The following is a 57,671-nucleotide window of genomic DNA, read 5'->3' as shown; positions in this document are numbered from 1 at the left end:
CCTGGGGCGATACCAAGTGCTCCACCTCAAGGTCCGGCAGGCTGGCATTGCCGCTGGGCGTGTTCTGCATGACGAACAGCACCTGGACCAGTGGGTTGACCCCTGGCGTACGCGGCGGCTGCAACTCCTCGACCAGTTTGTCGAACGGCACTTGCTGGTGCTGGAACGCCGACAGGCAATCCTCGCGCAAGCGTTGCAGGCGGGCGTCAAAGGTTTCGCCCTCGTTCAGGCGGGCACGGATCGGCAATACGTTGACGAAGAAGCCGATGAGGTGTTCCAGGGCCGGATGTTCGCGGTTGGCCAGGTCGGTGCCGACGATAAAATCGGTGGCCCCGGTGGCTCGCTGCAACAGGCTGTTGAAGGCATTGAGCAAGACCATGAACAGCGTCGCCCGTTGTTCCTGCGCGTAGGCCTTGAGCACCTGCGTCTGGACCGCAGTGAAGCGTTGCTCGAGGGCCGCGCCCTGGTAGTCGGGGCGAGCCGGGCGTGGCTGGTCAAGCGGCAGCGGGATCACCGTGGGCGCGCCGTCGAGCTGGCGGCGCCAGTAGTCGATGGACCTTGCCAGCAGACGTTGTTGCGCTTCGCTGCGTTGCCAGTAGGCATAGTCGGCGAATTGGATCGGCAACACCGGCAGCACCGGTGTCGAACCACTGGTGCGCGCCTGGTAACCGACAATCAGCTCTTGCATCAGGATACCCATGGACCAGGCGTCGGTGGCGATGTGATGCAGCACCAGTTGCAGCACATGATCGTCGCTTCCCAGGCGCAGCAGGTTGACGCGCAGCATCGGCGCCTGTTGCAGGTCGAACGGGCGCCCGGCCTGTTCATCGATCAGGCGCTGCAGGGTTTGCGCCTGTGCTTCGCTGTCGAGGTGACTCAGCTCGGTCGGCGTCAAGTCGACCATCGGCGCCGGGCTGATGACCTGGCAAGGCTGGTCGCCGTGGAGGTGGAACGCGGTGCGCAAGGACTCATGGCGTTCGAACACCGCCTGCAAGGCCCCTTGCAGCGCGGCGATGTCCAGCGCGCCACGCAGCCTGACGGTGGTGGTCATGTTGTAGGCGGCGCTAGGGCCTTCGAAGCGATCCAGGAACCACAACCGTTGTTGGCTGTAGGACAGCGGCAACGGCTGGTTGCGCGGCGCCAGGGCGATCTCGGTGTCGCCGTCGGCCTCGGTCTGGGCGTCGCGCTGTTGATCGACCGCTTGGGCCAGTTGTTCGAGGGTGCCACGTTCGAACAGCGTGCGCAGCGGCAGGTTCACGTTCAACCGTCGGCGAATCCGCGACAACACCTGGGTGGCCAGCAGCGAGTGACCGCCGATGGCGAAGAAGTCGTCGTGCACACCCACGTTGTCCAGGCCGAGAATCTCTTGCCAGAGTTCGGCCAAGACGTGTTCGGTTGGTGTGCGCGGTGCCATGGATTGCGCCTGCGCCGTCTCGTCCTGGGGCACGCCCAGGGCGGCGAGGGCGCGACGGTCGACCTTGCCATTGGCGTTCAGCGGCAATTGCGCAAGGCTCAGCCAACGAGCCGGGACCATGTAGCTTGCCAGTTGCTCGCCCAGGTACGCGCTCAAGACCTGTTGCGCGGGCTCGCCGTCCAGGTCGGCCGCTTCGTCGAGCACATACCAGGCCAGCAGTTGCAACGCGCCACGGGCGTCGGGCAGCGCCAGCACCGCCGCGCTGTCCACCGCCGGGTGCTGCATCAGGCGGTTTTCGATCTCGCCCAGTTCGATGCGGTGGCCACGAATCTTCACTTGCTGGTCGCGACGGCCGAGGTATTCGATCACGCCATCGGCGCGCATCCGACCGATATCACCGCTGCGATACAGGCGCGCATCGGCCTGGAACGGATGCGGGACAAAGGCTTCGCGGGTGCGTTGCGGGTCGCGCAGATAACCGCGTCCCACGCCGACACCGCCGATGCACAATTCTCCGGGTACACCGACAGGGACCAGGCGCAGCGCCGAGTCGAGAACGAACACCTGGTTATTGGCGGTCGGCTTGCCGATGGGCATGTGCAGGCAGTCGTCGGCGGGGGCTTGGGTGATGGGGTAGAAGGCGACGTCGTCCGAGCATTCGGCGGGGCCGTAGGCGTTCATCAACGGGATCGCCGGGAAGCGGGCGAACCAATCCCGGGCCAGGGCCGGCGGCAATGCCTCGCCGGTGGGCAACAGCCAGCGCAGGCTCGCCAGGGAGTGGTGCGCCTGGCTTTCCTGGAGCATGCCGCGAATCAGCGCCGGTACGGTTTCCAGCAGCGTCAACTGCTGTTCTTGAACGGCGTCGAGCAGGGCCACTGGGTCGTGGGCCTGGGCATCGGGAAGAATATGCACGGTGGCGCCGAACAGCGGCGCGGCGAGGAATTGCCAGACGCTGATATCGAACGCCGCCGAAGCGGTCTGGGCAATGCGGTCGTGCTCACCCAGGCCCAGGCTCGGGACTTTGCCGAACATGTTGTTGAGCATCCCCCTTTGTTCGACCATCACGCCTTTTGGCGTGCCGGTGGAGCCCGAGGTGAAGATCACATAGGCCAGTTGATCGGGGTTATGTGCATAGCTCACCGGCGGCTGCTCGCGGCCTTGCCAGAGCGCCTGGGCGATCAGGCAGGTGGGTTGCTGGCGCATCTGTGGCAGGACATTGTCCAGTGCCGAGGTCGCGTGCTCGCACGCCAACAAAAGCGGCGCTTCGCCGAGGTTCAGCACCTCCGCCAGGCGGGCGTGGGGCTGTTGGATGTCCAAGGCCTGGAACGCCGCGCCGACCTTGAGCGTGGCGATCATCATCGTCAGCAAGGCCAAGCCTCGCTCAGCGAACAGCGCCACCAGGGTTTCCGGACCGGCACCGGCGGCTTGCAGCGCATGGGCGATGGCGTTGGCGCGGCGGTCCAGTTCGGCGTAGGTCAGCGATTGTCCCTGGCATACGGCAGCCAGGTGTTGCGGGCGGCTGCGTACTTGCTCGGCGAACAACGCCGCATAACCGCGCTCCAGCGGGAAGTCGACGTCGCTGCGGTTGCAGTCGATCTGCAACTGCCGACGTTCCGCTTCGGGCAGCATGTGCAGGCTGCCCAGGGGCGCCTGGGGCGTTTCCAGCATGCCCGAAAGCAACTGCACCAAATGCCCGAGCATGCGCTGTACGGTGTCAGTGCTGAAGCGCTGGCTGTCGTAGGACAGGCGAATGCCCAGGCGGTCGCCGGGGTACAGCACCACCGTCATCGGGAAGTTGGTGTGCACGCGGTCTTCATAGATGTCGATGCTGAAGGCGTCCAGTTGCACGCTGTTGATGTCCAGCGGCGCGTTCTCGAACACCACCAGGCTGTCGAACAACTGCTGGCCGCGCGGCACTTGGCTGCAACGCTGGATGTCCACCAGCGAGGCGCTTTCGTGTTCGCGCAATTGCGCGTTGTGGGACAGCAGCGCCTGCAACCAGTCGGCCACTGGCGCCTCTGGGTCGACATCGATGCGCAGTGGCAGGCTGTTGATGAACAGGCCGACCATTTCTTCTACACCGGCCAGGTCAGTCGGGCGACCGGCCACGGTCACGCCGAACAACACGTCGCGGTTGCCGCTGTAGCGCGACAGCAACAGCGCCCAGGCGCCCTGGATCCAGGTGTTGGGTGTCAATTGATATTGCTGGCACAGCTGCTGCAGGCGCTGGGTCTGGGCGATGCTCAGGGTCTGGTCGAAGTCGCCGACCTGTTCCGGTGCCTGCTCCGGACGGGCCACGGGGCTGTCCACATGCAGCGGCGTTGGCTCGCTGAAACCGGCCATTTCGGCCTGCCAGAATGCGTGGGCGGCGGCCATGTCATGGCGTTCCAGCCAGCTCATGTAGCCGCGGAACGAGCGCAGGCGCGGACGGGCCACCGGCTCCTGGCGCACGATGGCCTGGTAGATCGCCAGCAGGTCTTCCATCAGCAGGCCGAAGCACCAGGCGTCGGTCAGGATGTGGTGGAAGCTGCGCACCACGGCGAAGCGTCGCTCATCGAGTTGGAACACCCGTAGATGGGTCAGCGGCGCACAAGCCATGTCGAAGCCTTGCAGGCGTTGTGCTTCGAGGGCCTGATCCATCGCCAGGCGCTGCTGCTCTTCGTCGAGATGGCGCAGGTCCTGCCAGTCGAACGCCCGATGGGTCTGGCGGTACACGCATTGCAGCGGCTCATGGTCGTCTTGCCACCAGAAGGCGGTCCGCATCATGGGGTGGCGCTCGAGGAACAGCTGCCACGCGGCTTCCATCGCCGGGCGTTGCAATACTCCGTCCCAGCTGTAGCGTTGTTGCATCAGGTAGATGCCGCTGTGGGGCTGCAACAAGGTGTGCAGGAGCATGCCCTGTTGCATCGACGACAGCGGGTAGACGTCTTCGATGTTCAGCCAGTCCAGCGGTTCGGCGGCCAGGGTCGCCGCTTGCTTGTGGCACAGCGGGAATGCCTGGCTGGCAGGACGCAACTCGGCTGCGGTGACGAGCCCGGCGAGGTCGTTCAGGCGTTGGGCCAGGCGCGGCGCCCAGTCGGCGGCGAGGACACCGTGGCTGCGCAGGTGCAGGCAATCGCCCTGCCACCAGGCGTCCAGGGTCAGCGGGCAAGTCGATGCCGTCGATGGGCTTGCGGCTTCGACCTGGGCCAGGATGCCGCGTTCTTCGCGATGGCTGTCGAGGTTGCCCAGCCAGCGAATGGCGACCGAGGCCGCCGGCAGCTCACGCAGCGGTTCTTGCAGGTAGGTATTGTCCGACAGGTAACGAAGGGCGCCATAGTCGACGCCGTGTTGCGGGTAGGCGCGCATCTGCGCGACCAGTGCCTGCAAGCGTTGCAGCAGGCTGTCGCCTCCGGGCTGGAGGAAGTACGGCACCGCCAGGGCCAAGGGCCCCATGATGCGCGCCGGGTCGAGGTCGGCCACGGCAATCGGCGCATCGACCGGCAAGCGCTCGGCGCTCGGCCGGGCATCCTGCACGCTCAGCGCGACCCGGCCGTTGCCGCACAGTTCACGGCACTGTTCGGTCACGGCAGCGGCCAACAGACTGTTCCAGTCCAGTTGCAGCACCTCGCCCAGGCGCTTGAGTTCGCCTGAAGTGGTGGCTGGCAAGGTTTGTTCGGCCACGCTGGCCGGCTGCTGGCTGTCAGGCAGTTGCAGCGGTTCCAAGCCTGCATATTGCAGCCAATGTTCCCAGGCGTCGTCCAGGGCGTCACCCTGAGCGTGGGCCTGCTGGTGCCGCGTCCATTGGGTAAAGTCGCCCCCGGTGTAGGACAGGCGCACCGGCCGCTGATAACGCAGTTGCGCCAGGGCCAGATTGAGGTCGGTCAGCAGCAGCGACCAGGACGCCTCGTCCAGGCACAGCGGATGAGCGGCCAGCAGCAGGGAATACTTGCCGCCGACCTCCAGCAGGCTGGCGTGCAGGGTTTGGCCTGCGTCCAGTTCCAGCGCGTCGACCCCGGCCTGGGCCAAGGTTTGCAGTTGCGCCGGGGCGCAGGTCTCCAGTTTTTCGGTGGTGATGACCGGGGCCTTGGCCGCGACCAGCACCCGTTGCTGCCACTCGCCGTCCGGCAGGGCCTTGAGCGCCAGGCGCAGGGCCTGGTGGTGTTGCTGCAACGCGGCGATGGCCTGGGTCAGCAGCTCGCTATCGATGGCCTGGGTCAGCGCCACGCAACGCCAGGTGGCGTGCAACGGCCCTTGTTGCAGGCGTGCTCGTTGCCCGGCGGCCAGTGGCAGGTCATAGCCATCGGTAATCTCGTGTGCCACGCCATGGCTGGCATCGGCGCCGAGCACCCGGGCGATATCAGCGATGGTGCGGTTTTCGAAGAGCTGGCGGGGCGTGAGTTTCAGCCCTTGCTGGTTGGCGCGGGCGATGATCTGCAAGTTGATGATCGAGTCGCCGCCCAGGGCGAAGAAGTTGTCATGCACGCCGACACGTTCAAGCTTCAGGACGTCCTGCCAGATAGCCGCCAACTGCGCTTCGACTTCATTGCGCGGGGCAACGTGGGTGGCGCTGTCGTCCGTGGTTTTTTGCGGGAGCGGCAAGCGTTGCACATCGACCTTGCCGTTACGGGTCAGGGGCAGTTCGTCGAGGGTGATGAAGTGCGCCGGCACCATGTAGTCCGGGACCCGCGCCGCAAGGTCGTTACGCAGTTTCGTGGCGGACAACGACTGGCTGGCGACCAGGTAGGCCACCAGGCGCAGGCTGCCGTCCAGTTCCACGGCACGGACCAGTGCCTGTTCGATCAGCGGCGACAGGCGCTTGAGCTGCGCTTCGACTTCGCCCAGCTCCAGGCGGTTGCCGCGGATCTTGACCTGGCTGTCGACCCGACCGAGGAACGCCAGTTGGCCGTCCACTTGCCAGCGCACACGGTCGCCGGTGCGATACCAACGTTGCTGATCGGCGTCGAGGTGAAAGCGTTCGGCGGTCAGGTCCGGGCGGTGCAGGTAACCCCGGGCCAGGGCGCCGTTGATCAGCAGTTCGCCGGATACCCCGGTGGGCACCAGGCGGCCGTTGGCATCCACCACTTGCAGTCGGCGGTTCGGCAGCGGCCGGCCGAGGGCGATGCTGCGCAAGCCCGCCGGCAACTCGGTGGCAATCGCCCCGACTGTCGCTTCGCTCGGCCCATAGTGGTTGAACACCCTGAGCCCTGGCGCCAGGCGGTTGACCTGTTCCAGCAGCGCCGGGCTGAGAGCGTCGCCACCGAAGACCAGCAGGGCGCGGGGCAGCAGGCGGGCATCGGGCAACGCCTGCAACAGGCCGGCCAGATGGCTTGGGGTGATCTTCAGCACATCCACCGGGTGTTGGTCGAAGAGTTCGGCCAGTGCCAGAGGGCTGAAACCGCTGTCTTCATCCACCAGCAACAGGCTGGCGCCGCTGCACAGGGCGCCGAACAGTTGGGTGTGGCCGAGGTCGGCGGCGATGCTCGACAGCAAGCCGTAGCGGGCCATCGGTGGCGGGTTGAGGACCGCGTGCACCGCCGTCAGGTAATCGACGATGGATTGGTGCTCGACCACCACCCCCTTGGGGGTGCCGGTGGAGCCCGAGGTGTAGATCACGTAGGCGGCGTCAGTCGGGCTGCGGTCCACGGCCGGTGGAGTGTCTGGCTGGGAGGCGATGGCGTCGGCCTGTTCCGCCAGCCACAGCGTTGGCGTGTGCTCGGCCAGGCCTTTGAGCAAGGGCGAGGCGGCGGCACCGATCAGCAGCGCGGCTCGGCTGTCCACCAGCACGTCGGCCAGGCGCCCGGCAGGCTGTTTGAGGTCCAGCGGCAGATAGGCGGCGCCAGCCTTGAGGGTGGCCAGCAGGGCAATCACGAACTCGGCGCTGCGTTCCAGGGCCAGTGCCACGACGCTGTCGTGGCCGATGCCCTGGGCACGCAAATACTGGCTGAGGCGGTTGGCTTGCTGGTCCAGTTCACGGTAAGTCAGGGCGACCTGAGGGTCGCGGACCGCCAGGTGTTCCGGGTGGGCGGCCACCTGCTCTTCGAAGCGCTGGTGCAGGCACGCAGAAGGCACTGGCAGTTGCACGCCACGACCCTGCACGAGCAGTTGCTGGCGTTCTTCAGGGCTCAGCCACTCCAACTCGCTGACCCGGCACTGCGCTTGCGCCGTCATCGCCAGCAGGATGGCGCGCAATTGGGCCGACAGCACCGAGACCTCGGCATCGCTGAAGCGACTGCGGTCGTAACTGATCAGGTAGTGCAGTTGTTTGTCCGGCACCACGATCAGCGACAACGGGAAGTGGTTGCGGCCTTGGGTGAGGGTGATGCCGTCGGCCTGCTGGTCGTTGCTCGGGGCACTGAAACTCAAGCCGCCGGTGTCCTGGTTGAGCGCGTCGGTGACCGGGAAGTTTTCGAACACCAGGATCGAGTCGAACAGCGCCTGTTCAGCGGCGATGCGCGTCATCGACTTGAGCTTGCCCAGCGGCAGATAGGCGTGGTGGCGCAGATCGCTGTTGGCTTGCTGCAAGTGTTGCAGCCAGGCCACCAGCGTCGACGCATCCGCCCATTGCACGCGCAGCGGCAAGGTATTGATGAACAGCCCGACGGTGCTGTCCACCGCCGCCAGGTTCTCCGGACGCCCGGCGACGGTGACGCCATAGACCACGTCGTCACGCCCGGCGTGCTGGCCCAGCAGCAGTGCCCAGGCGCCCTGGATCAACGTGTTGATGGTCAGGTCGTTGTGGCGGGCGAAATGCGCCAGTTGCTCGGTTTCGCTGGCCGTCAGCAGACTTTCCCGCTCGGCGAACGGCGCCCCTGCCGGTGCCGGCTGGCGTACGGCGAAGGTGGGCAGCGGGGTCGGCTCGCTCACGTCCTGCAATTGCTCGCGCCAGAAGCCTTCGGTGGCGGCCATGTCCTGTTCCGCCAACCAGGCGATGTAGTCCCGGTAAGGACGGGTCGGCGCCAGGTCGGCGGGGCGGCCATGAGCCTGCTCGTAGTACAGCGCCAGCCATTCCTGGACGGCGATGCCGACGCTCCAACCGTCCATGAGAATGTGATGGAAGGTCCAGATCAGGTGCCAGCGTTCGGGTGCCAGGCGCACCAGGCACACGCGCATCAGCGGCGAGTCATTGAGCTCCAGGGGTTGCGCCCGCTGCTCCAGTGCCAACTGTTCCAGCGCGGCCTGGGGCTCGGCGCGGTCTTGCCAGTCCAGTTCGGTCAGGGGCAATGGCACTTCCTGTTGCACCACCTGATAGGCATCGTCCAGCTCTTCCCAGAGAAACGCACTGCGCAGCACGGCGTGGCGCTGCATCAGCGCCTGCCAGGCGCCGCGAAACGCGCTCAGTTGCAGCGGGCCGTTCATGTCCAGGCTCAACTGCTGGTAATAAACTCGCGAATCCGGTTCATAGACGCTGTGGAACAACAGGCCGTGCTGGGTCGGCGAAAGGGAGTAGATGTCTTCGATGTTGTTCATGCTTGCTTGGTCCATTTCAAAGTCTTGAAAACTCAAGTGAGTCGATCAAGGCGCCTGCGCAGGCGCCGTGTCGCTCGCTAGCTTTGGGAATTGGGTTTGGTCTTGAGCTTGCCCAGCAGCTTGTCCAGGGATTTCTGGTTCAGCGCCTTGGCCAGCGGGAAGTCCGCAGGCATCAGCGAACCGGCCTGCGGATCGAGACAGTGTTCGACCAGTGCCTGCAAACGTTCCAGCAGGCGAGCGGGCAAACGGCTGTCGGCGTTCGGCGTGACGCTGTGCCATTGCACACGCAATACGCCGTCCTCCAGCCAAGCCACCACTTCACGGGCATGGGTCACTCGGTTCGCCGGGGCCACGTCCGGCGGCGGGGTCAGGCTGCTGGCGCGTAACCAGCCCGCTGGCGTTTGTTCATGCCCCAGGTAGTTGAACAGCACATCGCCGTGGCTGGCCGGCAACTCGCCGCGCTGGCGCAGCAAGCCGTAGCCCAGCCCCAGGCCGGGTACATCGCGCAAGGCTTGCTTGGCGTTGCGCACCTGATCACCCGCAGCGCCGCGGGCGTTCACCCGCAGTGGGTAGAGGGTGGTGAACCAGCCGACGGTGCGGCCGACGTCCAGCCCGGCAAACGGGGCGTCGCGCCCGTGGCGCTCCAGGTCCACGACGATGTCGCTGCGCTGTTCGACCTCGGCCAAGGTCGCGGCGAGGGCGGCGATCAGCAGTTCTTCCGGTTGTGTGCGGTAAGCCGCGTGGGACTCGGTCAGCCATTGGTGCGTGCGGCGGGCATCCCAGCGGGCCGAGAGGGTCTGGCGCTCGGCGACCGTGGCCATGGGCGGCGGGTTTGCAGAGGTTTGGGCACTCCAGTAGCGATGCTCGGTAGCAGCCTTGGCGGCATGGGCTTGCAGGTGCTCGGCCCATTGGCGATACGAGGTGGTTTTCGCCGGCAACGTCGGCTGCTCGCCACGTTCCAGGGCGCAATACAACTGTTGGAAGTCTTCCAGCAGCGGCGTCCAGGACACCGCATCGACCACCAGGTGATGGGCCACCAGGTACAGGCGCTGCGGTGTGCCTTCCAATAGGGCCGCGGCAAACAGCGGGCCGTGTTGCAGGTCCAGGCTTTGCGCGACGTGCAGCAATTGTTCCGACTGCTCGCAGCAGGTCAGTGGGGCCGGTGCCACCGGCGCGATGTGTGCCTGCCATTGGCCGTCGACGTGGGTGAAACGCAGGCGCAGGGCGTCGTGGTGGGCGACCAGCCGATCCAGTGTGGCTTGGACAATGGCCGGTTCCAGGCGACGGTCGCTGTCGGCGAGCACCGATTGGTTCCAGTGCGCGGCCTGGACCTGCTGCTGGTCGAAAAACCACTGGTGCAACGGCATCAGCGGCATCGGCCCGGTCACGGCGCCTTGTTCGGCCTGGGTCAGCAGGGCCGTGGTCACGTGGGCCAGGGCCGCCGGGGTCGGCGAACGGAACAGGTCCCGTGGCGTGAGCGAATAGCCCTGTTCCCGCAAGCGCGAGATCAGTTTCAGGCCAAGAATCGAGTCGCCGCCCAAGGCGAAGAAACTGTCCGAGGTGCCGATTTCGCGGCCGCCGGTCAAGGTTTCGCCGAGCAGTTCGCCGAACAACTGACAGAGCAGGCGTTCCAGGTCATTGCGCGGTGCCGCGTAGTCTTTCTGGGTGTTTGGCAAGGGCAGGGCGGCCAGGGCCTTGCGGTCGATCTTGCCGTTGGTGCTCAGGGGCAGGGCCGGGATTTGCACCCACACCGCCGGTACCATGTAGGCCGGCAGCTCGGCCGCGAGCTGAATGTCGAGGTCCGACTGCGCGGTGCTACTGCTGTAGAACGCCACCAGGCGGTTGTCGATGACCAGGGTGCAGGCGCCGGTGATGGCCGGCAGGTTCAGCAGGGCTGAGTCGATTTCCCCCAGCTCGATGCGCTGCCCACGCAACTTCACCTGATGGTCGAGACGCCCCAGGTACTCGATGTTGCCATCGGCCAGGAAGCGGCAACGGTCACCGGTGCGGTAAAGGCGATCACCGGCCACGAACGGGCTGGCGAGGAAGCGTTCTTCGGTGAGGTCCGGGCGTTTTAAATAGCCGCGGGCCACGCCGACGCCACCGATATACAGCTCGCCGATGCTGCCAATCGGTAGCGGTTGCATGGCTTCATCGAGGATGTACAAGCGCAGGTTGGCGATGGGCTTGCCGATCGGCACGATCGTGTCGTTGGCCGAGCAGCGCCAGACCGAGACGTCGATGGCCGCTTCGGTGGGGCCGTACAGGTTGACCAGCGCCGCCGGATGTTGGCCCATGAAGCGCCGCACCAGGTCCACCGGCAAGGCTTCGCCACTGGCGAATACCTGGCGCAGGCTGTGGCAGTCGGCCAGGCTCGGCTCTTCGACAAAGGCCCGCAGCATCGACGGCACGAAGTGCAAGGTCGTGACCCGTTCCTGCTGGATCAACTGGCTGAGGTAGGCCGGGTCGCGATGACCGTCCGGACGGGCAACCACCAGGGTTGCGCCGGTGATCAGCGGCCAGAAGAACTCCCACACCGACACGTCGAAGCTGTACGGGGTTTTCTGCAGCACACGGTCGTTCGGGCCAATCGGGAAGGCCTCCTGCATCCAGTGCAGGCGGTTCATCAAGGCGCCGTGTTCGTTCATCACGCCTTTGGGTTGGCCAGTGGAACCGGAGGTGTAGAGCACGTAGGCCAGGTCATTGGCCTGGACGCTGATCGGTTCTGCGACTTCAGCGTTTGGCAACGCATCCAGCGTCCAGGCTTGATGAGCGGCTGGCAGGCGCGATAGCCATTGCGCTTGAGTCAAGGTGACCTTGGCGTCGGCGTCTTCGATCAGGAAGGCCAGACGCGCGGCAGGCAACTCCGGATCCAGCGGCAGCCACGCGGCGCCGGCATGGACGATGCCGAGCAAGGCCACGACCATCTCCACGGAACGCTCCATGCACAGCGGCACGATGCTGTCGCTGCCTACGCCGGCGGCGCGCAGGGCCCTGGCGACGGTTTGCGCCCGCTGGTCCAGTTCGGCATAAGTCAGGCGCTGGCCTTCGAACACCAGCGCCGGGGCGTTGGGGCTCAGGGCTGCTTGCTGGCTCAGGGCGGTGTGCAGGTTGGTTGGGCCGCTGTAATGACGTTCGGTGGCGTTCCAGCAGTCGAGTTGCTGCTGGTCCTGCTGTTGCGGGAACAGTTCGACCAGGGTGCGCCCAGGGGTTGCCACCAGGGCGTCGAGCAGCGCGCACCACTGCGCGCTCCAGCGTTGCATCGTCGCTTCGTCGTACAAGGCCGATTGGTATTCCAGCGCCAGCGTCATGTCGCTGCCGTCGTCCTGGACTTCCCAGCTCTGTTCAAACTTGGCGTCGATCACCGGCAGCATCTGCTCTTCGACGTTCAGCCCCGGCCATTGGCTGCTGTCGACGCGGCCGTAGTTGAGGGAGAACAGCACTTGGAACAACGGCGTGCGGTTCAAGTCGCGGTTTTGCGCGATGGCTCCGACCAGGGTGGCGAAAGGCAAGTCGGCATGGGCCTGGGCGGCGCGCAGGTCGGCCTCGAGGCTGGCGAGCAGTTGCTCGGCCGGGGCCCGTTGGTCGACGTCACTGCGGATCACCAGGGTGTTGACCAGGCAGGCCAGCAGCGTCTGGGTTTGGGCGTGGTCACGTTGGTCCGCCGGGGTGCCGAGGCGAATCTCCCGCTGGCCGCTGTAGCGGGCCAGCAGCGCGCTCAGGGCTGTGGCCAGCACCACGTAGGTGGTGGTGCCGCGCTGACGGGCGAACTGTCGGATGGCTTCGGCGCGCTCGCTGCCCAGGCGGACAGTCAGTTGCCGGGCGCGACGGTCGGCTTCGGCGCCGCGTGGATGGTCGATGGGCAGGTCGAGTTGATAGTCCTCCTGGCCCAGATGGTTTTTCCAGTAGTCCAGGCTGTCGCTGCGCCGGGCTTGGGTGTCCGGGTGCTGTTGCCACAGGGCAAAATCGACGTAGTCGATCTCCAGCGGCGTCCAGGCAGGCGACTGCCCGTTGAGGCCGGCGGCGTAGGCCTGGGTCAGTTCGTCGATGAGCAACTGCATGGCCCAACCGTCGGTGGCGCTGTGGTGCAGGCACACCAGCAACAGGTTTTCGTCGCTGTCCTGGCGTTGCAGCAGGTGCGCACGCCAAGGCGCGGCGGAGGCCAGGTCGAACGGTGTCATCAGTTCGTCCTGGGCGTTGGCGCAGGTCGCTGCCCAGTCCTGGGTCGCAACGCGAGTGACCGCGAGCGCCGGCCCGTGGTCGTCGATCAGCAATTGCGGTTCGCCGTCGACGTCGACGATCCGGCTGCGCAGCACCAGGTGGCGCTGGCTGACTTGCGCAAAGGCCTCGCGCAAGACCTGGACCTGCAACTCGCCGCGCAAGGTCAGGGCGAACGGCATGTGGTATTCGCGGGACTCCGGCACCAGGCGGCTGAGCATCCAGAACCGGCGCTGGGCCAGACCCAGGGGCAATTGCGCCGGGCGCGGTTGTGCGCTGATCGATTCACCGGGCGTCGCCGCGCACAGATGCTCGGCCAGGGCCACGACTGTCGGTTGGGCGAACACCAGCGGCAAGGGCAGGGACACCCCCAGGCGCTCACGGACCCGGCTGACCAGGCGGGTGGCCAGCAAGGAGTGGCCGCCGAGTTGGAAGAAGTGGTCCTCGATGCCGACGTCTGAACAGCCCAGCACCTCGCTGAACAGTTCGCAAAGCACGGTTTCAGTGGCATTACGCGGCGCGGTGCGTGGCTGGTCGCTTTGGCTGTGTGGCAGCGGCGTGGCGGCCAATGCCTTGCGGTCGAGCTTGCCGTTGCTGTTGAGCGGCAGGCGGTCGAGCTGCACGAACACGCCTGGCTGCATGTGCCCGGGCAGGCTGTCGCTCAAGTCTGCACGCAGGGTCGCTTCATCGGCGTCACCGCACCAGAAACTCACCAGGCGTTGGTCGAGCAACAAGGTGGCGGCGTCGCGAACACCGGCCTGGGCCAGCAGCGCAGCATCGATTTCACCCAGCTCGATGCGCTGCCCACGCAGTTTCACCTGATGGTCGAGACGCCCCAGGTACTCGATGTTGCCATCGGCCAGGAAGCGGCAACGGTCACCGGTGCGGTACAGGCGATCACCGGCCACGAACGGGCTGGCGAGGAAGCGTTCCTCGGTGAGGTCCGGGCGTTTCAAATAACCCCGGGCCACGCCGACGCCGCCGATGTACAGCTCGCCGATGCTGCCAATCGGCAACGGTTGCATGGCTTCGTCGAGGATGTACAAGCGCAGGTTGGCGATGGGCTTGCCGATCGGCACGATTGCATCGTCCGCCGAGCAACGCCAGACCGAGACGTCGATGGCCGCTTCGGTCGGGCCGTACAGGTTGACCAGCGCGGCCGGGTGTTGGCCCATGAAGCGCCGCACCAGGTCCACCGGCAGGGCTTCACCGCTGGCGAATACCTGGCGCAGGCTGTGGCAGTTGACCAGGCTCGGCTCTTCAACAAAGGCCCGCAGCATCGACGGCACGAAGTGCAAGGTCGTGACCCGTTCCTGCTGGATCAACTGGCTGAGGTAGGCCGGGTCGCGATGACCGTCCGGGCGGGCGACCACCAGGGTCGCGCCAGTGATCAGCGGCCAGAAGAACTCCCACACCGACACGTCGAAGCTGTATGGGGTTTTCTGCAGCACACGGTCGTTCGGGCCAATCGGGAAGGCGTCCTGCATCCAATGCAGGCGGTTCATCAAGGCGCCGTGTTCGTTCATCACGCCTTTGGGTTGGCCGGTGGAACCGGAGGTGTAGAGCACGTAGGCCAGGTCGTTGGCCTGGACGCTGATCGGTTCTGCGACTTCAGCGTTTGGCAACGCATCCAGCGTCCAGGCTTGATGAGCGGCTGGCAGGCGCGACAGCCATTGCGCTTGAGTCAAGGTGACCTTGGCGTCGGCGTCTTCGATCAGGAACGCCAGACGCGTGGCAGGCAACTCCGGGTCCAGCGGCAGCCACGCGGCGCCGGCATGGACGATGCCGAGCAAGGCCACGACCATCTCCACGGAACGCTCCATGCACAGCGGCACGATGCTGTCGCTGCCTACGCCGACGGCGCGCAGGGCCCGGGCGACGGTTTGCGCCCGCTGGTCCAGTTCGGCATAAGTCAGGCGCTGGCCTTCGAACACCAGCGCCGGGGCGTTGGGGCTCAGGGCTGCTTGCTGGCTCAGGGCGGTGTGCAGGTTGGTTGGGCCGCTGTAATGACGTTCGGTGGCGTTCCACTCGATCAGTTGGCGATGACGCTCGTCCGCCGGTAGCGGTGTCCAATCACCGAGGCGGGTTTGTGGCGCTTCGAGCATGGTTTCCAGCAGTTGTTGCCACTGTTCCAGCCAACGCCGAGCGGTGGTTTCGCTGAACAGCGCGGCGCGGTATTCCAGCAACACCGACAGCACCTCGCCGTCGTGCACTTCCCAGTTCAGGTCGTACTTGGTGGCCTGGGCGGTCACCGCGCGTTCACTGACCTGCAACCGCGGCCATGGCTGGCTCGACGAGTCGGCGTTTTGCATGGCGAACAGCACTTGGAACAGCGGCGTCTGGCCGAGGCTGCGCGAAGGCTTCAAGTGCTCCACGACCTGGTCGAACGGCACGTCCTGATGCTGTTGGGCATCCAGCACACGATTGCGCACCTGGCCCAGCAAGCCTTCGAAGTCTTGCGCCGGATCCAGGTCGGCGCGCATGACCACGGTGTTGACGAAGCAGCCGATCAGCGGCTGCAGCTCGGCGAATGGCCGCTGGGCCACCGGGCTGCCGATTCGCACGTCGCGTTGGTTGGCGTAGCGGCCCAAGAGCAGTTGCGCGGCACCGAGCATGAGCATGTACAGGGTGGCACCGCGTTGCTGGGCAAACTGCCGCAGGCGTTCCACCAGGGCAGGGGGCAATTGCAGTTGCACGGCGCCGGCCGCCGGGGCGAGCTCGTTTGGACGGCCCTGTTCGGTCGGCAGGTCCAGCAGGTAGTCGCCGTCCTCCAGTTGGTTGCGCCAGTATTCCAGTTGGCTGCTGAACGCAGTCTGTTGACCGGGCTCGCGCTGCCAGAGGGCGTAATCGGGGTATTGCAGCGCCAGCGCCGGCAGTGCCGCCGGAGTGCCTAGGCACTGGGCGGTGTAGCACTGGCGCAGTTCATCCAGCAGGTTCTGGCTGGAGGCGTCATCGGTGGCGCAGTGGTGCACGCTGAGCAACAGCAACGACTGGACGCCGCCGCTGCGTTGCAGCAACGTGGCCCGGACCGGCACTTCGGCGGCGAGGTCGAAACGGCGGCCGGTTTCTGCGTGGATCGCCGCGTCGGTCAGTTGCTGCCACTGCTCGTCGCTGGTCGCCTGCAGTGTCGTCACCTGTACGGTGAGATCGACCTTCGGTTCGATGATCAACGCCAGCCCGCCATCGGTATCGCGCACGATGCGGCTGCGCAGGATCTCGTGGCGTTGGACCACGCTGTTCAGGGCTGATTGCAGGGCCTGGACGTTGAGTTCGCCGTCCAATTGCACGGCACTGACCACGTTGTACTCGCCACCGCCGGCACTCAGTTGTTCGAGGAACCACAAGCGTTGCTGTTCGAACGACAGCGGCAGGCGCGCCGGACGTGCCGCCGCAACGAAGGTCGCCGCCGGGGCTTGCAGGGGATCGCCCAGTAGTGCAGCCAAGGCGTCGAGGGTCGGGTGTTCGAACACCGCCCGCAACGGTGGCACGGTAGAGAACTGTTGGCGCAGGCGGGCAAACAGCGCCGCCGCCAGCAGCGAGTGGCCGCCGAGGTAGAAGAAATGGCTGTCACGGCCGATCTGCGACGATGGCACGTTGAGCAACTCGGCCCACAGGACGGCCAGTTGTCGTTCGGCGGCGCTGCGCGGCGGGTCAAGGGCGTCTGGCGCGGCTTGGATGTCCGGGGCCGGCAAGGCCTTGCGGTTGAGTTTGCCGTTATCGGTCAGCGGCAGTTCATCGAGCAGCACGAATGCCGAGGGCACCATGTAGTCGGGCAGGGCGGCGCCAATGGTTTTGCGCCAGGCGTGGATGTCGGCCTGCTGGTCGCACGTCACGTAGGCCACCAGGCGCTTGTCGCCGGGCACGTCTTCACGGGCCAGCACCACGGCCTGGCGCACGCCCGGTTGGGCGCCGATCAAGGTTTCGATTTCCCCCAGCTCGACACGGAAGCCTCGGATCTTCACTTGATGATCCATGCGTCCCAGGTATTCGAGCTGGCCGTCGGGCAGCCAGCGTACCAGGTCGCCGGATTTGTACATCCGTGCGCCGGGCAGCGACGAGAACCGGTCTTCGATGAACACCTTCGCGGTCTGTTCGGCACGGTTGAGGTAACCCAGGGTCACGCCGGCACCACCGATGTGCAGTTCCCCCGGGACGCCCACCGGCATCGGGTTGAGGAAGGCATCGAGCACATAGGTGCGCACGTTGGCGATGGGTCGGCCGATGATCGGCCGCTGCGGGAAGTCATCCACCGCGCAACCGGTGGCATCCACCGTGCATTCGGTCGGGCCGTAGGTGTTGAAGAAGCGGCTGCCGGCAATTGACGGCAGGCGTTGCCATAGCTGCGTATCCACCGCATCGCCACCGAACAGCACGAAGCGCGGCAGGTACACCTCGCCACGGCGAACGCCGTCGCTTTCGAGCAGGGCTTTGAGCTGGGCCGGGGTGCATTCGAAGGCGTCCAGGCGGGTGTCGCGGAAGAAACCGGCGAGGGCCTCGGGGTCGTAGCGCACGTCTTCCGGGGTCAGGTACAGGCTGTGGCCGTCCAGCAGCAGGATCAGCTCGGCCACCGAACTGTCAAAGGCGAACGAGTAGTTGAAGCTGGTGCGCATCGGCTGGTCGGTGTAGCGGCGATACAAGCCATGGATGCGCGCCCAGGCCAGGTTGACCACCGAACCGTTGGTCACCAGGGTGCCCTTGGGCTTACCGGTCGAACCGGAGGTGTACATGATGTAGGCCAGGTCTTGCGGCCCGGCGAGCGGGGCCGGATTGCTGTCCGGCTGGAGGGCGAACAGGGCCGGGTCGCTGTCCAGGTGCACGCGTGGCAGTTCAGTGCCCAGCTGTTCCAACAAGCCCTGCTGGCCGAGGAACAGTGCCGGTTGCGCGTCTTCGAGCATGTACGCCAGGCGATCCGCCGGGTAGGTCGGGTCCAGCGGTACATAGGCGCCACCGGACTTGAGAATGCCCAGCAGGCCGACCAGCAGCTCCAGCGAACGCTCGACACACAGCGCCACCGGGCGGTTGGCAGCGACGCCGCGGCTGCGCAGGTAATGCGCCACTTGGTTGGCCCGACGGTTCAGTTCGCCGTAGCTCAGGCTGCGGCCTTCGAAACACAGGGCGTCACGCTCCGGGGTACGCTCGGCCTGTTGTTCGAACAACTGGGCGAAGGTCAGGTGCGTCGGCACCGCCATCTCGGTACGGTTCCACTCGACCACGGTGCGTTGCCATTCCGCGTCCATCAGCAGTGGCAAGGCGGCGACTGGGCGCTGGGGCTCGGCGAGCATGTGCTCGAGCAGATGTTCCAGGCGGGCGAGGGTCTGGCGGGCGCTGTCGGCGACGAACAGGTCGAGGGCGAACATCAGCTCCAGCTGGATCGGCGCATTGGCCGGGCACAGCACGTGCAGGTCCAGATCGCATTCGGAGTGCCGCAGTGGCGTGTCCAGGGCTTCGAATTCCAGCCCGGGGAAGCGCAACCGCGACTCCATGGCCAGTTGCTGGGCGACCATCACCTGGTACAGCGGTGCATGGCTGAGGCTGCGTGGCAGTTGCAGGCTGTCGACCAATTGTTCGAACGGCAGGTCCTGATGCAGCAAGCCATTGCGCAGACGCTCGGCCACTTGTTTGACCAGGGCGGTGAAGTCGGCTTGCGGCTCGAAGTCCGCGCGAATCGCCAGGTTGTTCAACAGAATGCCCAGCAGGCCTTCGGTGCTCGGTTGTTCCCGATGGGTGACCGGGGTGCCGACCAGCACCGTGGCATCGCCGCTCAAACGGTGCATCAACACGGCGAAACCTGCGAGCAGGACGGTGAACGGCGTGGTGCCGAGGCGACTGGCAAAGGCGTGTACCCGGCCACTGAGGTCGGCGCTGAGTTCTCGCTGCACGATCCCGGCGCGGTAGCTTTGCACCGAAGGCCGTGGATGATCGGTGGGTAAGGCCAGCAGTGGGCTGGCGTCGCTGTCGCGCCGGTCCAGGGTGGTGGTCCAGTAATCGAGCTGGCGCTTGAGTTCGGCGCCTTGCAGGTGTTCGCGCTGCCAGAGGGCGAAGTCGGCGTATTGCAGTGGTAGGGCCGGCAGTTCGGCCGGTGCGCCGTTGCAACGGGCTTCATAACCCAGGGCCAGTTCGCGCAGGGCGATGGTGGCCGACCAGGCGTCCGAGACCAGGTGATGCAGGGCGATGCCGAGTACGTGCTCGCCCGGCGCCAGGCGCAGCAAACGCGCACGCAGCAGCGGTGGGCAGGTCAGGTCGAACGGTTGCTCGAAGGTGTCTTGCAGGGCATTGAACTGCGCGCCGGCGCGGGCGGTGGCGGTCAGGCTCGACAAGTCTTCGAAGGGCAGCGCGATGTCCAGTGCTGGGCTGATGCGCTGGCATGGCACGCCGTCGGTGCTGTGGATGCCGGTGCGCAGTATTTCGTGGCGCACCAGCAGGTCGTTCAGGCTGGCGTGCAGCGCTTCGACATTGAGTTCACCCTTGAGATGCAGGGCGAACGGGATGTTGAACAGGGTGGTGCCCGGCGTCAGTTGCTCGATGAACCACAGGCGCTGTTGCGAGAACGACAGCGGCAGCAACGTCGGGCGTGGCTGGGCCTTGGGCATGCTGAACGCATTGGCTTGCGGTGCGGCGGCCTCGGCCTGGCGGGCGGCGATGGCCACGGCCAGCAGGGCCACGGTCGGTTGTTCGAACAGCACCCGCAGCGGCAGGTCCAGTTTGAACTGGGTACGCAGGCGAGCGACGATCTGGGTCGCCAGCAGCGAGTGTCCGCCAAGGGTGAAAAAGTTGTCTTCCACGCCTACCGTGTCGCGCCCCAGGACCTCGGCCCAGATGGACGCCACCGTGGTTTCCAGCGCATTGCGCGGGGCGATGCTCTGCTGGGTGTCGGCCTGCCAGTCCAGCTCGCGGGCGGCGAGGGCCTTGCGGTCGACCTTGCCGTTATTGTTCAGGGGCAGTTTGTCCAGGCCGACGAAGGCTGCCGGCACCATGTACGGCGGCAGTTGCGCCCGCAAGTGTTCGCTCAGGCCGTCGCTGCCCTGGGTCTCGTCATGGGCCGACCAGTACGCCACCAGCCAGGCTTCGCCAACGGTGTTTTCCCGCAGCAGGACGGCGGCTTCGCGCACGTTCGGGTGCTGGGCGAGACGGTGTTCGATTTCCGTCAGTTCGATCCGGTGCCCGCGCAGCTTGACCTGCTGGTCGCGGCGGCCGAGGTATTCGATCACCCCGTCCGCACGCCAGCGTCCCAGGTCACCGGTGCGGTACAAGCGACCTTCGAGTTGAGGATGGTCGATAAACGCCTCGGCGGTGCGTTGCGGGTCGTGCAGGTAGCCGCGGCCGACGCCGACGCCACCGACACAGATTTCCCCGGCCACGCCCACCGGCACCGGGCGCAGGGCTTCGTCCAGCACATACAGGCGGTTGTTGGCGGTCGGCTGGCCGATGGGCATGTGGCTGACCTCGGCCCCTGGTGCTTTGAGGATCGGCTGGAAGGCCACGTCGTCGGCGCATTCGGCCGGCCCGTAGGCGTTCATCAGGGCGATGTCGGGGAAGCGGGCGAACCAGTCCCGGGCCACGGTCGGCGGCAGGGCTTCACCAGTGGGCAAGACCCAGCGCAGGTCCGGCAGTTGCAAGTCGCACGGGCACAGCGCGAGCACGGTGCGCATCAGGCTCGGGACGATTTCCAGCACGTTCAAGCGCTCGCTGGCGAGCTCTTGCAGCAGGCGTTGCGGGTCGTGGGCGACTTCATCTGGAAGAATGTGCACGGTGGCACCGAGCACCGGCGCGGCGAGGAACTGCCACACCGAAATGTCGAACGCCACCGACGCGGTCTGGGGAATTCGGTCGGCGGCGCTGAGCCCCAGGGCCGGCACCTTGCCGAAGATGTTGTTGAGCATGCCGCGCTGTTCGATCATCACGCCCTTGGGCGTGCCGGTCGAACCCGAGGTGAACAGCACGTAGGCCAGGCTATCGGGGCGGGCGAGCACCGGCAGTGGCGCGTCGTTGCCAGACGCCCAGCAGGCCTCGGCGAACAGCGCCGCGGGCGCTTGGTCGAGGCCGCTGAGCAAGTGATCGAGCAGGCCGCTGCAGACTTCGCTGGCGACCAGCAACGGGGCGCGGGACAGTCCGAGGATTTCCCGCAGGCGCTCGGGCGGGTGATTGACTTCAAGGGGCAGCATCGCGGCGCCAGCCTTGAACACCGCCAGCATCATGGTCAACAGCGCCAGGCCACGAGGGGCCGCCAGCGCGACCAATTGATCTTCACCGGCGCCGGCTTCGCGCAGAGCGTGGGCCAGGCGCGTGGAACGCAGGTCGAGCTCGGCGTAGGTCAGCGACTCACCGGCGCAGATCGCGGCGACCTGATCACCGCGCTGGGCGACCTGGACGGCAAACAGCTCGGCGTAGCTTTGATCCAGCGGAAAATCGTGGGGGTTGAGCGCCCATTCACCCAGCAACTGTTGGCGTTCGTCGGCGGCCAGCAGTTCGAAGCTGGCCAACGGCGCGTCGGGGGCGGCGAGCATGCTGCGCACCAGGCTGGTGATGTGGCCCAGCAGGCGCTGCACAGTGGCGGCCGCGAAACGTTCGCGGTCATAGGACACGCGGATGCCCAACTGTTCGCCCGGCAGGATCACCACGGTCAAGCCGTAGTGAGTGTGCACGCTGTGGTCCATGCCTTCGAGGCTGAATTGGAAACCGCCTTCGAGGATCTGTTCGTCGATGGGCGCGTTTTCGAACACCAGGATGCTGTCGAACAGGGTCTCGCCCCGGGGGAAATCGCTCCAGCCCTGGATGTCGGTCAAGGGTGTGTGCTCGAAGTCGCGCATGTCGACGTTGAGCTTCTGCAGGTCGCCCAGCCAATTGCCGAGTGAGGCGTTCGGGTCCACGCAAACCCGCAGCGGCAAGGTGTTGATGAACAGACCGATCATTTCCGCGACGCCGGTCAGGTCGGCCGGACGCCCGGCCACGGTGACACCGAAGACCACGTCCTGTTGCCCGCTGTAGCGCGACAGCAGCAACGACCAGACGCCCTGGAAAAACGTGTTCGGCGTGATCCGGCGACTGCGGCAGAACGCCGCCAGCGCTTGGGTTTCCTGCGCGTCGAGGTGAATCAGTTGGTCGTCCACCAGCACCGCATCGGTGTAGCGGTCGCGGGTCACGCCGTTGTCCACGGTCAGTGGCGTGGGGGCGTTGAGACCTTGCAGCTGGCCGCGCCAGAATTGCTCGGCCTTGCTCGCATCCTGGCGTTGCAGCCACTGAATGTAATCGCGAAACGGTCGAGGGCTTTTCAGTTCCGGCGTACGGTCGTTGCACAGCGCTTCGTAGACTTTGAGGAAGTCCACGGTCACCAGGGAAATGCACCAGGCGTCCATCAGGATGTGGTGGAAGCTGCGAATGAATTCGTAGGACTCGTCAGCCAGGCGCACCAGCCGGAAGCGAATCAGCGGTGGCTTGGACAGGTTGAAGCCGACTTTCTGCTCGTCTTCCAACAAGGTGCGGATCCGCGCTTCCTGCTCATGGGGGGCTAGCCCGCGCAGGTCGAGAGTATCCAGCGGCACCTTGACCTGGCGGTGGATCACCTGCACCGGTTGCTTCTGGCTTTTCCACTGGAAACTGGCGCGCAGGGAAGGGTGCAGCGCCACCACCTGGCGCCACGACTCGAGGAACGCCTCTTCATCGATGGCCCCACCGATGCGGTAGCGATCCTGCATCAGGTACACACCGGAGTCTTCGTGCAGCAAGGAGTGGAACAGCATCCCTTGTTGCAGCGGCGACAGCGGGTAAATGTCTTCGATCGGGTTGCCGGTGGTTTTTTCGGTGGTCATTGAAAGCGTCCTGCGTAAAAAGGGGCAACGGTGATGGCGGGGCGACGGGAGGAACCGTTCACAGGTCGGCCTCGTCCAGTTCGGCCATCAGTGCTTGCATTTCGTCATCGGACAGGCCCGAGGCGCTGAACTCGGTGCTGTCGGCTTGGGGCTCGGCGGCGCTCGGATCCAGCGGTTGCGCGACCTCGGCCATGGCCGCGATGGTCTGGCGTTCGAAGACTTGCTTGGCCGACAGCGCAATGCCTTGCTCATGGGCCTGGGCCACCACTTGCAGGCTCAGGATCGAGTCGCCGCCGATGGCGAAGAAGTTGTCGGTGACGCTCACCGTCGAGAGCTTCAAGACCTTGGCGACGATCGCTTGCAGGGTGGTTTCCATGGCGTTGCGCGGCGCCACGTGGGTGCTTTCGTCGAACTGATCCGGGTCGGGTAACTGGCGGGTGTCGAGCTTGCCGTTGGGCGTGCGCGGAAAGCTCGCCAAGGTCAGCACCAGGGCCGGCACCATGTACGATGGCAGGCGTTCACCGAGGAAGCGCTTGATCGCTTCCGAATCCGGCGCGTAGCCATGGGCGGCCAGGACGTAGGCGAGCAGGCGTTTACCAGCGGCCTGTTCCTGGACGATCACCGCGGCTTCGCGCACGTCGCTGTGGCTGCACAACTGGCGCTCGATTTCGCCCAGCTCGATGCGGTAGCCACGCACCTTGACCTGATGGTCCTTGCGCCCGAGGAACGCCAGGCGCCCGTCGGCCAACCAGCACGCCAGGTCACCCGTGCGATAGGCACGGGTGCCGTCGGCCAGGGTGACAAAGGCCTTGGCGGTTTCTTCGGGCTTGTTGCGATAGCCACGGGCCAGGGTCGGGCCGGCGAGGACGATTTCACCCGGTTCGCCAATGCCGCAGGCGCTGTCGAATTCGTTCAGCAGGCGCAGGTCCATGCCGGCAATGGGGCGGCCGATGCTGACGTTCCGGCCCGGCTCCAACACCTCATAGGTGGCCCAGACCGTCGCTTCAGTGGGGCCGTATTCGTTCACCAGCCGGGCGTGTGGCAAGGTCTTGTTGTGTTGCGCGATCAGTGACGGTGGGCAAGCCTCGCCGGCGACGATCCAGCAGGCGAGGCTGTCGGTTTCCCCGCTGCGCTGCAATTGATCGAGTAGGGCCTGGTACAGCGACGGCAAGGATAGGCCATGGCTGACCTGATGCTGGGCAATTAACTGCGCCAGGCGGGCCATCTCCAGCTCTTCACCCGGGGCGGGCAACACCAGGCGTCCGCCTTGGGCCAGGGTCCAGAAAATCCCGGCGACCGAACTGTCGAAGGCAAACGACGACAACAGCAGGTAGGCGCGCACCGGCGTCTCGTAGGCCGCCATGCGCACCTGGGTCGAGAAACTCAGCGCGCCGTGGCTGATTTCCACAGCTTTTGGCGCACCGGTCGAGCCCGAGGTGTAGATCAAGTAGGCGAGGTCGTTCGCGTCTGGCAACGGCAGTGTTGGCAAATCGCCGAGGTCCGGCGTTGCCAGGTCATCCAGCACGAAGCGTTGCAGGTGGGCCGGCACGCTGTCGGCCAGTTCGGCGCTGACCACGATGTGGGCGATGGCGCTGTCGGCGAGCATGTAGGCGCGGCGGTCGGCGGGGTAGGTTGGGTCGATTGGCACGTAGGCGCCACCGGCTTTCAAGACGGCGAGCATGGCGACAATGGCCGCGTTGCTACGGGCGAACAGGATGCCGACGGGCACCCCGGGACCGATGCCGGCGGCGACCAGTCGATGGGCCAGCTGCGTGGCGCAGGCGTCGAGGCGGCCGTAGCTCAGGTCGCCGTCCTGGTCGCTGAGGGCGATGGCGTTCGGTTGCTGGCGAACCTGGCGGGCAATCAACTCCACCAGTGTCACTGGTTCGATGGACGGTACGCTCGCGCCAGCGCCGATCAGTTGCGCTTGCAGCGCGCCACCCAGGGGCAATTGGGCCCAGGCCCGTTGCGGTTCGGCGAGGGCGCCTTGCAACAGTTGCAGCCATTGCTCGGCGAGGCAACCCGCGGCTTCGGTGCTGAGGGCATGGCGGTCGTAGACCAGCTGCGCGTGCAGGCTGTCGGGCAATTGGCGGACGTTCAGGCACGCTTTCAGCGGGTTCATCACCGCACTGGCCTGACGCTCCCGGGCATCGCCCGAACGCCAGGCAAAGGCGTATCCGGCATCGAGGGTGCCAGTGTAATAGTCCTGCCAGCCGACCGCCCGTTCCAGGGTGGCGGCCACTTGCGTGCTTTGCTCCAGCAGGGTCGCCTGGGCATCCAGTGCGATGCTCACGGGCAGGCATTGCTCGAACAGACCCAGGGTGTTCTCCAGTTCCGCGCCGCGACTTTCATGGATCAGGGTGAGCGGCACCTGTTGCTGGCCGGCCAGTCGTCCCAGCACCGCTGCCCATGCCGTCAGCAGCAGCTCCGGGGTCAGGGCCGGGTGGCGGGCGAGGTCGGCCGGCAGCGCCAGGTCCAGTCGGGTCGGCGCAAACCGGCCTTCGAGGGTCGCTTCGAGGGGCAGTTGCAGGGTGGCCTGTTCGGTTTCGTCCGAGGGTTTCCAGAAGCTCACGCCCGGATGGTCCGGCGCGTCTTCAACCAGGCTCCAGCGCCATTCGGCGTAGTCGGCGTATTGCAAGGTGTCGGACAGGTCCGTGGCGTTGTCTTGCAGCAATGCACCGGCCAGCCATTTCAGGCTGGCGAGGTCGAAGTGGCTGCTGGCTGCCGCCAGGTCCAGGACCGTTTGTTCATCGGACAGGCGTACCAGGGTCACGCACAGGGGCGCCGTCCAGTCGCGGGGCTGGTCGACGAGCCGGGTCAGCGCGACGTCCTGGTCGGTGCGGCTGTGTTGGCGCAGGTCCTGGAGGTTCACCGCCAACGCAGCGGTTTCATCGATCACCTGCACCGGGTGGCGCAGGCCGGGCACGGGCATCAGGCGCGTGCGCAGGATTTCACTGCCGGCCACCAATGCCTGCAGGCGCTTGTTCAAGGCATCGACGTCCAGCGGTTGCGACAGCGACCATTGCAAATGGCAGCTGAACGGGTGCTCCGCCGCGCCGTTGATGTGGGGGTAAACCGATGCCTGTTGCGGCGAAATACGAAAACCTTGAAGTCCGCTCATGTTCATCTCGACTGGAAAAGGGCTTGAGCCTGATCACCGCACAGACGCCGGGCTTGCTGGACATGGGTCGGGCAAGCCTCCTGCGAACGGCGGGTGGCCTCGTTGAATGTCAGACGGCAACGTCGCTCGACAGCAGGGCTTCGGCCATGCCGGTCATGATGGCGCGCTTGCCGGTGAAGGGTTCACGACCGTGCACAGCGAGCATGTTGTCGATGAACAACACGTCCCCCTGTTGCCAGCTAAACCGCACCAGCGAGTCGAGGTAGGCCGCGCGTAGCGATTCCAGGACCTGCGGTTCGATGGGGTCGCCGTCGCCATAAAAAGTGTTGGTGGGCAGGTCGAGGTCGTTGAAGTTGCTTTGCAGAGAATCGCGGATCCGCCCGGGCAGGGTGCTGATATGGAAGAACGTGGCGTGGTTGAACCAGACCTCTTCGCCGGTGCGCGGGTGGCGCACCACGGCCGGCCCGCGTTGGCGGGTGCGCAGGCGATTGTTGTCTTTCCATTCCACTTCGATGCCGACGCTGGCGCAGTAGGCTTCCACTTCGCCACGGTCCTCGGACTGGAACACGGTCTGCCACGGCAGGCCGAAACCGTCGCCGTAGTTGCGCATGTACAGCACGCCTTTTTCCCGGAACCGCGCTTCGATCTGCGGGCTGATCCTGGCCTTCACGGCGCGGGTCGAGCCAATGGGTGTTTCACCACCGGTCTCGGACGGCAGGTGGCAGTAGAAGAACAGTCGCAGCGGGAAGCGCGGCGAGTAGGAGTGTTCGTTGTGGGGAAAAATCATCTGGTCGGCCGGGTAGTCGGTCGAGGTGTAGATGTTGCCGCCGACCCGGGTCCGGGGCGAGGCGCGGAACATGTATTCCAGCGCACCGGGGGAGAGGGCGGCGATCACCTGGTCGAATTGTTCCACGGACGCGACGTTGAAGCCGCGAAACAACAGGGCGCCGTATTGCAGCAGTTTCTTTTCCAACGACTCGCGTTCCCGGGCCGCCCAGGCGACCAGATCGACACCACTGACCGCGGGCTCGATCACCAGGGGCAGTGCGTGGTCCGGGCTGAGCAGGCGCTCGGTCACCAACTGTTGTTCCGAGACGTTCATGGCTTTGCGACGCACTGCACCGAGGGCGCGTGGCGATGGGGGCACGATAGACATAATTGCATCCGACTCGGTTAAAGGGACAAGGAGCGACGTTTGGCTTGCATCATCTGGCTGCGACCGGCCAGCGCCTGGGACTGTTGTCGCTCACGGGCAAAGGCTTGGTCCCAGCTGTCGATGCGCTCGGCCAGCGCCGGCAACGGCTCGTCCAGCAGCGTGTGTAGTAGTTCCAGCAGGCACGTCCACAGGTGTTGCAGACGCAAGGCTCGGCCCTGGTCGAAGTATTCGCCGCGATACTTGAGGGTCGCGGCGAGGCCATCGCTGCCGTGCACGAGGTCGAGCACCAGGTGGAAATCCCCCGGTGCCTGGGCCACGTCCAGCGCGCTCAACTGCGCGCCGGCGATGGCGGTCGGCGCCACCCGTGACGGTTGATAGTTGAGCTTGACCTGGAACAGCGGCGAGTGACCGGGCCGGCGCTGCGGCGCCAGAGCCGAGACCACCAGGTCGAAAGGCAGGCCTTGATGGGCATAGGCCAGGCGCGCTTCATCGCGAACCCGCTCCAGGAAACCAGCCAGGGTCGGTTCGCCGCGCAGGTCGCAGCGCAGGGTCAACTGGTTGACGAAGAAACCGATGACGTCGTTGTGCTCTGCCAGTGGCCGGCCGCTGACGTCGGTACCCAGCAGGAACTGCTGCTGGCCGCCCAGTTGCTTGAGCACCAGTTGGTAACTGGCCAGCAACAGCATGAACAAGGTCATGCCTTGCTCGCGGGCCAACGCTGCCAACTGTTCGCAGCTGGCCTGGGGCACGTTGAAGTCCAGGCTGTGCTCGCCCGGGGCCTGGCCGCTGCCACCCAGTTCCAAGGTTTGGGGCAGGCCGGCCAGGTGTCCGCGCCAGAAGTCCTGCTCGGTGGCGATCCGCTGTTCGCTCCAGTGCCGGGCCTCCCATTGAGCGAAATCGAGGTATTGCCCTGGGAGCGCGGCGTCCGCCGACCCCGCCAGTTCCGCCAACAATAGTTGCGCCGAGCGCCCGTCGAAGGCGATGTGGTGCAGGGTCAGCAGCAGGTCATGCTGTTGGTCAGGACGGCTGAGCAACTGTGCCCGCAGCAGCGGGCCTGCTTGCAGATCGACCGGGGTGGCGTGTTCGTCGGCCAAGCGTTGGCTCAGCGCTTGTTGTTGCTGGGCTTCATTGTGCTCACGCAAATCATGATGGACCAGCGCTACCGCTGTGGCCGGCAATACCTGTTGTCGCGGGCCATCGACACCATCGCGGTACACCGTGCGCAACACGCCATGCCGCTCGACCAGCGTGTTTAACCGCAGGGTCAGCGTCTCGATGTCCAGCGGACCTTGCAGGCGCAGGTGCAGCACCAGGTTATGACGGGTGTCGTCCGGGTTCAGTTGGCGCAGGAACCACAGGCGACGCTGGGCGAACGATTGATGCCCCTGGCTGAGGTTGGCCTGCTCGGTCGAAGCCTCGGCCGTCGGCACCGCCTCATTCAGGAAGCTTTGCAGGGCCAGTGCCCATTGCCCGAGGGTGGTGTCCCCGAACAGGCTTTGGGTATCGAGGTTCCAGCCCAGGTCCTTGTGCAGGCGCGCGGCAAAGTCGGCCACGCCGATGGAATCAAGGCCCTGGCCGATCAGGCTGAGGTCGAAGTCGGCGGAAAAATACGGGTTGACCTCGCGCAGCGTCTGTTCCAGCCATTGGCGGCAGGCCGCTTGGGCCTGTTGCGACGTTTCGGTCGCCAGGCGCTTGAACTCGGCAAGGTCAAGGGCTTCGCCGTTCGAGGCGAGCGTTCCACCGCTCTGGGCGATGATGCTCAACGTGCCTGCGGCCAGCTGTTTACGTGCGCCTTGACGGGCGATCTTGCCGCTGGTGGTCATCGGGATGGTGCCGGCTTGCACCAGCACGATCTGGTCGATGCCGCAGTCGGCGGCTTCGCGCACGGCGTTTTGCATCGATGCGAACAGCGCCGGGTGATGCGCCGGGTCGACGAACTTGCGTTGCGGCTCGGCGACAATCACCAGCTTCTCGCGGCCCAGTGCCGGGTCCATTTCCGAGAAGGCGGCGATGCGCCCGGTGCGGATGCCCGGCTCGGCGTCGGTAATGGCGAATTCGATGTCGTGGGGGTAGAGGTTTCGCCCATTGAGAATCAACAGGTCCTTGAGCCGTCCGCAGATGACGACCTGGCCTTGGTGCATGAAGCCCAGGTCGCCGGAGCGCAGGTAATGTTCCGATGAACCGGCAATCCGGGCTTCAAAGGCTTCGCGAGTGGCCTCGGGATTCTTCCAGTAGGATTCGGCGTTGCTCGGGCCTTTGAGCCAGACTTCACCGATGCGATCGGCGGCGCATTGCTCGAAGGTCTGCGGGTCGACGATGGCGATGCTGTGCAAGGCTTGCGGGTAACCACAGGCGACGAACTCCACGGCGGCGGCATCGGTCGCCGCCAGCGCCACGCGGCCGGTTTCCAGCACGGCCTTGTCCAGGCGCAGCACCACCGGCAGCGCGTCGGCCGGTGTGGCGCTGACACACAGGGTCGCTTCGGCCTGGCCATAACCGGGGCTGATGGCCAACGGGTTCAGGCCACAGGCGGCAAAGCGCTGGGCGAAGGCTTCCAGGGTGCCGGGGTGGATCGGTTCGGCGCCGTTGATGGCGTGTTTCCAGGCGCTCAGGTCGAGCTGCGCGATCAGGTTGTCGCTGACCACGCGGTTGCACAGGGCATAGGCGAAGTTGGGGGCGAAACTGGCGGTGGCACGGTAGCGACTCAACGCTTGCAACCAGGTCGACGGCGCATTGACGAAGGTCTGGGAAGCCATCAGGTAGCACGGCATGCCGCTGTAGAGCGGGGCGAGCATCCCGCCGATCAGGCCCATGTCGTGGTACAGCGGCAGCCAGTTGACCATGGCGCCGTGTTCGTCGAAGGCGTAGGCCTGGCGCATCAGTTCCACGTTGGCGATCAGGTTGCGTTGACGCACCTCGACACCTTTTGGCGAGCCGGTAGAGCCCGAGGTGTATTGCAGGAAGGCCACGGTTGAACCATCGATGGCCGGACGCTGCCACTGGCTGGCCGGTGGCATGCCCAGGTCCTGGACGGTCAGCACATCGACCCGGCCCTCCACCAGTTCCAGCAAACCTTCGCGATAATCCGCCGGGGCGAAAATCAGCGCCGGTTCGGCATCCACCACCACGTTGCGGACGCGGTCGAGGTGACGCGGTTTACGTGACGGTGGCGGGAACAACGGCACCGCGATCAGGCCGGCATACAGGCAGGCACAAAACGCGCGGGCGTAGTCGAGGCTGCTGGGCAGCATCAACAACACGCGATCACCCGGGGCATAACGCGCTTGCAGCGCGGCCGCCAAGGAGCGGGATTGTTCGTGCAACTGGGCAAAAGTCAGGGTTTCGCCGATCTCTACGCCGTCCGGCAGAAAATGCAGGGCAGCACGCTGAGGGAAGTGCTGGGCGTTGGCTTCCAGCACGTCGATCCAGTGTTCGAAAGAAAACATGTGCAATTCACGCCATGGCCACGATGACTTTGCGGTCACCGGTGAAAGGATTGCGACCGTGTGCCACCAGTCGGTTGTCGAGCATCAGGATATCGCCGGGCTGCCAGGGAAAACTGATGGCCGTCTCGCGGTAGACCTCGCGCACGGTGTCGAGCATGTCGTCGGCAATCGGCGAGCCGTCGCCGAAATAGACATGGCGCGGCAGGTTCTCTTCGCCCACCGCCGCCAGCAGGCTGGCGCGTACGCTGGGTTCGATGGCCGAGACATGGAACAGGTGCGCCTGGTTGAACCAGACCCACTCACCGGTTTCGGGATGCTGCTGCACGGCGGCGCAACGCTGGCGGGTGCGCAGGTCGCCATCGGCTTTCCATTCCCACTCGATGTCGTTGTCCTGGCAGTAGCGTTCGACCTCGGCACGGTCCTGGGTGTTGAAGACTTTTTCCCAGGGCAGGTCCAGGGCGCCGCTGTAGTTGCGTACATAAAGCAGCTCGCGGCTGGCAAACAGCTCGCGGATCTCGGCAGGCATGCGCTGGTAGATCAGGCGGCTGTCGGCAATCGGGGTCTCGCCGCCGGTTTCGCTGGCCTTGATGCAGTGGAACCAGATGCGCGAAGGCCAGGGGCGGGTGTAGGCCTGTTCGTTGTGCAGCGGAATGAATTGATGGGCCGGGTACTCGGTGGAGCTATAGACCCCGGCGAAGACTTTGCTGCGCGGCGTGGAGCCGAATTCGTAGCTGGCCAGCGGCGCGCCGAAGCTGGCGGCAAAGCGCTTGAAGTCGATGGGGGTGGCGACGGTGAAGCCACGGAACAACACACCGCCCACCGTAGTCAGGACCTGGGCCAGGCTGTCGCGAATCGAAGCGTCCAAGTCGTGGATCGACTGTCCCGACGTCCCCTGCACCAGCACGGGTAGCGATTGGGCGCTTGCATCCGTGGGCGCCATTGAAAAAAGCTCGGAACGCCCGTTCAGGTGTTCGATTGAGGTCATCCTTGTGCATCCTCTTATAGCGTCTTCGACCAGTCACACGACCATGAAAGCAAGGCAGCGGTCAGCGATGTAGGACTCGTCTGTAATGTATGTAAGGCAATACAAGACGACATACTAGGTACAAATGAGATGGATTATCAATACTATTTATTTAATTTTTTTTTTGGATTAGACTCCGCTCCGCTGGCGCCAAACAGCCTTCGGCCAGCTCAAAAAACCAAAAATATCTGTCGCAGGGGAGCGGGGCGTGAATTTCAAAAAGAACACAATTGCGTTGGCTGTAGGGTCGGCCATCGGCCTGAGCAACGGTGCTTGGGCGGCTGAAGAAGCCGGCAAGATGGAGATCGCTCCAATCACCGTAACCGGTGAAAAGATCGACCGTACCCTTGATAAGACCCAGTCCAGCGTCGTGGTCGTCACCGACAAGAACCTGCGTGAGCACGGCGACAAGGACCTGGTGGATGTGTTTGCCCGCACGCCCGGCGTCTATAGCCAGGCCGGCAATGAGAACTGGGGTATCCGTGGCGTGCCGGTGTCCGGTTTCGACGACCAGGGCCCGGCGGCCCTCAACGGTGCGGTGTCGGTGTATGTCGACGGTGCCGTGCAGCCGAACCGCGCGCTGACCCTCAGCCCGGTCCCGCTCTGGGATGCCGAGCAGGTCGAGGTTTTCCTGGGCCCGCAATCCACCACCCAAGGCCGTAACTCCCTGGCCGGCGCGGTGGTTATCCGAACCAAGAACCCAACGTTCGAACCGAGCTTCTCGGCGCAGACCAACGTGGGCAACTACGGTGAACACGGCGCGGCCGTGGCCGGTGGCGGGGCCATTGTGGATGACAAGATCGCCGGTCGTATCGCCGTGGATTATTCCGACGGTGACGGCTACATCCGCAACACCACGCTCGATAAAGACGCCAACCCGCATCGCACCAGCAACGCCCGCGGTAAATTGCTGATCCTGCCCAATGACGACACTGACGTCTTGCTGACTTATGCCCATAACGAACATCGCCAGGGTGACCGCTCGACGATGCGCGGCGCCGATGGCAAGCCGAGCTATTACGACATCGCGTCCAATACCGAGGCCTTCGACAACCTCAAGCAAGACACCCTCAGCGCCAAGGTGGATTACCGCCTGAACGATGCCTGGTCGCTGACGAGCATGACCGCCAATACCAATACGGACTACAGCAATCGTCTGGACTTTGACCAGAATGCTGTGGACAACGAGGTCGTTCTGCGTAAGCAGGACGGTAACCTGTTCAGTCAGGAGCTGCGTCTGAATTACGACTCGGACACGGTGAAGAGTTTCGTCGGTGCCTACTATGGCCACAACACCAACGCCTTCCACGACCGGTTGTTGTTCGATGACGTGCTGGTTCGTACCGTCAAAGGTGATACCAAGATTGAAAACAAGGCGGTGTTCGGTGAAGTCAACTGGACGTTCGCGCCGCGTTGGACGTTGATCACCGGCCTGCGTTACGACCACGAGACCAACGATACCGACATTGAGGCAGACGGCCGCTTCGTTCCTGAGAAAATCAAAAAGTCGTTTGATGCCGTACTGCCGAAGCTCGGCATCGACTACGAACTGGCAACGGACCAGTACCTCGGTTTCATGGTGCAGAAGGGCTATCGCGGAGGCGGTGTCAACCTGCGCTCCGGTAGCGGTCACCAGGCCTACGACCCGGAATACACCACCAACTACGAGCTGTCCTATCGCGGTTCGTTCTTCGACAAGACCCTGCGTACTCGCGCCAACCTGTATTACACGGATTGGAAAGATCAGCAGGTCAGCGTGCGCCAAGCCGGTAGCAACGTCATTGATATCTACAACGCTGGTCGCAGTGACATCAAGGGCCTGGAAGTCTTCGTCGAAAAAGACATCACCGAACAGCTGACCCTGAATGTCGGTGGCGCCATTACCGATAGCAAATACAAGGATTTCGTTGCTGACAATGGTCAGGACAGGAGCGGCGAGGCGTTCCTCTACGCGCCTAAATACAAGGCCTCGGTGGGTGGTGTCTATCGCTTCGACGATCGCCTGATCTTCGGCACGGACATTGTCTATCAGAGCACCGCGCCTTCGGAGTACGAGTTCGAGGCAAGCGGCAAAGTCACTGGTGAACGTAAGAGCGACGCCTATGTGCTGGTGAACTTCAACACCGAGTACAAAGTCACCAAGAACGTCGCGGTCTCCGCCTACGTGAAGAACGCGTTCGACAAGGAATACGTCACCAACAACCGCAACGACGACATCATCGACGTTGGCGCACCGCGCACGGTGGGGATGATCCTGCGCTACGACATGTAAACCCATGGGCGCGGGGAGGCAATCTCCCCGCGCCTGTCCTGCAACATTTCGGATGTTTGTTTCCAGGCTGTTCGTTCCCTTCCAAACCCAGCCTCCATGGAGGAAATCATGAGTGCTTTTTCGAATGTCACAGCAGGTGGCGCGCAACAGCTACGCCTGTTGCACACCGGTCTGTCGAGCCCTTACTGCCTCGACTCGACGCCGCTGCTGGAGCGTCAGCAACAGCAGGAGTCCAACGCCCGCAGTTACCCGCGACGCATTCCTCTGGTGCTTGAAAGGGCCCATGGCATTTATGTGCAGGACAGCCGAGGGCAAGTGTTCGTCGATTGCCTGGCCGGTGCTGGAACCCTGGCCCTGGGGCACAACCACCCGGTGATCGTCGAAGCCATCACCCAGGTCATGGCGGCCGGTGTGCCGATGCATACCCTGGACCTCATGACACCTGTGAAGGACGCCTTCGTCCAGGAAATTTTCGCGTGCCTGCCCAGCGAGTTCGCTCGTCACGCGCGCATTCAATTCTGCGGCCCGAGTGGGGCTGATGCGGTCGAGGCCGCGCTCAAGTTGACCCGTACCGCCACCGGGCGGCATTCGGTCCTGGCGTTCGAAGGGGCCTATCACGGGATGACCTTGGGCACGCTGGCCATCAGCGGCAACCTGTCGCCGAAAAATGCCCTGGGCGCGTTGATGCCCGGGGTACAGCGCTTGCCGTTCCCTCACGATTATCGTTGCCCGTTCGGGGTGGCCGGCGATCAAGCGGTCACGTTGAACGTGCGTTACCTCGAACATTTGCTCAACGACCCGGAAAGCGGGGTGACCGCACCGGCGGCGATGATCCTGGAGCCGATCCAGGGCGAGGGCGGAGTGATTGCCGCGCCGGACCGTTGGCTGCAGGAGCTGCGCCGGTTGACCCAGGCCCACAGCATTCCGCTGATCGTCGACGAGATCCAGTGCGGCATTGCCCGCAGCGGCCGGATGTTCGGCTTCGAGCAATCGGGCATCACCCCGGATGTCATCACCCTGTCCAAAGCCATTGGCGGCGGATTGCCGCTGTCGGTGATGGTCTACCACGAGTCGCTGGACGTCTGGCAGCCGGGTGCCCACGCCGGCACGTTCCGTGGCAATCAGTTGGCGATGGCGGCGGGTACCGCGACCTTGCGCTTCATCCGCGATCAAGGCTTGGTCCAGCACGCCGAAACGGTGGGGGCTCACCTGCAAAAGCAATTGCAGGCACTGCAAAACGAGTTCGCCTGGATCGGCGATGTGCGTGGACGTGGCCTGATGCTCGGCATGGAGATCGTCGACCCGCAGGGCACCCCCGATGTACAAGGTCATCCGCCGGTGGACACGGCCCGGGCCAAGGCTTTCCAACAGGCGTGCTTGAAGCACGGGTTGATCGTCGAACTGGGCGGACGCCACGGCGCGACCGTGCGCTTCCTGCCGCCGTTGATCATCACCGAGCAGGAAATCGATTTCGTCGGGAAAATCCTGTTCCAGGCCGCGAGCACGATCAACGAGCGGCCCGCACGCTGATCGTCGGGTTAGGACCGGCGTCCGGTTTGGACGCTGGCCCCGCCTCGAAGCGCAATCAGTAGTCCCAATAGGCCGCAACCCAGCGAAAGGCGTCACCGTCGACCGCCACTCGGCCAACGGAGGGGAACGGCAGATGAGTGGCGACCAGCAGCTCACCGGACGCCGCCGCTTCTTGCATCAGGCGGACCCGAACGCGGACCGATTCTTCAGGGTCATGTTCAAAGCCGTTGTGCCAGTCGGGGTGGTCGAAGGCGACCGGGAACAAGGCATCGCCGGCGAACGTCAACCGCTCCTCGCCGCAGGTCACGTGGACCACGCTGTGCCCCGGGGTATGGCCGCCGGTGCGCTTGACGACCACGCCCGGCGCGACCTCGTAGGTTTCCTCGAATGTGCACAGTTTGTCGTGGTACTCGTGCATGAATTGCTCGGCGGTGGCGCGCAGCACGTCCGGTACCGGCGAGGGCATGACGGTGTGGGAGAAATCCGGCGCCGCCCAAAACGCTACCTCGATCGCCGCGACATGGATCCGTACGTCTGGACGCAGCCGGTGCTTCACCTCATCGACCAGCAGCCCGCCAATGTGGTCCATGTGCATGTGGGTAATCACCACGTCGGTCACCGAGGCGAGATCGATACCGGCGGCAGCCAGGCGCTTGGGGAACTGCCCGGCCCGTGGGAAACCGGGGAACTGGCCGCCAAGCCCGGCATCCACCAGTATGGTTTGTTCGCCGCTGCGCACCACCAGCACGTTCAGCGCCCAATCGAAGGCGTCCGGGCCCAGGAACATGTCCTTGAACCAAGCCGCGCGGGCGGCTGGGTCGGCATTGGTGGACATCGTCGAGGTCGGCAGCGGCAATACCCCATCGCTGACCACCAGCACGTCGATCTCACCAATCTTCAGCGCATAACGCGAAGGGACCAACTCCTCGTACGCAGTCGCGTGCACGTTCATGTTTGAATCCGGATGCATTCCGTCCTTTGCAGCAGGGGTGTTCAAATGGGTGGTCATGGTCGTTCTCCGATGGCTTGGCTCAGGGACTTGGCGAAAGCCGCCTCGCTCGACATGAGAGAGTAGGGATCGCCTGGAGAATGAGTCTGCATCGCGCCGGACCGCGTTCGATACCATACGTGGGTATGTTGCGCAGGCGCTTTAGCGTGATTGACCCCAGCAAAAGGTATGGGCATTTCAGTGAGCCGGGGAGACGGTGGCACAGGCACCATCTATGCAAACTGACGCACCGCCATCGCGAGCAAGCTCGCTCCCACAGGGGATCTGGGGTGTTCAGGCGTTTTGCATTCAACGCAGGGCCATTGTGGGAGCGAGCTTGCTCGCGATGGCGGCGGCACCGTCAACATCAATGCAAGCTGACACACCGCTTTCGCGAGCAAGCCCACTCCCACAGAAAAGCTGGGGGCATGCTTAAGCGGGGTCATTCCAGCGCCTGAACCACCAACGCAGCCGGGAGATCGGTTTACCCTCGGCGTCCAGTGGGCGGCCGTCTTCGGCGTAGGCGTGGGGCGGTTCCAGCAGTTGGCCGTTGAGGTAGCGGGCTTCTACCGCCGGGTTGCCGTTGGGGTGCAGGCGGCGGTAGCGACCGTCGCGCACGCCGTCGCGATAGACCTCGGCTTCGGCCAGTTGCCCGTCGGGGAAGTAGTTGTTCGCCTCACCGTGCAACAACCCGCGGCGGTAGGTGGCCTGGCGTTGCAGGCCGCCTTCGGCCGCGTAGAAGCTCGCCACGCCCTGTAATTTGCCCTTCACGAACGGCAAGACCGCCGAGACCTTGCCGTTGGGGTGATACAACGTGCTGGTGCCTTGCAATTCACCTTGGCTGTAGTTGAGTTTTGCTTGCGGGCGTTGCGCTTCTTCGATCTGCAGTGGGCCGTCGAGCCGGCCATCGACCAGTTCCCCGTCCAGCCGACTGTCACCACGTTCCATATCCAGTCTTTTCGTGGTCATCGTTGTGCCCCTGTCAGTTGACCTTCACCAAGCCACCCTTGATGGTCAGCATGCCGCCGCCGTCCACAGTCTGTTCGGCGGCCGCCTTGTTCACCAGGCTGATGCCGGCGTCGTTGGTGAGGGTGGTGCCGGCCTTGTTTTCCAATGACGTCCCGGCCTGGTTGCTCAGGGCCGTGCCGGCTTTGTGGCTGATGGAGGTGCTGGCCTGGGCCGCCAGGTCCGCGCCGCTCTTGATGGCGAAGCTGCCGCCGCTTTGCAGGGTCAGGGTGCCGCTGACCTTGATGGTCAGGTTGCCATCCACCGTCAGGCTGTAGTTACCGGTGACCTTGTGGTCGTAGTTGCCACCGGTGCTGTGGGTCTGGTCCGAGCCCACGGTGACGGTGCGGGTGTCCTTCACATCGAGGCTGTCGCTGCCGGTCTGGATGGTCACGCTGCGCTTGCCTTTCTCCAGGGTGACGGTTTCGTCGCCATCCTTCACCGTGCGGGTGCGGGCATTCTGCACCGTGAGGGTTTCGTCGTGGCCGACGGTGGCGGTGGTGTCGTTGAGCACGTTGATATTGAAGTCCTTTTGCGCCTGGAGAAACACCTCTTCGGCGTCCTTCTTGTCTTCGAAGCGCAACTCGTTGAAACCACCGCCACCCTTGGACGAGTTGGTCTTGATTCCGGATTGGGTCTGGTTCGCCGGCAGCGCGTAGGGCAGGGCGTTGTCGCCGTTGTAGACGCAACCGGTGACCAGGGGACGATCCGGGTCGCCGTCGATGAAGGTCACGATGACTTCCTGGCCGATGCGCGGCACGAACTGCATGCCAAAGCCTTTGCCGCTCCAAGGCAAGACCACGCGCACCCAGCAGGAGGAAGTCTCGTCGTTCTTGCCGGTGCGGTCCCAGGGGAATTGCAACTTGATCCGGCCGTATTCATCGGTCCAGATTTCTTCGCCGGCCTTGCCCACCACTACGGCCGTCTGGGTGTGCATGCGCGGTTTTGCCGTGACGCGGGCCGGTCGATAAGCCGTGGCCTTGGGGATCGCTTCGAAGCGGTTGCGGTAGCTGTCGTGGCTGGCTTCATGGTTGACCGACGTCACCACCCAATCGATATTCAACGTCGTATCTTCATGGCCGGCGAGGGTGAACCAATACCCTGGCACCAGCCAGCGGCAATCGCTTTCGCCGACAAAACGTTTCTCCTGGCTGCGCAGGCCATCCACTCGCTGCTTGGTCAACGCATCGCCCTGCGCCTTGGCGGTATAGCTGCCCGGATGCTCATACATCGAACTCGGCCCGGCCACAGCTTCGGCCTGGCTGAAGAGCGAGGTGGTCGGCGTGGTGAACTCATAATCGGTGGCCTGGTAAACCCCGGCCACCGCTTGCAGGCACACTTGCCCTGAGCGGATGCCGTGCAGCTCTCGCTCCCCCAGTTTCTGTCCGAGATAATTCACCGTCGGACCATTGGGGATGGGCACGAAGGCGTCGTTGCTGTCGGCCAGTATCAGTGTGTGCTTGCCGTCTTCATGGCTGAAGAACCAGAAAATCCCGTCTTCCTCCAGCAGGCGCGAGACGAAGGCCAGGTCGGTTTCGCCGTATTGCACGCAGTACTCGCGGGGTGTGTAGCTACCGCTGAGCTTGAGTTGGAAATCGGTGAAACCGTGGGCCTTGAAAATCGTGGTGACGATGTCCGACGTGGCGAGGTTCTGGAACACGCGGTTGTTGCTGGCCAGGCTCAACCACCAGAGCCAGGGCCGGAGCAAAAGCTGATAACGCTCGGCGGTGGCATCGGCCGGCAGTTGGCGAATCTCGGCCACCAGCCAATCCAGCGGGCGCAGCAAGGCGTCCTGGTGCAGCGTGGTGGTCACATGGCTGGCGACGGCCGTCGTGAGGTCCAGCGAGGCGCCGTCGTTGATGCCGTTGAGGGTGTGCGAGCCCAGGGCGTTGAGGCGTTCTTCGCCGGACAGCGAGTCGGGATACAGCGCCGACAGCGAGCTGGCGGTGAGGGAGAGGGTGGTGTTGCTGTCGGTGGAGCGGGGCATCAAGCGTCCTCGGCAGGGTGTGGAAAACGGCGACCGTTGTCGTTCAGCTCGTCACATCGAAGAGGATGGGGCGGTGATCGGGTCCGGACATATCGAACACCTGGGCAAGCCCGGTGATGTCGACCGGCACGACCTTCACGTCCGCCGATGCCAGAACCCAGTCGAGAATGCCGCCCTTGCTCTGGGTCTGCTGGCCGTTCCAACACTCATAGGCAAGCCCCGCCGTATCGAGCTGCCCGACGTTTTGGTAATCCAGATTAAGGTCACCTGTCGCGACCCATTTACCGCCCAGGGCCGTACAGGATTTGAGCTGGCTCTTGGTCACGCCATTCTGGCCGGACTTGAAGTGTGCGAGGAACACGTAGCCGGTATAACCCTTCACACCGTTGGCCTCCACCGCAATCAAGTCCCTGTTCAGGGTAAACAGGCTGCCCTGGCTGATCACTTGCAATTGCTCAAAGCTCTTGACCATGACGATGTAGGCGTTCGAGTAGCCGCCAGTAAACGCATGGACACTGTAGTTCTTGTAGATGGCCGCCAGGTTTGAGCGGTAGTTGTCGATTTGTGCCGAATGTATTTCGCACAAAAAAATGATGTCCGCGTCCCAGTAGTTACTGGAGCAACAGTTGTAGAGAAAGATATCCACCTGGGTTTGCTTTTCCAGGGTGGAAGACTTGCCGTTTTTTTCAACGTTGAAGCTGCCGATTCTCATGAGTCCTGTACTCCTTACTCCAGTACCCACTCCGCCAATTTTCCCGTCACCTGCGTCATCAACACATTCTCGACGTCCCGTGCCCCCGCCGCGCTGCATTTGGCCAACACGGCCTTGACGATCCCGGCATCGAACTCGAACTGTTTGCCGGTCGCGGCCTTGTAGCGCCCGCGCAATTTCTCCAACTTCGCCAGCACGATGCCTTCCAGCGTCGCTTCATCCAGCGGCCGGTACGCGACCACCGTCATGCGCGCCAGGAACGCCGGGCGGAACGCTTGCAGCAGCACCTTGTGCAAGGCTTCGTTGAAGTCGTCGCTGCCCACTTGCGCCACTGGCGTGTCCAGCAGCAGTTCGGCGCCGACGTTGCTGGTGGCGAGCATCACGGTGTTCTTGAAGTCCACCACCAGACCGGTGCCGTCTTCCATCAGGCCTTTGTCGAAGACGTTGTAGAAGGCTTCGAGCACGTCCGGGTGGGCCTTTTCGATTTCATCCAGCAACACCACGGAGTAGGGTTTGCGCCGCACCGCTTCGGTGAGCACGCCGCCGCTGCCGTAGCCGACGTAGCCGGGCGGGGCGCCTTTGAGTTGGCTGACGGTGTGGGCTTCCTGGTACTCCGAGAGGTTGATACTGATCAGGTTGCGTTCACCACCGTACAAAGCATCGGCCAAGGCGTAGGCGGTTTCGGTCTTGCCCACGCCGGTGGGCCCCACCAGCAGGAACACGCCGACCGGTTTCTGTGGGTCGGTGAGGCCGGCGCGGTAGGCTTGCAGGCGTTGGGCGATGGTGTTCAGGGCCGTGCCCTGGCCCATCACCCGCTGGCCCATGCGCTGGCCGAGGGTGCGCACGGCGTGGGCTTCGTCGGCGAGCATCTTGCCGACCGGGATGCCGGTCCAGCCGGCGATCACCGCGGCGACGGTCTTGCTGTCCACCTGTTCGGGCACCAGCGGATCGTCCTGGCGAATGGCATCGAGGCCGGCTTCCAGGCGCAGCAGCTCGGCGGCCAGGTGGTCGATGCGGTTATCAATCTCGGTGTCGGCTTTTTCACTGTCGGCACGTTCGCTCAGGGCGAGCAGTTCGCGCCGGGTGTCGAGCAGTTCGCGCACCGCTTCGCGCTCTTCGCCCCAACGGGTTTCCAGCTCGCGGATGGCTTGTACGTTGCTGGTCGATTCGCTCTCCAGCAGGGTGATGCGTTCGCGGTGATCGAGCCCGGTGGCCTGTTCGCGACGCAGGCGTTCGACTTCATCCTTGAGGCTGTTCTGCCGGTGGCGCAGGCTTTCCAGCGGCGGCGGTACGTCGTGCTGGCCGAGGGCGACTCGGGCGCAGGCGGTGTCGAGCACGCTGATGGCTTTGTCCGGCAACTGGCGCCCGGAGATGTAGCGGTGGGACAGCTTCACTGCCTCGTGGATGGCGGCATCCAACACCTGCACGCCGTGGTGCTGCTCCAGTTTGCTCGCCACGCCACGGAGCATTTCCACGGCGGTGAGTTCGTCCGGCTCTTCGACTTGCACCAACTGGAAGCGGCGGGCCAGGGCGGGGTCTTTCTCGAAATATTTTTTATATTCCAGCCAGGTGGTGGCGGCCAGGGTGCGCAGTTCGCCCCGGGCCAGGGCCGGCTTGAGCAGATTGGCCGCGTCGCTGCCGCCTTCTGCACCGCCCGCACCGATCAGCGTGTGGGCCTCGTCGATGAACAGGATGATCGGTTTTTCGGCGTTGCGTACCGCATCGATGACGCCCTTGAGGCGTTGCTCGAACTCACCCTTGACGCCCGCGCCGGCCTGCAACAGGCCCAGGTCCAAGACGCGCAGGGTGACTTCCTGCAACGATGGCGGCACATCCCCGGCGGCGATACGCAGGGCCAGGCCTTCCACCACGGCGGTCTTGCCGACGCCCGGCGCGCCGACCAGGATCGGGTTGTTCTGCCGGCGTCGGAGCAGGATGTCGATGCACTGGCGAATTTCCCCATCGCGGCCGACGATGGGGTCGATGCGGCCGTCCCGGGCGTCGGCGGTCAGGTCCTGGGTGTACTGGTCGAGCACCGGGTCCTGTTTCTGTGGTGCCTCGCCGGGTTTGGCCGAGCGCACGCAAGCGACATGCTCGCGGGAGCTTTCGGTCCATTCCAAGAGATGGGCGCGCAGGGCGTCGCGAGGAATGCGCAGCAGCGACGAGGCGCTGTTGAGCAGCAGGCTGCGGCGTTCATCACGGTCCAGCAGTGCCAGGAGCAACAGCCCGGAGCGGATGCTCTCCAGACCCAGCACACTGGCCTGGACCACGGCGTCTTCCAACAGGCCGATGGTCTGCGCCGACAGGGCGGGTGTACGAGTGCTGCCGGACTTGAACAGGTCCAGGGCCTTGTTGGTTTCCGCGGCCACCGCGTCACGCTCCAGGCCGAAACGCGGCAGCAGGCAGGCGAAGTCACCGCCTTCGATGTCGAGCAACTCCAGCAGCAGGTGTTCGATTTCCACATAGTGATGGCTGCGCTGCATGCAGCGTTGCGCGGCCCGTTCCAGGGCGCGGCGGTTGTCCGGGTTGAGGCGCCCGATCAGGCTGGCCAGTTCCATTTCAGGCGATCTCCGGCTGACGAAGGCGGGTTTCGATCCGTTGCACGGCCAGGCTCGACTGGCGTTGCAGGCCGCCGTTCCAGTTCAGCCGTGGCGCTGCCTGACGGCCCAGTTGCAGCGGGCCGGCGCCGCGGACCAGCAGCACCAGGGTGCAATCCAGGTCAGGGCCGAAATACAGGGCGTAAAGGCTGGCGAGCAGCGGATGAGTCTCGCCGGTGGGCAGCAATCCGCTGGCCTGGGCCGTGCTCAGTGGGCCGAGGGTCAGGCGCACGCCGGCGTGTTCGTCCCAGACCCGGGTGCCGGCCACCGCGTTGCGGCCCAGGCGCAGGTTGCGTCCGCCCGGTTGCAAGCGGCTACGGCTGGCCGGTGGGATTTCACGCCAGCCCCCTTCATAGGCACTCAGCTCCACGGGCAAGCCGAACTGTTCACGGACAATCGCCGCGAACCCGTCCAGGGAGCGCCGGCCATCGGCGTACAGCGCGGTGCAGGCCAGGACCGCCGAGTCGGGCGCGGCCTGGCGTTCCTGCAAGGCCTTGGGCAGCAGGCCGGTCAACGCGCGCAGTTGCGCGTGTACGGCGGACGCGCCTGGGGCGGTGAAACCGAGGGCGATGCGATGCTTGCGCATCACCTTGTAAAGCAGGCTGAGCAGGCGATGCTGGAACAGGTCGAGGAATTCCGCCGGGGCATGATCCTTCGCCCGCGCCCGTTGTTGCAGCCATTCCTGGTAGACGTAGGGCAACGGGCCGTCCGGGCCGCCGAGGCCGAAGATCGGTGTGATCAAGGTCGGTGGCAGACCGGGTTCCTGGCTCAGGCTCTCGACTTCACTGGCGGCGAACAGCGGCGTCAAGGGCCCGCGCAGGCGCAAGGCTTCGGCGTGCGGCGCGGTGCCGCTGCCCAAGGGCTCGGCCTGGGGGTGTTCGCGTTCGAGCAACAGCAAGGCCTGGAGCCATTCGAAGCGTTGCGGGTCGCGCCGCAATCGCTCGTTCAGGTTCAGAGCACCAGGGGTTTGCCGGCTTGGGGTTGCCATGTCTTCACCTCCTTGTCGGACTGGACCAGTACGGTGCGCACGAAGCGATTGGCGGTGGCATAAAGGGAAAAGAACTGCGCCAGTACGCCGGAAAAGAGCACGGCGCTACTGCCGACAAAGTGTTGCGGATCCAGTTGCAGGCGTACCTCCAGGCCGTTTCGCCAGCCGCGCCAGGCGTCTTCGCCGACATGGGCGATGACGCGGTCGCAGCTCAGCCCCGATACTCCTTCGATCTGGCGATGGGCGCTGGCCTCGTCCCGCAGGTTGTGCAATTGGAGAATCTCGCGCAGTGCGTCCAATGCCTGGGGGCCCTCGACCAATGACAGATGGTTGAGGGTCAATTGCGACACCAGCCGCCAGCGCGATTCACCGTCCAGGCGCGGCAAGCTTTGCGGGCTGGGTGGGTTGCGCAAGCGCGCCCAGGCCACCGGCCCCGGACGCTCGAAACCCAGCGGCGTACCGGCCGGCAGGCTTTGGGCCAGGTGGCGGTTGGTGCACAGCAGTTCGGCGGTGAGGCTGTAGTCGCGGGTGTCGGCCAGCGGGTCGAACTGGGTGTCCACCAGGCTGACCATCACGTCGGTGCCCAGCCGGTTCGGGCTCATGCCGCTGACCCGGCGCGCATGCCAGTAGCAGGTTTGGTCGTTGCCATGCTGGCTGCCGTAGTAGGCCGGCACTTTGCGCACGCCCTGGCCGGAGATGGCGCGCATGCCCCGGATGCTATGGATCTCGACGCTGTTTTCCCGATGACTGTCGGCCACCAGCCGGTACTCGCTGCGGGTGCCGTCCGGGCGCAGGGGTTCGGACGTTCGGGGAAACAGGTTGATCACCGGGGTGCAGCCCAGGGCAATGTCGCTGGCCTGGAGCGGCAGGCGGCTGGTGGGGGCACGGTCGAACACGATGTACAGGTACAAGGACTGGCTGTCGCTGGTGGCGCCGGCCAGGGGCAGGTCGAAGAAGCTGAATTTATCCGGGAAGGCAAAGTATTCGGCCAGCAGGCGCATGCCAGGGTGCACGCCGTCCTCGTCCGGCAGCAAGACCTGATCGCTGGCGAAGCCGACGATCTGCGGCAGGCCAGCCAGTGGCTCGGGTACGCTGCCCGGCGCGCCGGCCAGGACCTTGATGGCGTGAGCGCCCAGCAAATCGTATAGCCCGGCGTTGATCATCGGTGACGCCGCCAGGTGCACCCGTAGCGAGTCGATCCCCAGCGTCGACCACTGGCTTTCCCCCAGGCAACGCAGTTCCAGGCGCAAGGCCGAGCGGGCCTGGACCACCCCGGTCAGCGCCTGGGCTTCATCACTGCCCAACAGCAGTGCTTCGCCGATGTGTACTGGCCACAGATGCACGGCGGCCGTAGTGCGAAAATGAATGCTCTGGCCTGTGTCGGTGGTGACGAACAGCGGCGTGTCGCGAGGCAGCGGATAGCCCTCGTTCAAGTTGCCTTTGCTCGGGTCGGGCTCGAACTGCACGATGGCGCAGGACGGCAAGGGCCGCATGGCCAACGGGTAAAGCTGTTCGAGCAGGGCATCGCTGAATTCGGCGTAGTCGTCATCCAGCCGCCGTTGCAAGCGCGCGGCCAGTAGGGCGAACCCTTCCAGCAGGCGCTCGACGTGGGGGTCGGGGCATTCGCCGGGAGACAACGCCAGGCGCCGGGCGACCTTGGGGTAACGCTCGGCGAACAGGCTCCCGGCGTGGCGCAACCAGGTCAGCTCGCGTTGGTAATAGTCCAGCAGTTGCGGATCAATCGAGTCGCTCATGGCGTACCTCCAGGCCGTCGCCGGCGGGCTCGATAACAAAGGCCACGGGCCAGGCGTGCAGGTCGCCGCGCAGCTCGCCCGACAACCGTATGCACAGTTGCTGCGGCTGGCCCGGCACCGGGCAGACCTCGACCTCACCCAGGCGCAGGCGCGGTTCGAAGTGGGTGATGGCCTGGCGAATTTCCCGGGTCAGTTGACGGCGGTCATCGCTGCGCTGCTGTTGCAGCGCGGTCCAGTCGGCGATGCCATAGTCCAGGATGCTCGGTGGTTCGGTCAGTGCCCGTGGGCCACGACGGGTATTGAACAGGCGCGACAGTTCGGCATGCACCGAGTCTTGCAACGCCTGTCGGTCGAACGCCCGCCCGGGATCGTCCGCCAGGCTGGACAGGCGTTCGAACAGGGGCGGGCGCAGCCCGAAGCCAGCCATGGGCGCGGCTGCCTTACTTGGTCATTTTGTTGGCGGCCAGGTCCCAGGTCGTGCCCGCCGTGCCTTCCTTGGTGCCGTCGTCTTTCTGCGCGGTGAGTTCCCATTTGATTTTGGTGAAGTTCAGCGACAGGGTTTCCACTGGCTTGCCGCCAGTGCCGCCGCTGACACTGACGTTGGACAGCACGACGTTGGTCAGGGTGTAGATGATGAACGGCATGAGTTTGCCGCTGCCTTCGGCGGCGTTGCGGCCGATGGTGATGACGGCTTGCGGGATTGGCTTGCCGGCGCAGCAATACTCATTGAGGGTGGGGGTGGAGCTGTCGACGAATTTGGTCAGGGTGAATTCGCCGATGTGGGGCCGGCCGGAGGTGCGTTCCGAGTTGCTGACGTCGTTGGTGACCTGCATTGCCACGTTATGGCTGTAGGACATGACCTCGATCTTGTCCGTGAACCCTTCCAGCAGGCTGTCGCCCTTGATGTCGCCGCCGAGGTCGAGAATGATTGCATCCATTGTGTGGAACTCCTGAAGTCGAGTGGATTGTTACCCGATACCGATCCGTTAAAGACGAACGCCGAACCTGTGGCGAGGGGATTTATCCCCGTTGGGCTGCGCAGCAGCCCTAAGCAGTCAGCTCAACTTGCCTGACACACCGGGTTGCTGGTATTCAGGGCCGCTTCGCGCCCCAACGGGGATAAATCCCCTCGCCACAACAAGCCCTCTCGCCATAGGTTTTTATTGATCAGGCCGCCACTGGTGGCGGCAGGGTCGCCACCAGGCGGATCGAGGCAGTCAGTTCCTCCAGCTGGAAGTGCGGCCGCAGGAACACCGTGGCCTTGTAGGCGCCGGGCTTGCCGGCCACTTCCGTCACGTCCACCCGTGCTTCACGCAATGGGTACTGCGCCTTGATCTCTTGCGGCGCGTTGTCGTTGATCAGCACATAGTCGGCGATCCAGTTGTTGAGGTAGGTCTGCACGTTGTCGCGGGTCATGAAACTGCCGACCTTGTCGCGCATGATCACCTTCAGATAATGGGCGAAACGCGAAGCCGCCAGCACATACGGCAACATCGCCGAGATCCGCGCGTTGGCGTTGGCCTCGTTGGTGTTGTAGAGCTTGGCCTTGTTGGTGGTCTGGCCGCCGAAGAACACCGCCACGTCGCTGTTTTTCTTGTGGCACAAGGAGATGAAGCCCAGATCGTTGAGCTCTTTTTCACGACGGTCGGTGATCGCCACTTCGGTCGGGCATTTGAGCGACAGGTCCCCGGAACTGGTGCGGAAGGTGTGGGCCGGCAGGCCTTCGACCGCGCCACCGCCTTCGGCCCCGCGAATCGCCGCGCACCAGCCATATTTGGCGAAAGCTTCGGTGATCCGTTGCGCCAGCGTCCAGGCGGCATTGCCCCACAGGTATTTGCTGTGGTCGGTGCCGTTGACGTCTTCGACGTAGTTGATGCCTTCCACCGGCAGCGTGTCCGGACCGTACGGCAGGCGCAGCAGGAAGTGCGGCAACACCAGGGACACGTAGCGCGAGTCTTCGCTTTCGCGAAAGGCGCGCCACTTGATCAGTTCCTGGCTCTCGAAAATCTTCGACAGGTCTCGGGGGATCGCCAGTTCGGTGAAGCTGGTCATGTCGAACAACCGCGGGCTGGCGGCGGCAATGAACGGGGCGTGCGCGGCGGCGGCGACGTTCGAGAGTTTTTCCAGCAGGCCGATGTCCTGCGGATGCCGGCCAAAGGTGTAGTCGCCCACCAGCAGGCTGAACGGGTGCCCGCCGAAGGTGCCGTATTCTTCCTCGTAGATCTTCTTGAACAGCGCGCTTTGGTCGAATTCGACGGCTTTTTCCAGGTCGTTCTGCAGTTCTTTCTGCGTGACGTTGAGCAGGCGCAATTTCAGCCGGGTGCTGGTTTCGGTGTTCTGTACCAGCAAGTGCAGGCCGCGCCAGGAGGCTTCGAGTTTTTGCAGGTCGGGGTGGTGCAGCACTTCGTTGAGCTGGGCGCTGATCAACTCGTCGATCTGGCTGATGCGGTCGTTGATCATTGCCACCGTGTCCTTGTCGATGGCCATGCCTTCGTCGAGGACCTGGGTAGCGAATTCGGCCAGCATGTCGCGGGCGTAGTCTTGCTGGCTGTCGTCGTGGGCCATGCGGCCTTCGGCGATGATCTTGTCCAGCAAGGACAGGGTCTGGGTCGTGCTCTCGCTGGTTTGAGCGCTGGATGAAGCAGGCATGGCGTTATCTCCCTTGAATGATGCGCGCGATCAGGCCTGTGGTTCGGCCGGGGCAGGGTCATCGTTGGCGGCGACGGTCGGCAGCTCTTGCGTGGCGTCCTGGGGCCGGGCCGACTTGATCTCCTGCAGGCCTTCGGTGTTGGCGATCACGTCACGCAGCAATTTGTCCAGGTCATCGTTGCCGTCGAGCTTGGTCAGCAAGTCCCGCAGGCGTTGGCGCGCTTCGAACAACCGGCGCAATGGCGTGACCTGCTCCACGACCTTGACCGGGTCGAAGTCGTCGATGTGGCGGAAGTTGAGCTCGATGTTGAGCTTGCTGTCGTCGCCGCTGAGGGTGTTGTTCACCTGCAGCGTGGCTCGGGGGGAGATGGAGGCGAGCACCTCATTGAAATTGTCCCGATCGATTTCCGTGAAGCGCCGCTCGGCGAGCTTGGGCAGCGGGTCCAACGGCTTGCCCGAGAGGTCGGCCAGAATGCCGACGACTAGTGGCAATTCTTTTTTCTCGATGGCGTTGCCGATTTCCACGTCATAGGTGATCTGGACGCGGGGAGGGCGGACTCTGTCGAGCTTGTGCTGGGTACTTTCTGCCATGGCGGCCGACTCCGATGCATGTAGGAAGCAATGCATCGGGAGGCCCGCTCATCGCATTCCCTTGCTGATCCGCAGGTTGCAAATGGAGGGCAGAAAACCTGTCATTCCCTTGACGAACCTGGTCCATTCGACCGTGCTGGTCGAACTATCCAAGACGCTAGAACAGGTCTATAAAAATGCAAGCGAAAACAATTTTTGACCGCTGAGAAAAGGAAGATTCATTTTGCGTGTCTTTTTTTCCGGATTTTTTTTGAGCCTGACGCTCACCGGTTGCTCGCTTTTTGCCCCCAGTGTCGATCTGGACAGCCTGACCCTGGACGTCGCGCCCCGGGCCAATGACGACACGCCGATCGCGGTGGATTTCATCGCGGTGAACGACCCGGACCTGCTCAAGCAGCTGTCAGGCATCACCGCCAGCCAATGGTTTGCCGAGCGCGAACAGTTCCAGCGCGACTATCGTCAACTCATGGCGGTGTGGGGGCTGGAGCTGGTGCCGGGGCAATTCATCGACCGCCAACCCTTCCCATTGGAGGGCCGGCGCGCCGCTGGACTTTTGGTCTTCGCCAGCTATAACACTCCCGGAGCGCACCGGCTTCGGCTGGACGATCAGCGCAAGGCCTGGCTGAAGTTCGACAGTCGCGAGATGACCCTCGTCAACGATGGCCAGCGCGACGACAGTCAACCTTGAGTAAACCGCGGGCCGCCCTGCGCGGCGACACTGGGATGTCGAAGGGAGTCGTATGAGTCTGTTACCTGACGCGGTGTGCTGGCATGAGGGCATGCAATTGCTGCCCCAGCATTTTCAACTGCAAGGGCTGCGTGCCGAGGCCCTGGCCGCGCATTTCGCCGGCGCCTGCAATCCTTGGTTCTGGGGCGTCAGCCAGTTGGAAGTCGACCCGTCGGCCCTCAGCGCCGGCCAGGTACGGCTGCTGCAACTGCAAGGCACCTTGCCGGACGGCTTGCCGGTCAACCTGCAGGCGGGCGTCGGGCCGTCCCTGGAGCTGGACATCACCGAGGCCATCGACAAGACCGCCGATGCCACCGTGACCATTTACCTCGCCGTCAGCCCCCTGTGGCGCGCCGGGCAACTGCTGCCACTCAAGGGCCGTTTGCAATCGGTGGTCGGCGAGGCGTTGCCGGACCTGACCAGCGGTGAATTTCCCGAGTCGATCACCGTCTGGCGACCCAACCCGAGGCTGTGCACGCAACTGAGCAAAGCCGATTCGATCTGCCTGCCGCTGCTGCGCATCCGCAAGGAGGGCGGTGGTTTCTGGCGCGTGCCCTACACGCCACCGACGCCAATCCTGTTGCCGGAGTCGGCCCTCGGTCGCCGGGTCGCCGGGGTGTGTGCCCGGGCCCGGGAAAAATGCATGTTTCTCGCCGGTCGCTTGCGTCAGGCCCAGGCGGCCGGCAACCAGGACGATGCCATGGAGATCCGTCGGCAGTTGACCGCCTTGTGGGCCCGCTTGCCGGAAGTCGAGGGCGCACTGAACACCCGCGTGGCGACGCCCCAGGCACTCTACGGTTTGCTGCTGGGGCTGGCCGGGAGCTGGTCGGCCCTCGATCCGTTGGCGGGCGTCCCGGCCTTCGCACCGCTGGATTTCCTTGAGTTGCAGCGGGGCTACGAGCCGTTGCTGGACTGGCTGGAAACCACCCTGGAACTGGTTCGCGCCGGCTATCGCAGCCTGGCCTTCGAGCGCAACGAACAGGTCTTCTCGATCCAGTTGCCGGACGATCAGCCGGATCAACGCCTGGTGATCGGTCTGCGCATGCCCAACGGTGCCAGCGAGCAAGCGGCGGCCGACTGGTTGCGCGGGGCGATCATCGCGTCGGCGCGGCACGTACCGCTGCTGAGCCGGCAACGCATGAGCGGTTTGCCCCATCAGGCCATGAGCCGCAACGAACAGGTGGCCTACAGCGTCGGCGACGATACCCGTTTGTTCGTGGTGGCTGCCAGCGGGCAATGGTTCGACGGGCAGTTGCCTCTGCACATCGTGGCGCCGGCATCGGCCCAGGCCAGCAGCCCGTGGCAAGTGGTGTTGTTCGTGGCGCAAGCCAGTGAAAGTGCCTGATCGCAAAAGGGGAGTCGTATGCCTGACGGAAGTGGCGGGGCGGTTCGGAGTCTGCATGAGGCGCCGCTGAGCAGCGCTTTTCGCCAAGCCTGGTTGAAGTGGTCCCAGGAGTGGCAAGACTTGCCCAAGGACAGCGACCCCGCAGTATTGGTCAATCGGGTGGTGGAGTTTTCCGGGCGCAGCGCCCAGCGCCTGTGGCGGGTAGCCTTCGCCACCGTCGGCGATGCGGCCACCGAGCAGGTCAAGGCGCTGGTCTATGCCTTCGTGGCGCTGGTGGACGAAACCCTGCTGTTCAGCCCCTGGCCCGGGCAACTGGCCTGGCAGCAGCACCCCCTCGAATCACGCATGTATGCCAGTCGCCAGGCGGGCGAGCGCTTGCCGGCGGCGATCAAGAAATTGCTGGACGAGCAGATGCCTGGTACCCGGGACCTGGCGAATGTCTACTTGCAGTGCCTGATCCTGGGGTTCCAGGGGCGACTGCGTGGCGAGCCCGGCCAGCTCCAGCAGGCTAAATGGCGCGCGGCGCTGTTCACCTTTGCCTGGCAACACGACCCCGATTACGTCGATGTCAGCCAGCGTCTGGCGTTGGCTGCGGCGGCACCGCCGGTGCGCATGCCGGTGCAGCAGTCGTTGCCGGACGGCTTGCGCCTGGGGCTGGCGATCCTGGCAATGGTGTTGTTGCTCACCGGCCTGGGGCAGGTGTTCTGGCGTGACATTCGCCTGGAGCTCGAACCGGTGCTGCAACTGGGCGAATCAGTGGTTCAGGAGCAGGATTCATGAGCACCTTGAACATCGTCGTCCTGGTGTTGCTCGCCATCGTCGTGGTGTTGTCGGTCGCGGCCCTGATCTGGTGGCTACGGACCCAGGGCGGGGCGGCCATCCGCAGTTTCTATGGTGCGGTGCGTCACATGGAGCAGGAGCAGGGCACCCGCGACCGCTATCAGATGCCCTGGCTGATGATGCTCGGCAACGAAACCGACGGTGCCCAACTGTGTACCCAGTGGCGCTTGCAACCGACCGACAAGGTGGCCTGGTTCGGGCGTTGGTTTTGCGATGCCGAAGGCGCGGTGCTGGTGGTGCCCCAGGCGCTGTTCCTGCCCGATGAAGGCATGAACCGGCAGCGGGGCAACTGGTGGCGCCTGCTCGGGCTGATGTTGCGCTTGCGCAGCAAGCGGCCATTGGATGCGGTGATCTGGACCGTGCCGTTCAGTACCCTTGATGACATCGAGCACACCACCGAGCTGAGCCTCAAGGTCCGGCGCTGCTTCATCGACCTTCTGCAACGCTTCGGCCTCAGCCTGCCGGTGTATGTGGTGATCACCGGGATGGAAGAACTGCCCGGGTTCCAGGAACTGGTCAGCGCGCTGCCCGCCGAGGCGCGGGAGTCGATGCTGGGCTGGTCGTCGCCGTATTTGCCGGACGCGGCGTGGCAGTCGCAGTGGAGTGACCAGGCGCTGGACCAGGTCAACGCGGCACTGTCGCAGTCGATCATCGAGATCGGTGCGCTGTCGGGACAATTGGGCACCGATCTTTATGGCTTGCCGGAGCGTTTCGAAAGCTTGCGGCGGGCCTTGCAGATCCTGCTGGAGCCGGTGTTCCAAGGCAACGCCCAAGGCGAAGCGCCGCGTTTTCGCGGGGTGTATTTCACCGCCAGCCAGGCGCCGGCCGTCAGCGGCGACGGCTTGACCGCCGCCGACAGCGCCCAGCGGCAAACCGTGTTCGCCCGGCAGTTGTGGTCGCGGCGGCTGGTGGCCGAACGTGGCCTGGCCCAGCCGGTGCCACGGCTGTTGCGCTTGCGCCAGCGCGGGCATCGCTTGGCCGCGGCGGCGGCGTTGGTGGTGGGCCTGGTCTGGCTGGGGAGCATGGTCTGGGTCTGGCACGATTCGGTGGAAGAAGCCGAGGGACTGTCGCGGTTGATCCTCGGCGCCCATAAGAACCACCTGGTGGTCGACCCTGACGAACCGCAACTGGAGCCGACCCGGCACAACGTGCAGAACTACTGGAACGTGCTGGAAAAAGCCCCGCGCTGGCGCTTCGTCTCGGTGGTCTTTCCCACCTCGTGGTTCTCTTCCGTGGACACACAACTGGAGAATGGCTTGCGCCTGACCGCCCGGCATCATTGGATATTGCCGTTGCGGGATTTGTTGAACGCCGACCTGGAACAGCTCAAGTCCATCCGTAACACCGAGCGGCGGGGCAACGTCGAGAGCGAAGACCCGGCGCAATGGCAGAGCTACGTGAAGGCCAAGGCACTGGTGGACCTGGCGGTGCGCCTGGAACAGCATAACCAGATGTTCAGCCAGGTGGTGAACGATCCCAAGGCGCCGCTGGACGAACTGGTGCAACTGAGCAATACCGCGTTGTCCCTGGGCCTCAACACCGGCACCTTGAGCCGCGCCCATTTCTACAACCGGGTGCTGTTCGATGCCCAGAACAGCGATTTGAAAGGGCTGGACCTGAACGCCGCGCGCCCGGTGATCGCCGATAACTTCACCGGCCTGATGCAGCGCTGGCTGGACCATTACTTTCTGGCGGACAACTTCGTGCGCCAGGCCGGTTATCTCAAGCTGCACCTGCAACAGCTGGAGGCCGGCAGCGGCAATTCCTTGAGCGAACTCGAAGACCTGATGGCGCTGATCGACGATTTGCAGACGCTGGTCAGCCTGACCAATTCGGCCTGGGGCCGAGGCAAGGGCCAGGATTTGGTACCCGGCTACAGCCAGATGCTGGACAAGGTCAGTCACAGCGCTTTGCTGGGGCCGGATATCGAGCAGGACCTGGAGAGCCAGGCGGCGAAGTTGCAGCAGAGTTTTCGCGACCAGTGGATCGTCCAAACCGGTTCTCGAGACAACCTGCTGGTGCAACAGGGCAGTGGCCTGCTGGTCCTGCAGGATCATGTCACGGCACTGGACGGTGCGGTGCAGGCGTTGTTCAAGCGCGACTTCGTGGCGTTGGCCCTGCAGAAGGCCCCGTCGGACAGTAACCCCGATGCGATGGGCCAGGGTAATGGCGGCGATGATTTCAGCGTCGCGCTGAACTACTTCGCCAGCTACAAGAGCTATGCCAGTGAAGAACTGCCGCGCATTCCGCCGGATTACCGTGACGCGCTGATGCAGGCCGCCGAAGGTGCCGCCGCACAGGCCATGTGGTTGAGCCTGGATGAAAGCGAGGAGTCGTTGCCCGGCATGGGCTTCAACGTGCAAACGGCCCAGGCCGTGGCGTTGCAAAAAGCCTTCATGGATGTGCACCGCGGCGACCTGGCGATCCGTTTCCAGCGTCTGCTCAATCGCCGGGCATTGGCGCAGATCAAGAGTGGCCTGGACGAAATCGATGCCCAGCCGCTGTTCAGCCAGCGGGCCGATATCCAGCGCTGGGATGGTTCGAAAAACTTCGGCTTGCAGCTCTACGGTGCCAGCGATCCACAAGACTTGAAGCTGAGCCTGAGCCAGCAATTCGGCGTGATGCTGCAGGTCGCCGAGCAACGAATGCCTGCCCTGGAATGGCTGATCGTCCAGCAGGACAACCTGTCGGCCCTGGAGCACGACCAGGTGGCGCGTTTCATGGCCCTCAACGATGAGTTGCTCAAGTACAAGAACCAGAACCCTGCCAGTTCGGCGGCCCAATTGGAGCAATTGGTGAGCCGGGATTTTATCGCCATGGACACCACCTCCTGCGCGCAGATCTTGCAGACCTCCAGCCTGCCCAGCGGGCGCGGTGACCTGGCCCAGCGCACGATCGCCTTGCAGCAGGGTGCCCTGCAACGCTGCCTGTACCTGCAACAGAACCAGGCGGCGACCGCCTGGAATGACCTGGCCAACTATTTCAATCAGTACCTGGCCGGGCGTTTTCCGTTTGCCCAGGATGCGCGAGCCAGCGATGCCGACCCGGCGCGGGTTCAGCACCTGCTGGAACTGATCGACACGCGCCTGCCTCTGGCCCAGGCCGGGTTGGCGTTGAGCCAGACGCCGGAGCGACTGGCGGCCGAGGATTTTCTCAACCGTTTGAAACAGGCCGGCACCTGGCTCGGGCCGCTGTTCGTGCGTGACAAGAGTGGCATTCTGGGCGTGGAGATGGACGTGCGCTGGCGCACCGATCGTGATGAAGAGCGCGGCGCCGACCAGGTGATCGCCTGGGGCCTGAACGCCGGCAACCAGCAGATCAGCTACCCCGGAGGCAGCCAGCAGAACCTGCGCTGGATGGTGGGTCAGCCCGTGAGTCTGACCTTGCGCTGGGCCCGTAACGGGTACCAGCGTCCGGCCAACGACCCCTTGCAACCGAACCTGGTGGTGCGCGACCTGGAGGCCGGTTGGCAGTACCAGGGGCCCTGGTCATTACTGCGCCTGATGCGCTCGCTGGGGGCGGCCCAGCGCCAGCCGAATGTCGACTACACTGATTTTCCCCTGGCCCTGCAACTGCCGGTCACTGCCCAGACCCAGGCCCGCACGGCGGAGCGGACACTGATGTTCGTGCGCCTGTCGTTGATGAGCCAGGGCTCCAAGCTGCCGTTGTCGATCCCGCCGCTGCCGACGCGGGCACCCCGTTCACCTTTCATGGCGACCGCATCGAGCCCCGCCATCGCCACCCGTGAGGAGGGCCTGTGAGCTTGCCGATATCGCCTTTACCGGAGCTGGTTACTCAGTTGCTCGAGCCGATCAGCGCCGAATCGCCCTGTGGCCAGGACCTGCGCTACGAACCGGAATACGACCAACTGCGCGAATTGCGTCGGGAGGACGACACCAGCTTGCCCACCGGTGTGTGGCAGTCTTCGATCAAGCGCGCCCTGTGGCCGGACCTGGAACGGCTCGCGACCACGCTGCTGTTGGAGCGCAGCAAGGACTTGATGATCAGTGCCTGGCTGGGGGAAGCCTGGTTGCATAGGGCTGGGCTGGAGGGGTTGCCGGGCAGCCTGGCGCTGGTGGCGGGGTTGTGTGAACGTTATCCGGAGCAGTTGCATCCCCAGGCCGATGAAGGCGACCAGTCGTGGCGGGTGACCCCGTTGGAGTGGCTGGCCCGTCGCTACAGCGAAGTGTTGCTGACGCGGGTACCGTTGCTCGATGGCCGGGACCCGGCGTTTACCAGTTTTTGCCTGGACGACTGGCAACGCTTGCAACGTCAGCAAGTGTTGGTCAACGACAGCAAGAACGCCAAGGCCTCGGCGGAAGCGGCGCGCAACGAGCAAAAAAAACTCAGCGAACTGATTCGCAGCACACCCTTGTCGTTCTGGTTGCATCGCCAGGGCAGCCTGATGTTGAGCCTGCAGCACCTGCAACGGCTCGAAGCCTGGAGCGACGCTTACCTGGGCAACCTGGCCCCGGGTTACAAATCCCTGCAGGACGTGATGCAGGCGTTGTTGACACTGGTGGAGGAGTTCATCGCGATGCACCCACAGCAACCCACCGCCGTGCCGGTGCAAACGTCCCCGGCGGCTACGACGCCGACGTCCGAGCCGCAGGCGGCACCTGCCCAGGTCTTCCAGGAGCCGGCCAATCGTGAAGAGGCCTACCGACAGCTATTGGTAATCGCCGGTTACCTGGCTCGTACCGAGCCCCACAGCCCGGTGCCCTACCTGATCCGGCGCGGCGTGGAGTGGGGCAACAAGCCGCTGAGCGAACTGCTGGGGGAACTGATCAGTGCCGATGCCGAATCCCGGCGGTTGTGGACGTTATTGGGCGTTCTCTAACGCTCTTCATCGGGCCACGGCACAGGCGTTAGCACCGGTTTGCCGGAAAAGAACGCGGTCAGGTTCTGGCCCACCAGCTCTACCATTGCGCGGGTCGCTTCCGGCGACAGGCCGGCCACGTGGGGTGTGAGCACGACGTTGGGCAGGTTTCTCAGCGCCTGCGGCACCTCGGGCTCGTGATCGAACACATCCAGGGCCGCTCCGGCAATTCGCCGGTGCTCCAGGGCGCTGATCAGATCGGCGGTGGCAACCACGCTAGCCCTGGCGACGTTCACCAGAAACCCTTTTGGGCCGAGTGCATCGAGGGTCTGCTTGTTGATCAACTGCCGGGTATCCAGGCCGCCTGGCGTGGCGACGACCAGGAAGTCCGAGACCCGCGCCAGTTCCGTGGGCGTGGCGCAGAAGGTGTAGGGCACGTCATTGCGTACCCGGCGATTGTGATAGCTGACACTCATGTCAAAGCCAAGGGCTGCCCGTTTGGCGATCGCCATGCCCACCGCGCCAAGGCCCAACACGCCTAGCCGCTTACCGGCCAGGGATGGGCGCGCACTCCTCGGCCATTCGCCCCGTCGCAGGGCGGCATCGCAATGGGGTATGTCGCGCACCAGCGCCAGCAACAACGCCATGGCATGGTCGGCAACCGACGACGCGTTGACCCCGGCGCCATTGGTCACCACGATGCCCCGCTGGCGCGCGGCCTGCAGGTCCACCTGCTCGTAGCCGGCGCCGATCACGCAGATGATCTGCAGGTTGGGCAGGGCGGCGATTTCTTCCGCCGTCAAACCCAGGGGGCCACGGGTCAATACCGCGCTGAAGCGTTCACCGTGTTCGAAAATCGCTGTCTTGCGTTCGGCCGGCGTGGGCGCCAATTCCAGGTGGTAGCCCTGCCGTTCGAGAATGGGCAGGTATTCGTTGACGGTTTCAACCAGTACCAGAACGGTTGCGGTCATGCTGGGCTCCTGTGGGCGCTGGACGATTGCGGTATTCAACCTGATTGTAGGAGTCGGGGGCAGGGGGCTCTGGGTTTTTATGTGCATTTCGGATTTTGTTGACGGGTACATATCCATTGCTGCGGTCACGGCTACTTAGGGTTCCGCCCTGACGGCGGCTCACTTTTGAAAAGCGCAAAAGTAAGCAAATGTATGGTCAGCCCATCTCCTGCAACCACGGGCGATGAGCGGTAAAGCATGCTTGCACTAATGTATCCGGGCT

25 protein-coding genes (1 of these 25 running past the window's edge) are annotated in these 57,671 nt (G+C 64.5%); 7 read left to right on the top strand and 18 right to left on the bottom strand.

Annotation, left to right across the window (positions count from 1 at the left end; translation table 11 throughout):
• The 6 genes from AC3A5O_RS24080 to AC3A5O_RS24055 all read right to left on the bottom strand — a co-directional run.
• A protein-coding gene (locus tag AC3A5O_RS24080; protein WP_487753825.1) for a non-ribosomal peptide synthetase crosses the window boundary here: on the bottom strand, positions 1 to 8,863 show its 5' portion. 1,343 nt of this gene lie to the left of the window's left edge; the window shows 8,863 of its 10,206 coding nt (coding positions 1–8,863); its start codon is at positions 8,861 to 8,863; its stop codon lies off the left edge, out of view.
• Positions 8,864 to 8,940: 77 nt separating this feature from the next.
• Complete coding sequence (locus AC3A5O_RS24075; protein ID WP_487753824.1) at positions 8,941 to 22,887, bottom strand: non-ribosomal peptide synthase/polyketide synthase; 13,947 nt, start codon at positions 22,885 to 22,887, stop codon at positions 8,941 to 8,943.
• 58 nt (positions 22,888 to 22,945) lie between these two features.
• Positions 22,946 to 26,008 carry a non-ribosomal peptide synthetase gene (locus tag AC3A5O_RS24070; RefSeq protein ID WP_487753823.1) on the bottom strand — a complete coding sequence of 1,021 codons (3,063 nt, stop codon included), beginning with the start codon at positions 26,006 to 26,008 and terminating at the stop codon, positions 22,946 to 22,948.
• A gap of 109 nt (positions 26,009 to 26,117) precedes the next feature.
• On the bottom strand, positions 26,118 to 27,164 hold the full coding sequence (locus AC3A5O_RS24065) for a TauD/TfdA family dioxygenase (protein ID WP_487753822.1): 1,047 nt from the start codon (positions 27,162 to 27,164) through the stop codon (positions 26,118 to 26,120).
• Positions 27,165 to 27,181: 17 nt separating this feature from the next.
• A complete protein-coding gene (locus tag AC3A5O_RS24060) occupies positions 27,182 to 30,610 on the bottom strand; it encodes a condensation domain-containing protein (protein WP_487753821.1) in 3,429 nt (1,142 codons plus the stop codon).
• A 7-nt stretch (positions 30,611 to 30,617) separates the two neighbouring features.
• Positions 30,618 to 31,595, bottom strand: a complete 978-nt coding sequence (locus tag AC3A5O_RS24055; RefSeq protein ID WP_305467295.1) for a TauD/TfdA family dioxygenase — start codon at positions 31,593 to 31,595, stop codon at positions 30,618 to 30,620.
• 247 nt (positions 31,596 to 31,842) lie between these two features.
• Here AC3A5O_RS24055 and AC3A5O_RS24050 point away from each other — a divergent pair, with 247 nt between their 5' ends.
• A complete protein-coding gene (locus AC3A5O_RS24050) occupies positions 31,843 to 33,906 on the top strand; it encodes a TonB-dependent receptor (protein ID WP_487753820.1) in 2,064 nt (687 codons plus the stop codon).
• 108 nt (positions 33,907 to 34,014) lie between these two features.
• Positions 34,015 to 35,436 carry a diaminobutyrate--2-oxoglutarate transaminase gene (locus AC3A5O_RS24045; RefSeq protein ID WP_305481712.1) on the top strand — a complete coding sequence of 474 codons (1,422 nt, stop codon included), beginning with the start codon at positions 34,015 to 34,017 and terminating at the stop codon, positions 35,434 to 35,436.
• 55 nt (positions 35,437 to 35,491) lie between these two features.
• On the opposite strand, the gene AC3A5O_RS24040 is transcribed toward AC3A5O_RS24045, so the two are convergent.
• The 11 genes from AC3A5O_RS24040 to tssB form a co-directional block, all read right to left on the bottom strand.
• A complete protein-coding gene (locus AC3A5O_RS24040) occupies positions 35,492 to 36,445 on the bottom strand; it encodes an MBL fold metallo-hydrolase (RefSeq protein ID WP_122565669.1) in 954 nt (317 codons plus the stop codon).
• Between the two features lie 411 nt (positions 36,446 to 36,856).
• Complete coding sequence (locus AC3A5O_RS24035) at positions 36,857 to 37,393, bottom strand: toxin-antitoxin system YwqK family antitoxin (RefSeq protein ID WP_487753819.1); 537 nt, start codon at positions 37,391 to 37,393, stop codon at positions 36,857 to 36,859.
• A 13-nt stretch (positions 37,394 to 37,406) separates the two neighbouring features.
• On the bottom strand, positions 37,407 to 39,416 hold the full coding sequence (locus tag AC3A5O_RS24030) for a type VI secretion system Vgr family protein (RefSeq protein WP_460078106.1): 2,010 nt from the start codon (positions 39,414 to 39,416) through the stop codon (positions 37,407 to 37,409).
• Between the two features lie 43 nt (positions 39,417 to 39,459).
• Positions 39,460 to 40,128: an endonuclease/exonuclease/phosphatase family protein gene (locus AC3A5O_RS24025; RefSeq protein WP_122565665.1), complete on the bottom strand. Its 669-nt coding sequence runs from the start codon at positions 40,126 to 40,128 to the stop codon at positions 39,460 to 39,462.
• A gap of 14 nt (positions 40,129 to 40,142) precedes the next feature.
• Positions 40,143 to 42,686 (bottom strand): type VI secretion system ATPase TssH, encoded by a 2,544-nt coding sequence (gene tssH, locus AC3A5O_RS24020; protein ID WP_487753818.1) that lies wholly within the window; start codon positions 42,684 to 42,686, stop codon positions 40,143 to 40,145.
• 1 nt (position 42,687) lies between these two features.
• Entirely contained in the window at positions 42,688 to 43,713 is a 1,026-nt protein-coding gene (gene tssG, locus AC3A5O_RS24015) for a type VI secretion system baseplate subunit TssG (RefSeq protein WP_122565663.1), read from the bottom strand.
• The gene (gene tssF, locus AC3A5O_RS24010) at positions 43,677 to 45,467 is read right to left on the bottom strand and encodes a type VI secretion system baseplate subunit TssF (RefSeq protein ID WP_122565662.1); all 1,791 of its coding nucleotides are present in this window, start codon (positions 45,465 to 45,467) and stop codon (positions 43,677 to 43,679) included. Before tssF ends, tssG begins: the two co-directional genes overlap by 37 nt.
• The gene (gene tssE, locus AC3A5O_RS24005) at positions 45,451 to 45,894 is read right to left on the bottom strand and encodes a type VI secretion system baseplate subunit TssE (protein ID WP_122565661.1); all 444 of its coding nucleotides are present in this window, start codon (positions 45,892 to 45,894) and stop codon (positions 45,451 to 45,453) included. Before tssE ends, tssF begins: the two co-directional genes overlap by 17 nt.
• A gap of 13 nt (positions 45,895 to 45,907) precedes the next feature.
• A complete protein-coding gene (locus AC3A5O_RS24000; protein ID WP_046063980.1) occupies positions 45,908 to 46,405 on the bottom strand; it encodes an Hcp family type VI secretion system effector in 498 nt (165 codons plus the stop codon).
• 229 nt (positions 46,406 to 46,634) lie between these two features.
• Positions 46,635 to 48,116, bottom strand: coding sequence for a type VI secretion system contractile sheath large subunit (tssC, locus tag AC3A5O_RS23995; RefSeq protein WP_030142660.1), 1,482 nt, complete (start codon positions 48,114 to 48,116; stop codon positions 46,635 to 46,637).
• Positions 48,117 to 48,146: 30 nt separating this feature from the next.
• Positions 48,147 to 48,707: a type VI secretion system contractile sheath small subunit gene (tssB, locus tag AC3A5O_RS23990; RefSeq protein ID WP_122565660.1), complete on the bottom strand. Its 561-nt coding sequence runs from the start codon at positions 48,705 to 48,707 to the stop codon at positions 48,147 to 48,149.
• Positions 48,708 to 48,930: 223 nt separating this feature from the next.
• On the opposite strand from tssB, the gene AC3A5O_RS23985 reads away from it, so the two are divergent.
• From AC3A5O_RS23985 to tssA, 5 genes are read left to right on the top strand one after another with little or no spacing between them, the layout of a single operon-like run.
• Positions 48,931 to 49,395 (top strand): type VI secretion protein, encoded by a 465-nt coding sequence (locus AC3A5O_RS23985; protein ID WP_122565658.1) that lies wholly within the window; start codon positions 48,931 to 48,933, stop codon positions 49,393 to 49,395.
• Positions 49,396 to 49,447: 52 nt separating this feature from the next.
• The gene (gene tssK / locus AC3A5O_RS23980; RefSeq protein WP_122565657.1) at positions 49,448 to 50,779 is read left to right on the top strand and encodes a type VI secretion system baseplate subunit TssK; all 1,332 of its coding nucleotides are present in this window, start codon (positions 49,448 to 49,450) and stop codon (positions 50,777 to 50,779) included.
• A gap of 18 nt (positions 50,780 to 50,797) precedes the next feature.
• Positions 50,798 to 51,559: a DotU family type IV/VI secretion system protein gene (locus AC3A5O_RS23975; protein ID WP_122565656.1), complete on the top strand. Its 762-nt coding sequence runs from the start codon at positions 50,798 to 50,800 to the stop codon at positions 51,557 to 51,559.
• Positions 51,556 to 55,380, top strand: a complete 3,825-nt coding sequence (locus AC3A5O_RS23970; protein WP_305467285.1) for a type VI secretion system protein — start codon at positions 51,556 to 51,558, stop codon at positions 55,378 to 55,380. The genes AC3A5O_RS23975 and AC3A5O_RS23970 overlap by 4 nt, the downstream gene beginning before the upstream one ends.
• Positions 55,377 to 56,459, top strand: coding sequence for a type VI secretion system protein TssA (gene tssA / locus AC3A5O_RS23965; protein WP_305481708.1), 1,083 nt, complete (start codon positions 55,377 to 55,379; stop codon positions 56,457 to 56,459). Before AC3A5O_RS23970 ends, tssA begins: the two co-directional genes overlap by 4 nt.
• On the opposite strand, the gene AC3A5O_RS23960 is transcribed toward tssA, so the two are convergent.
• Entirely contained in the window at positions 56,456 to 57,409 is a 954-nt protein-coding gene (locus AC3A5O_RS23960) for a 2-hydroxyacid dehydrogenase (protein WP_305490588.1), read from the bottom strand. The genes tssA and AC3A5O_RS23960 overlap by 4 nt on opposite strands.
• Between the last annotated feature and the right edge of the window lie 262 nt (positions 57,410 to 57,671).

Source organism: Pseudomonas sp. Soil_N_39 (assembly GCF_057655955.1).
Note: the sequence above shows the minus strand (reverse complement) of the source record. Positions and strands in the feature narration are given on the sequence as shown.

What these genes read in the sequence shown, in the direction of transcription:
- AC3A5O_RS24035 (WP_487753819.1), bottom strand. Translation starts at nt 37,393, where the DNA reads ATGACCACGAAAAGACTGGATATGGAACGTGGTGACAGTCGGCTGGAC.
- AC3A5O_RS24045 (WP_305481712.1), top strand. Translation starts at nt 34,015, where the DNA reads ATGAGTGCTTTTTCGAATGTCACAGCAGGTGGCGCGCAACAGCTACGC.
- tssB (WP_122565660.1), bottom strand. Translation starts at nt 48,707, where the DNA reads ATGGCAGAAAGTACCCAGCACAAGCTCGACAGAGTCCGCCCTCCCCGC.
- AC3A5O_RS24030 (WP_460078106.1), bottom strand. Translation starts at nt 39,416, where the DNA reads ATGCCCCGCTCCACCGACAGCAACACCACCCTCTCCCTCACCGCCAGC.
- AC3A5O_RS24065 (WP_487753822.1), bottom strand. Translation starts at nt 27,164, where the DNA reads ATGTCTATCGTGCCCCCATCGCCACGCGCCCTCGGTGCAGTGCGTCGC.
- AC3A5O_RS24060 (WP_487753821.1), bottom strand. Translation starts at nt 30,610, where the DNA reads ATGTTTTCTTTCGAACACTGGATCGACGTGCTGGAAGCCAACGCCCAG.
- tssK (WP_122565657.1), top strand. Translation starts at nt 49,448, where the DNA reads ATGAGTCTGTTACCTGACGCGGTGTGCTGGCATGAGGGCATGCAATTG.
- AC3A5O_RS24040 (WP_122565669.1), bottom strand. Translation starts at nt 36,445, where the DNA reads ATGACCACCCATTTGAACACCCCTGCTGCAAAGGACGGAATGCATCCG.
- AC3A5O_RS24000 (WP_046063980.1), bottom strand. Translation starts at nt 46,405, where the DNA reads ATGGATGCAATCATTCTCGACCTCGGCGGCGACATCAAGGGCGACAGC.
- AC3A5O_RS23960 (WP_305490588.1), bottom strand. Translation starts at nt 57,409, where the DNA reads ATGACCGCAACCGTTCTGGTACTGGTTGAAACCGTCAACGAATACCTG.
- tssE (WP_122565661.1), bottom strand. Translation starts at nt 45,894, where the DNA reads ATGGCTGGCTTCGGGCTGCGCCCGCCCCTGTTCGAACGCCTGTCCAGC.
- tssF (WP_122565662.1), bottom strand. Translation starts at nt 45,467, where the DNA reads ATGAGCGACTCGATTGATCCGCAACTGCTGGACTATTACCAACGCGAG.
- AC3A5O_RS24070 (WP_487753823.1), bottom strand. Translation starts at nt 26,008, where the DNA reads ATGAGCGGACTTCAAGGTTTTCGTATTTCGCCGCAACAGGCATCGGTT.
- AC3A5O_RS24025 (WP_122565665.1), bottom strand. Translation starts at nt 40,128, where the DNA reads ATGAGAATCGGCAGCTTCAACGTTGAAAAAAACGGCAAGTCTTCCACC.
- tssC (WP_030142660.1), bottom strand. Translation starts at nt 48,116, where the DNA reads ATGCCTGCTTCATCCAGCGCTCAAACCAGCGAGAGCACGACCCAGACC.
- AC3A5O_RS24055 (WP_305467295.1), bottom strand. Translation starts at nt 31,595, where the DNA reads ATGACCTCAATCGAACACCTGAACGGGCGTTCCGAGCTTTTTTCAATG.
- AC3A5O_RS24075 (WP_487753824.1), bottom strand. Translation starts at nt 22,887, where the DNA reads ATGACCACCGAAAAAACCACCGGCAACCCGATCGAAGACATTTACCCG.
- tssH (WP_487753818.1), bottom strand. Translation starts at nt 42,686, where the DNA reads ATGGAACTGGCCAGCCTGATCGGGCGCCTCAACCCGGACAACCGCCGC.
- AC3A5O_RS23970 (WP_305467285.1), top strand. Translation starts at nt 51,556, where the DNA reads ATGAGCACCTTGAACATCGTCGTCCTGGTGTTGCTCGCCATCGTCGTG.
- AC3A5O_RS23975 (WP_122565656.1), top strand. Translation starts at nt 50,798, where the DNA reads ATGCCTGACGGAAGTGGCGGGGCGGTTCGGAGTCTGCATGAGGCGCCG.
- tssG (WP_122565663.1), bottom strand. Translation starts at nt 43,713, where the DNA reads ATGGCAACCCCAAGCCGGCAAACCCCTGGTGCTCTGAACCTGAACGAG.